The following is a 55,452-nucleotide window of genomic DNA, read 5'->3' on the forward strand; positions in this document are numbered from 1 at the left end:
GGCCTCTGAGCTGTGCACCGTGGTGGATGATGGTACCATTGCTAACCGTCGCGGCTCCGTTGCCATTGATGACGAAGGTACTCCTGGCCAGTATAACGTTTTGATTGAAAACGGCATTCTCAAAGGCTATATGCAGGACAAGCTCAATGCCCGGCTGATGGGTGTGGCGCCAACCGGCAACGGTCGTCGCGAATCCTACGCGCATCTGCCTATGCCGCGTATGACCAACACCTACATGCTGGCGGGAAAATCCACGCCGCAGGAGATTATCGAATCGGTCGATTACGGCATCTACGCGCCGAACTTTGGCGGCGGTCAGGTGGATATCACCTCCGGCAAATTTGTCTTCTCCACGTCTGAAGCCTACCTGATTGAAAAAGGCAAAGTGACCAAAGCGGTGAAGGGGGCGACGCTTATCGGTTCAGGTATCGAAGCGATGCAGCAGATTTCGATGGTGGGGAACGATCTGAAGCTGGACAGCGGCGTCGGCGTTTGCGGCAAAGAGGGCCAGAGCGTACCGGTTGGCGTCGGTCAGCCAACGCTCAAAGTGGATAAACTCACCGTCGGCGGTACTGCCTGATACCTCTCAATGCGCTTTCGCTCGCGGCGAAAGCGCACATCACCTCCGCGGGGTCGCGATGAAAGCCGCGCGTCAGCAGCAGATAGTCGAGTTACTCAGTCAGCACCACACCCTAACTACTGAAGCGTTATCCCAGCTTCTGCAGGTCAGCATCGAGACCGTTCGTCGCGATTTGAGCGAGCTGCAGAAACAGGGAAGTATCCAGCGTAGCCACGGACAGGCGCGCGTTCTCCTGCGCGATAATCACAACGGCGAGAAGCCGTTTCATCGCCGCGTGAAAAGCCATTATGCCCATAAATCTGATATTGCCCGTACCGCGCTGGCGTGGATTGATGAAGGCATGACGATCGCGCTGGATGCCAGCTCAACCTGCTGGTTTCTGGCGCGTCAGCTACCGAATAGTAACCTGACGGTGTTTACCAACAGCCATCCGGTCTGCGTAGAGCTGGGCCGCCGTGAGCGGATCCAACTGATCAGCGCCGGTGGTCAGCTTCAGCGTCAATATGGCTATTACGTTAACCCTGCGCTGTTATCGCAGGTCAAATCGCTGGAGATCGATCTATTCATTTTTTCCTGCGAGGGGATCGATAACGACGGCGTGCTCTGGGATTCCAGCGCCAATAATGCCGCTTACAAATCGCTGCTGCTGAAACGGGCGGCACAGTCGCTATTGTTAATCGACAAAAGCAAATTTCATCGCTCCGGCGAGGTGCGCATCGGCAATCTCCGCGACGTGACGCAGATCATTTCCGATGCCGGGCCTGATAATACGTTATTACCCTTTTTCGCAGGCTCTGGCCGCTAGCGGGCTATCCCCCGACCGCGCATACCCTGGTAAATATTTGCCACCCCGACGAAATACTCAGTCAGATAATTAATGCATACCTGTACCTTCAGGGGCAGCTTATCTTTCTCGGTATATAGCGCGTACACCGGGCGCGGATCGGACTGGTAGCTCGGCAGCAGAATCTCCAGTTCGCCGCGGTTGATCTCTTCGATCGCCCACATCAGCGGAACGTAAGCCACGCCGACGCCTGCCGTTAGCCAGCGCACCAGCGTCATCGGATCGTTAGTGACGAATCTGCCCTGAGGGATCAGCTTGGTTGAAATGCCTTCCGGGGCGATGATTTCAAATTCGTTATCCGGCCGGACGCTGTATTCCAGCCAGGAGTGGCTGGCGAGATCCGCCGGCTTTTCCGGACATCCGGCGTGCTGGAGATAGCTTTTCGCCGCGCAGAGCACCATTGGCATAGAGCCCAGACGGCGGGAAAAGAGGCTGGAGTCCTGCAGCGCTCCCACGCGAATCACCACGTCCAGACCGTCCGCGATCAGGTCCGGCGCCGGGATGCCGGTGACCAGGTTGATGGAGAGCTCCGGGTGCTCTTTGAGCATATCGGCCGTTATGCGAGCCAGGACATTCTGTGCCATAGTTGAAGAACAGCCGATGCGCAGCGTACCGATGGGCGTATTGTTAAACGCGTATAGCTGTTCATGGACATCCTGGACTTCGAACAGCATCCGCCGACAGCCTTGATAATATATTTTTCCCGCTTCGGTTAAGCCAAGACTGCGCGTACTGCGGTTGAGTAGCTTAACCTGCAGCTCATCTTCCAGTTTAGCTACCGTCTGGCTGATGGAAGAAACGCTCATCTGGAGCTGGCGGGCCGCGGCGGTAAAGGAACCTAATTCCACCACTCTGGCAAATACGGACATGCGTTTTAATCGTTCCATTATTCACTCTGGCTTAAAAGTGATTTAGATCACACATTATAGATAAGACCGCAATTGTTACGTTACTATATAGTTAGCTTAATAATAAACGCATCGCGCATATCACCTGTACGCTTCTTATCAAGGTCATCATGAGTCTGTTTCCTGTCATTGTGATTTTCGGCTTGTCGTTTCCGCCGATCTTCTTTGAGTTGCTATTGTCGCTAGCCATCTTTTGGCTGGTGCACCGCCTGCTGGTTCCGACCGGCATCTATGATTTTGTCTGGCATCCGGCACTGTTTAATACCGCGCTCTATTGCTGCCTGTTTTATCTGATATCGCGTTTGTTCGTTTGAGGTAGATGTGAAAACACTAACAAGAAATATCCTCCGTACCGCAATCACTGTGATACTGGTTATCCTGGCATTTGTGGCGATTTTTCGCGCATGGGTGTATTACACCGCCTCGCCCTGGACGCGCGATGCGCGCTTTAGTGCGGATATTGTGGCCATCGCTCCCGATGTTTCCGGCCTGATTTCGCAGGTGAATATCAAGGATAACCAACTGGTTAAGAAAGACCAGGTTTTGTTCGTCATTGACCAGCCGCGTTACCAGAAAGCCTTAGCTGAGGCTGAAGCCGATGTCTCCTATTACCAGACTCTGGCGCAGGAGAAGCGCGTTGAAGCCGGCCGTCGTAACCGCCTTGGCGTCCAGGCCATGTCCCGGGAGGAGATTGACCAGGCGAATAACGTTCTGCAAACCGTTGAGCATCAGTTGGCAAAAGCGACCGCGAGTCGCGATCTGGCGAAGCTTGATCTTGAACGCACGGTCATTCGCGCCCCGGCTGACGGCTGGGTGACGAACCTGAACGTCTACAGCGGCGAGTTTATCACCCGCGGTTCTACCGCGGTTGCGCTGGTCAAGCAGAATACCTTCTATGTGATGGCCTACCTGGAAGAGACCAAGCTTGAGGGCGTGCGCCCCGGCTTCCGCGCCGAAATTACCCCGCTGGGAAGCGTGCAAACTCTTAAAGGCACCGTCGACAGCATCGCTGCTGGGGTCACCAATGCCAGCAGCAGCAGCGATACGAAAGGGCTGGCCTCTATTGACTCTAATCTTGAATGGGTACGCCTGGCGCAGCGGGTGCCGGTACGTATTCACCTTGACCAGCAGCAGGGCAACCTCTGGCCGGCCGGGACGACCGCGACGGTGGTGATCACCGGTAAAGACGACCGCGATTCCAGCCGGACAAGTTTCTTCCAGAAACTGGCGATGCGCCTGCGTGAGTTCGGTTAATCGCCATGGGGATTTTCACCATCGAATCCCGGCATCTCCGCTTTGCCGTTAAATTAGCCTGTGCGGTAGTGCTGGCGTTATTCGTCGGTTTTCACTTTCAGCTGGAAACACCGCGCTGGGCGGTGCTTACCGCAGCCATCGTGGCCGCCGGCCCGGCGTTTGCCGCCGGCGGAGAGCCTTACTCCGGGGCTATCCGCTATCGCGGGATGCTGCGTATTGTCGGTACCTTTATCGGCTGTATCGCCGCGCTGGCGATTATCATCCTGATGATTCGCGCCCCGCTGCTGATGGTGCTGGTCTGCTGCCTGTGGGCAGGGTTCTGTACCTGGATCTCCTCGCTGGTGCGGGTTGAGAACTCCTATGCCTGGGGCCTGGCGGGCTATACCGCGCTTATCATTATTATCACTATCCACGAAGAGCCGATGCTGGCGCCGCAGTTCGCCGTCGAACGGTGCAGTGAAATTGTTGTTGGTATCGTCAGCGCCATCGTGGCCGACCTGCTATTTTCGCCGCGTTCGATTAAAAAAGAGATCGACCTTGAGCTGGATAACCTGCTGATCGATCAATACCGCCTGATGCAGCTTTGCGTGGCGTATGCCGATAAAGATGAAGTCGATAAGGCCTGGAGCGCGCTGGTTCGCCGCACCAACGGACTGGAAGGGATGCGCGGAAACTTAATTATGGAGTCTTCGCGCTGGGCAAAAGTGAACCAGCGGCTGAAGGCGATCAATACCCTCTCTCTGACCTTAATTACCCAAGCCTGTGAAACCTATTTGATTCAGAATACCCGGCCTGAGATGGTCACCGATGACTACCGCGAGCTGTTCGCTGAACCGGTTGAGACCGTGCAGGACGTGCACCGCCAGTTAAAGCGGATGCGCCGCTTTTTGACCTGGAAGGGAGAGCACAATACGCCGGTGACGATCTACAGCTGGGTCGGGGCCGCGACGCGCTATCTGCTTTTGAAGCGGGGCGTGGTCGGCAATACCAAAATCAGCCGTATTGAAGCGGAAGTGCTGCAAGGCGAAGTGGTGGTGAAGGCGGAATCCGCCGAGCGACACCATGCGATGGTCAACTTTTGGCGTACGTCTATCTCCTGTATCCTCGGTACGCTGTTCTGGCTGTGGACCGGCTGGACTTCAGGGAGCGGGGCGATGGTGATGATCGCGGTTGTTACGGCCTTAGCGATGCGTTTACCTAATCCGCGAATGGTGGCTATCGATTTCCTCTACGGCACGCTGGCGGCATTACCGCTGGGGGCGCTGTTTTTCCTCGTGATTATGCCCGCGACGCAGCAAAGTATGCTGCTGCTGTGCATCAGCCTGGCGGTGATGGCATTTTTTATCGGTATCGAGGTGCAAAAGCGGCGGCTGGGTTCGCTGGGGGCGCTGGCCAGCACCATTAATATTCTGGTGCTGGATAATCCGATGAAGTTTCAATTCAACCAATTTCTGGATAGCGCCTTAGGCCAGATCGTGGGGTGTTTCCTCGCGCTGATGGTGATCTTACTGGTTCGCGATAACTCTCAGGCTCGCACCGGTCGCGTGTTGCTCAACCAGTTTGTCTCGGCGGCGGTATCATCGCTGACCACCAATACGGCGCGACGCAAAGAAAACCATTTGCCGGCCCTGTATCGTCAGCTCTTTTTGTTGCTGAATAAATTCCCCGGCGATATCGCGCGCTTTCGTTTGGCGCTGACCCTGATTATTGCCCATCAGCGCCTGCGCGACGCGCCAGTACCGATAAATGACGACCTGTCGGTATTTCACCGGCAGCTGCGTCGTACGGCGGATCGCGTCATTTCCGCCAGCAGCGATGATAAGCGCCGCTACTATTTTGCCCGCCTGCTTGATGAGCTGGATATCTACCAGCAAAAATTACAGCTCTGGGAAGCCTCTCCGCAGGTGACCGAGCCGGTGCGAAGGCTGGTGGAGATGCTGCATAAGTACCAGCATGTATTAACCAATAGCTAGCCGCCAGAACCGACGCCTGAAGCGTCGGTTTTTTTATCGCTATACTTAATTGTCTGAGTATGAATTCCACCGTCAGAGTGGAACTACACGCCGGGATGACCGGGCTATGAAAAGTTGCAGGTGTGGACAGGATGCGGGCAATGGCTACCTATACCTTTGATTTTGATGAAATAGCTGAACAGCAGGATTTTTATCGTGAGTTTTCACGTACCTTTGGCTTAGCGCGTGAGAAGGTGAACAACCTTGATTCGCTGTGGGAAGCGGTGACCGCCGGGCTGCTGCCCCTGCCGCTGGAGATTGAGTTTATTCATTTAAGCGATAATCAGCGACGGCGCTTTGGCGCGATAATATTGCTATTTGATGAGGCGGAAGAAGAGCTGGAAGGGGAGCTTCGTTTTAATGTGCGGCAGCCATAAAAAAGCCCCCGACAGAGCGGGGGCAAGTCGTCGGATAAGACGACGAGGGTTTATTTGTACAGCTCAGCCGTAGCGTGCCAGTTATCGCCGGTACGGGCTTCAATAATACGGTAGCTGCTGGCGCCTTCTTTTTCAGCTTTAGCCGCCAGTTCCTGGCGCATATCCATCGGCGCGCTGCCTACCTGAGAAACGGAAACGGTGCCCATGGACTGCAGATTTTGCGCCTGTTCAGCGTTCACTTGATTAACGGCGGCGTTTGCGCCGAAAGAGAGAACGGAAGCCAGACCCAGGGATGCGATGATAATTGCGCTTTTCATAATTTTTTCTCCAACCTTAATATTTGCAGCGGCGGGAGGTTTTAATGAACCTGAGGCCGCTGGAGAGATTCTGTTTCAGTTAATGACCGACAATCGTTAAATCTTATTTATACAGTTCAGCCGTAGCGTGCCAGTGGTCACCGGTACGTGCTTCGATAATGCGATAAGAGGAAGCACCTTCTTCTTGCGCTTTCTTGTTCAGCATTTCGTGCATATCCATCGGGGAAGAACTTACCGCGCCGACGGAAACGGTGCCGATTGCCTGACGGCCTTGAGCCTGTTCGCTGTTAATGGAGTCAGCGGCGAAGGCGCCGAAAGACAGAACGGAAAGGATGCTTAATGCTGCTACAGTGGTTTTGATTTTCATGATGTTCACCTCGTCGAATCTTTTTGTTGGGGGTCTTTGTTTCGTGACCCTCATCACAAAATCAAGTATACACTAATCACTGAAAATATTAATACCTTGCTAATTGTTTTTCATGTAAATAATCACAAAGAAATGTCTTTTTTATAACGTATAAGAATTAGAAATGTCACAATTTCGCCAGGATAGGCAATAATGATTAATAAAATCATTAAGTTATATGGATTTGATCTTTTGTGCGCTTAAGCCGGTTTCATCACGTAAATGAATGTATAGAAGCGGAAAAACACACAAAATGTTAAAGAAATGATAATTTTTTGAAGGAATATCCTCTGGCGTTAACCAGAGGGAAGGGCATCAGAGTTCCTGCTCAAACAGGACGAGGATAGCGTCATGCAGCTCTTTAACGGTAAAACCCCTGGCCGGAGTGGTAAAGATAGTATCATCACCGGCAATGCTGCCGAGAATACCCTCGGCTTTGCCCAGGGAGTCCAGAAGCCGGGCGATCAGCTGTGCTGCGCCTGGGCTGGTATGAATAACCACGACCGAATCGTTATAGTCGATATCCAGCACCAGGTTTTTTAGCGGGCTGGAGGTCGTCGGGACGCCAAGCTCGGCGGGCAGGCAGTAAACCATTTCCATTTTGGCGTTACGCGTGCGTACGGCGCCAAACTTGGTGAGCATACGTGAGACTTTCGATTGGTTGATATTATCGAAGCCTTCCTCTTGCAGGGCCTGTACGATTTCACCTTGAGAGCTGAATTTTTCTTCTTTAAGCAGCGCTTTAAACGCCTTAACCAGTTCTTCTTGTTTTGCCGAACTACGCATAAGTCACCCAATTATGGTGGTAAAAACAACATCATTATGCATAAACATGCATTTTTATGCAAATAATCCGCGGGGAGAAGCGTAAATAATGTTATGAAGGGCGCATATTTTAGCAAAAAACCCTAATAAGGAACATGCTTTCGTCACGGGGCGCAAATTGCTACAAAAGTAAATGAAATGTTATTAAATGATGTTGTTCTGCTCAACGCGCTGGGTGTATTGTAACCAACAGTCGATCCGGTACTACGCTTTGCTGGATGGTCAGTCTCAGGGAGGAAAATGCGAAGCTGCTGCATCGCTGCGCACGACCACGCATTCTTCAGCCATAATTATTGTAATTGTTCATCTTGTGAATTAAGGTCCAGGCGACGGAGTAACGAAAGACTATTTTAACCATAATAAGGAGTTTAGGATGAAAGTTGCAGTCCTCGGCGCCGCTGGTGGAATTGGCCAGGCGCTTGCCCTACTACTTAAGACCCAACTGCCTTCAGGTTCAGAACTCTCGTTGTACGACATCGCTCCGGTAACGCCGGGCGTGGCGGTTGATCTTAGCCATATCCCTACCGATGTAAAAATCAAAGGTTTTTCCGGCGAAGACGCCACCCCTGCGCTGGAAGGTGCTGATGTGGTGCTGATATCCGCGGGCGTAGCGCGTAAGCCCGGTATGGATCGCTCCGATTTATTCAACGTTAATGCCGGTATTGTGAAAAATCTGGTACAGCAAATCGCCAAAACCTGCCCGCAGGCCTGCGTCGGGGTTATCACCAACCCGGTGAACACCACCGTGGCGATTGCCGCAGAAGTGCTGAAAAAAGCCGGTGTTTACGATAAGAACAAGCTGTTTGGCGTCACGACGCTGGATATTATCCGCTCGAATACCTTTGTCGCTGAACTGAAAGGCAAATCTTCGTCAGACGTTGAGGTTCCGGTGATTGGCGGCCACTCCGGTGTGACTATTCTTCCTTTACTGTCACAAATTCCGGGCGTCAGCTTCAGCGAGCAGGAAGTGGCGGATTTGACTAAACGCATTCAAAACGCCGGTACTGAAGTTGTTGAAGCAAAGGCCGGTGGCGGCTCAGCAACGCTATCAATGGGGCAGGCCGCCGCGCGGTTCGGTCTCTCTTTAGTTCGCGCCATGCAGGGAGAGAAAGGCGTGGTGGAATGCGCCTATGTTGAAGGTGATGGCCAATATGCCCGCTTCTTCTCGCAGCCGCTGCTGTTAGGTAAAAATGGCGTAGAGCAGCGTCAGTCTATCGGTAAACTGAGCGCGTTTGAGCAGCAGGCGCTGGAGGGGATGCTGGATACGTTGAAGAAAGATATCGCCCTTGGCGAAGATTTTGTGAATAAATAACGTTTCATAAAAAGAGAAGCCGGAGCCTGGGTTCCGGCTTTTTTATGCCTTTCTCCCGCCCCGGAATGACTCAACCTGCTGGTAAATCTGCTAAACTCCCCGCGTCTTGAGCGGCAACAAACGAGGACGTCGTGAAAAAAATTGAAAGAAAGCAGACCAGGGACCACATTACTCAAATGATCCGTTACGAGATCCTTTCCGGCAGTATGAAACCGGGGGATGAGCTCGCGCAGGAGAGTATTGCGGAACAGCTGGGGCTTTCTCGTATGCCGGTTCGTGAAGCGTTACAGGCCCTGGAGCAGGAAGGGTTTCTGGTGCGCTTGCCAAACCGCCATATGCAGGTCTCACGGCTGGAGCCTGACCACGTCAGCCACATTTTCCAGGCCATTGCGGCGATGGCAACAGCGCTTTTTTCACTGGTGCCCGCGGCAGCAGGCGAGTCGCTGGCTACCAGAGCGCGAGAGCTGGGGCATCCCGGTGAGAGGACACGGGAGCTGGCGTTTCATCAGGCGCTCATTTCTTATATTGATAACCGCTATCTGGAAAAGATTTATCAGCAGTTTTTAGATGGTTATATCGGCTATGTCATTCTGTATCTGAAAGAGGATAATCAGGAGTCGGCGCAAATACTCAGTTCTCTGATGGATGCTATCCAACAAGGCGATCGCGCCGAGATCGCGCAGGAAACGCAGCGTTATTTCCTCTCTCTGGCAGAAATAATGCGTCAACACATGAAGGATTGGGAAAGTGCAGAAGCCTCGATTAGGGAAAATTAAGCTTCTTTCAGCGAAAGAGCAGGTCGCGGCAGTATTACGTAAAGCGATACTGTCGCGAGATTTAGTTGAAGGGCAAGAAATTACCCTTGAAGGGATCGCCAGCATGGTTGGCGTATCCAGTATGCCCGTGCGTGAAGCATTTCAGATACTGGCTGCGGATGGGCTGATTAAAGTCCGCCCCAATAAAGGGGCGGTTGTGCTGGGGATTAACGAACAAACGATTCGCGAGCATTACGAGATTCGCGCGCTGCTGGAGAGTGAAGCGGTCGCTAAAGCTTCTCGCCCTGGGACGGACATTTCGCGCATTGCCGAAGTCCATTACGCTGCGGAAAAAGCGCTGGCGGAAAATAACTCAGCTGAATATTCTGACCTCAATCAGGCTTTTCATATGGAGATATGGAATGCGGCCGGAAACGGCAAAATGAAGCTGCTGCTCAGCAATATGTGGAACGGGCTCTCGATGGGGCATAAGGTCACCGAGGAGGAGTATGCGATCATTTCCATACGCGAGCATAAAGGGATTTTACAGGCCCTGGAGCAGCATAATGAAGCGCTGGCCCGTCAGCGAATGCGCGAGCATATCATCCGTTCGATGGAGAATATGCTGACGCGCTACGTCGGCGAGCCCTCGGCCTGACCTCACCGCCTGCACGATCGTTGCAGGCGTCTTACCTATTCACCCCATAAATTAATTCCTCTAAGTTACTGCTTTTGCGAGATTTTGATAAAGATCTCAATCCTGACGCTTTCGTGAAAAACGCATTGACTTACTCTTTGCATGGGAATAATTTCCCTCTCGTCAATATTGGATACAATATCATATATCATTGATGGGATAATTATAAATATGGAACCGATTACTATTACTCTATGTTTGCTGGCGTTTGCTATCGCCATGTTTGTGTGGGAAAAAATACCGCTCGCGGTCACGTCTATGGTGGTTTGCGTCGCGCTGGTTCTCACCGGCGTCCTCAATCTCAAGCAGGCTTTCGCCGGCTTTATCGACACCAACGTCATTCTCTTCGTCGCCATGTTTATCGTCGGCGGGGCGCTATTTGAAACCGGGATGGCGAATAAGGTGGGGGGCGTGATTACGCGCTTCGCTAAAACGGAAAAGCAGCTGATTTTTACCATTATGGTCGTGGTTGGCGTGATGTCCGGTTTCCTCTCCAATACCGGTACCGCAGCCGTCCTGATCCCGGTCGTTATCGGCGTGGCGGCGAAATCAGGCTTTGCCCGTTCCCGACTGCTGATGCCGCTGGTTTTCGCCGCCGCGCTCGGCGGTAACCTGTCGTTGATTGGCGCGCCGGGCAACCTGATTGCGCAATCAGCCTTGCAGAACATTGGCAGCGGTTTTGGCTTTTTTGAATATGCCAAAGTGGGTTTACCGATGCTGGTTTGTGGCATGATTTACTTTCTGACCATCGGCTATAAATTCCTGCCCAACCACCCGAATAGTGGGGAAGTTGGCAGCATCGGCCAACAGCGCGATTACAGCCACGTTCCGCGCTGGAAGCAGATCCTCTCTTTGCTTGTTCTGATCGCCACGATCCTCGGCATGATTTTCGAAAAGCAGACCGGTGTGAGTCTTGCGGTAGCGGGCTGTATCGGCGCGCTGGTGCTGGTGGTTACCGGCGTGCTTACAGAAAAGCAGGCTTATAAAGCCATTGATTCACAAACTATTTTTATCTTCGGTGGCACTCTGGCGCTGGCGAAAGCGCTGGAAATGACCGGGGCGGGAAAACTGGTGGCGGATCACGTGATTGGCCTGCTGGGGCAAAACTCTTCGCCTTTTATGCTGCTGGTGGTGGTCTTTGCGCTGTCCGTCGTTATGACTAACTTCATGTCCAACACCGCCACCGTCGCGCTGCTGGTACCGGTGAGCCTGTCGATTGCGGCGGGCATGGGCGCCGACCCTCGCGCGGTGCTGATGGCGACGGTGATCGGCAGCTCTTGCGCCTACGCCACGCCAATCGGTATGCCTGCCAACATGATGGTGCTGTCGGCAGGCGGCTATAAGTTTGTTGACTACGCCAAATCCGGCATCCCACTGATTATCGTTTCCACCATTGTCAGCCTGATTCTGCTGCCAATCCTTTTCCCTTTTCATCCGTAATGAACGGAAGCTGTCCTGACTAAGGAGCCTTTATGAGCAAAAGTGAACAGATATCCCATATGACCAATATTATGGCCAAATTTGTGGGGTACACCGGCAAAGTCTTGCCTGATGACGTCACCGCAAAACTGGAAGATTTGCATAAAAAAGAGACCAGTAAACTGGCCGACGTCATCTTTACGACCATGATTGAGAACCAGCGTCTGGCAAAAGAACTGGATCGCCCTTCCTGCCAGGATACCGGCGTGATTCAGTTTCTGGTGGAGTGCGGGGCCAACTTCCCGCTGATCGGCGAACTGGAAGCGCTGCTGCGTGAAGCGGTGATCAAAGCGACCGTGGATTCCCCGCTGCGCCACAACAGCGTTGAGACTTTTGATGAATACAATACCGGTAAAAACGTGGGTAAAGGTACGCCGACGGTATTCTGGGAGATCGTTCCCAATTCTGACCAGTGCAGCATTTACACCTATATGGCGGGCGGCGGCTGTTCTCTGCCGGGGAAAGCGATGGTGCTGATGCCGGGCGCAGGTTATGAAGGCGTAACCCGCTTTGTGCTGGATGTGATGACCAGCTACGGCCTTAACGCCTGTCCGCCGCTACTGGTTGGCGTGGGCGTGGCGACCTCTGTTGAAACGGCGGCGCTGCTATCGAAAAAAGCGCTGATGCGTCCGATCGGTTCGCACAATGAGAATGAGCGTGCGGCTTCGCTGGAGAAAATGCTGGAAGACGGCATTAACAAAATTGGCCTTGGGCCGCAGGGGATGTCCGGTAATACCTCCGTCATGGGCGTGAATATTGAAAACACCGCGCGCCATCCCTCCACCATCGGTGTGGCGGTGAACGTCGGCTGCTGGTCGCACCGGAAAGGACATATCGTTTTTGATAAAGACCTGAACTACACCATTACGTCTCACAGCGGAGTGAATTTCTGATGACGAAAAAAATCCTGACTACGCCAATTAAAGATGAAGATTTAGCCGATATTAAAGCGGGCGATATTATTTATCTCAACGGTCATATTGTTACCTGTCGTGATGTGGCGCATCGTCGATTAATTGAAGGTGGGCGCGAATTACCTGTAGATGTTCGCGGCGGCGCTATTTTACACGCTGGCCCAATTGTCCGCCCAATTAAAGGCGAAGACGATAAATTTGAAATGGTCTCCGTTGGGCCAACCACCAGCATGCGCATGGAAAAATTCGAAAAAGAATTTATTGCGCATACCGGCGTGAAATTAATCGTTGGGAAAGGCGGCATGGGGAAAGGCACCGAAGAGGGCTGCGCGGAGCATAAAGCGCTGCACTGCGTATTCCCGGCCGGCTGCGCGGTAGTGGCCGCGGTGTGCGTGGAAGAGATCGAAGATGCGCAGTGGCGCGATCTGGGAATGCCGGAAACGCTATGGGTATGTCGGGTAAAAGAGTTTGGCCCGTTAATCGTTTCCATTGATACCCATGGAAATAACCTGTTCGAACAGAACAAAATTATTTTTAACCAGCGTAAAGAGATCGTCGCTGATGAAATATGCCAGAACGTAAGCTTTATCAAATAATCTGGGTTATATGAATTGCACGATAATGATGGCGATACGTTTATTGCGATAATAAACAGGGACTCTGACCGGGGCGGTTCAGGGAAATCCACCCTTATTATTTTCGTTATAAATAACATCATTATCGTGCCTCCTGCTCGAAGGCTATTTTATGACTGATGCAGCACTGCTATTAGGTGAAGGCTTCACCCTGATGTTCCTCGGCATGGGGTTCGTGCTGGCGTTTCTGTTTGTGCTGATTTTCGCCATCCAGGGCATGTCCGCCGCCGTCAACCGCGTCTTCCCCGCACCGGCTCCGGCGCCGAAGGCCGCACCTGCCGCCGCGCCCGCTGACGACTTCGCCCGCTTAAAGCCGGTGATTGCCGCCGCTATCCACCACCATCGCCGACTTAACCCTTAATTCACGGAGGAATCCATGACCGTTGCCATTACCGATGTCGTCCTGCGCGACGCCCACCAGTCCCTGTTCGCCACCCGCCTGCGCCTTGACGATATGCTCCCCGTCGCCGCGCAGCTCGACGACGTGGGCTACGGCTCCCTCGAGTGCTGGGGCGGCGCCACCTTTGACGCCTGCATCCGCTTTCTCGGCGAAGACCCGTGGGTTCGCCTGCGCGAGCTGAAAAAGGCCATGCCGAAGACCCCGCTGCAGATGCTGCTGCGCGGCCAGAATCTCCTCGGCTACCGCCACTACGCCGATGACGTGGTCGAACGCTTCGTTGAGCGCGCCGTCAAAAACGGCATGGACGTCTTCCGCGTCTTCGACGCCATGAACGACCCGCGCAATATGCAGGCCGCCCTGCGGGCGGTGCGCAGCCACGGGGCGCACGCCCAGGGCACGCTCTCCTACACCACCAGCCCGGCGCACACCCTGCAGACCTGGCTGGACCTGACCGAACAGCTGCTGGAAACCGGCGTCGACTCCATCGCCATCAAGGACATGTCCGGTCTCCTCACCCCGATGGCGGCGTATGAGCTGGTCAGTGAAATCAAAAAGCGCCACAACGTGCGCCTGCACCTGCACTGCCACGCCACCACCGGGATGGCGGAGATGGCCCTGCTGAAGGCCATCGAGGCGGGCGTCGACGGCGTGGACACGGCGATTTCTTCCATGAGCGCCACCTACGGCCACCCGGCCACCGAGGCGCTGGTGGCGACGCTGGCCGGAACGGAACACGACACCGGGCTGGATATCCTGAAGCTGGAGAGCATCGCGGCGTACTTCCGCGAGGTGCGCAGGAAATATCACGCCTTTGAAGGCCAGCTGAAGGGCACCGACAGCCGTATCCTCGTGGCCCAGGTGCCGGGCGGGATGCTCACCAACCTCGAGGGCCAGCTGAAGCAGCAGAACGCCGCCGACAAACTCGACCAGGTGCTGGCGGAAATCCCCCGCGTGCGCGAGGACCTCGGCTTTATTCCTTTAGTCACCCCGACCTCGCAGATTGTCGGCACCCAGGCGGTGCTTAACGTCCTGACCGGGGAGCGCTACAAAACCATCGCTAAAGAAACGGCGGGCATTCTGAAGGGTGAATACGGCCACACCCCGGTGCCGGTCAATGCCGCCCTGCAGGCGCGCGTGCTGGAGGGGGCCGCCCCGGTGACCTGCCGCCCGGCGGACCTGCTGAAGCCGGAGCTGGCAATGCTGGAAGCGGACGTGAAGCGCCAGGCGCAGGAGAAGGGCATCATGCTTGCCGATAACGCCATCGACGACGTGCTGACCGTGGCCCTGTTTCCGCAAATCGGCCTGAAGTTCCTTGAGAACCGCAATAACCCGGCGGCCTTTGAGCCGGTCCCGCAGGCGGAAGAGGCGAAACCTGCCGCTGCCCCGGTAAAACCTGCCGCTTCGGGCATCTACACCGTGGAAGTGGAAGGTAAAGCCTTTGTGGTGAAGGTCAGCGACGGCGGCGATATCAGCCAGCTGACCGCGGCTGTTCCTGCCACCGCGCCAGCCGCTGCCGCCCCGGCAGGCGCAGGCACTCCGGTGACCGCCCCGCTGGCGGGCAATATCTGGAAGGTGACTGCCACCGAGGGCCAGACGGTCGCCGAAGGCGACGTGCTGCTGATTCTCGAAGCCATGAAGATGGAAACCGAAATCCGCGCCGCGCAGGCCGGCACCGTGCGCGGTATCGCGGTGAAATCCGGCGACGCGGTCTCCGTGGGCGACACCCTGATGACGCTGGCGTAAGGAACAGGAACCATGGAAAGTCTGAACGCCCTGATTCAGGGCATGGGCCTGATGCACCTCGGCATCGGCCAGGCCATCATGCTGCTGGTGAGCCTGCTGCTGCTGTGGCTGGCGATTGCGAAGAAGTTCGAGCCGTTACTGCTGCTGCCGATTGGCTTCGGCGGCCTGCTGTCGAATATCCCGGAGGCCGGGCTGGCGCTGACCGCCCTGGAGAGCCTGCTGGCCCACCACGACGCCGGGCAGCTGGCGGTGATTGCCGCGAAGCTCAACTGCCTGCCGGACGTTCATGCCATCAAGGAGGCATTAGCCCTGGCCCTGCCGTCGGTGCAGGGGCAGATGGAGCAGCAGGCGGTGGATATGGGCTACTCCGCCGGGGTGCTGGCGGTGTTCTATAAGGTCGCCATCGGGTCGGGTATCGCCCCGCTGGTGATATTTATGGGCGTCGGGGCGATGACCGACTTCGGCCCGCTGCTGGCCAACCCGCGCACCCTGCTGCTGGGGGCGGCGGCGCAGTTCGGTATCTTCGCCACGGTGCTCGGGGCGCTGACGCTGAACTACTTCGGGATTATCAGCTTCACCCTGCCGCAGGCGGCGGCGATAGGCATTATCGGCGGCGCGGACGGTCCGACGGCGATTTACCTGTCGGGCAAGCTGGCGCCGGAGCTGCTGGGAGCCATCGCGGTGGCGGCGTACTCATATATGGCGCTGGTGCCGTTAATCCAGCCGCCGATTATGAAGGCGCTGACCACGGATAAGGAGCGGAAAATCCGCATGGTGCAGCTGCGCACGGTGAGCAGGCGGGAGAAAATCCTGTTCCCGGCGGTGCTGTTGCTGCTGGTGGCGCTGCTGCTGCCGGACGCGGCGCCGCTGCTGGGGATGTTCTGCTTCGGCAACCTGATGCGCGAAAGCGGCGTGGTGGAGCGCCTGAGCGACACGGTGCAGAACGCGCTGATAAATATCGTGACCATTTTCCTCGGGTTATCGGTGGGCGCCAAGCTGGTGGCGGACAAGTTCCTCCAGCCGCAGACGCTGGGGATTCTGGTGCTGGGGGTGATTGCGTTCTGTATCGGCACCGCGGCAGGCGTGCTGATGGCGAAGCTGCTGAACCTGTTCAGTCACAACAAAATCAACCCGCTGATTGGCTCGGCCGGGGTGTCGGCGGTGCCGATGGCGGCGCGGGTATCGAACAAGGTGGGGCTGGAGTCGGACGCGCAGAACTTCCTGCTGATGCACGCGATGGGCCCGAACGTGGCGGGAGTGATTGGCTCGGCGATAGCCGCCGGGGTGATGCTCAAGTACGTGCTGGCGATGTAGCTCTGTGCTCTTCCCGGAGGCGGCGCGTTGCGCCTGTCCGGGCTACGGGATCGCAGATGACTGTAAACCCGTAGCCCGGGTAAGGCGTCAGCCGCGACCCGGGAGATTTCCTGTAAGGAGACTTTGATGAATGAAACCATAGCATTACGTCCTGACAGCAGGGCGTTGGCAAAGGACAGCGTTGTTGATTACACCCTTGCGTCGCTGGAGGAACTTGAACAACTGCATCCGGCTCTGAATCTGCTGGCGCACCCATCAATCGCTCAGGATAGCCATGATTTCTTTGTCCGTTGCTATGACGCTGGCGTACGGCATGCGCAGGCCGGGGCCGCTGAAACGGTGGCGGCTTTACCTGATTCGCTGACACATGAGCAGCAAGGGAGCGGGCTACTGTGTGCGGCTGCCGGGCGTCTGGAAATTCTTGGTCAGCCACTGACGCACAATCGTCTGTGCGACCTCGCCGGTCAGTTCTGTGCTGGCATGGCGGATGTTGATAGCGAAATCCGCAGCGGTTTCTATACCGTGCGCAGCATATCGCTGCCGGTTTACCGGCGGCTGCTGCGGGATAAGCATTCATATGGCATCTGCCTGCAGCAGGCGCTGCTGCATCTGCTGGCCTGGAAAAGTGATTCCCCCTGGGCGCGGCAGCAGGCCCAGCGGTTGCTCTGGCAGGGGGGAGTTCTGGGTGATAACGGCGAGTTTGCGCTGATGACGCTCGATGATGAACTGCGGGAGCGCCAGTTTGCGTGGCCCGGATTGTGGTCGCTGCTGGCCGTGACCGGGTTTCTGGCGAAATTCCCGGCCGGGCCATTGTTTGCTGATTGAAAAGCGCTCCCCTGGCGGGGAGCCTGTTAATTGGTCGCAGGATATTCCTGGACGGCGATATGCAGCGTAAGTTTTTTATCATCGCGCATAATCACCACCGGAATTTCCGAGCCCGGGCGAATCTCTGCGACCTGGTCCATGGTTTCCAGGGCGGAAACGGCGGGCTTGTCGTTAACCGAAATAATGACGTCGTTGGCGCGGATCCCTGCCTGGGCGGCCGGGCCTTCCGGCGCAACATCATTCACCACGATCCCCTGCAGCTGATCGATCCCGCCGCCCTGCGCATGCAGCGGCGCAATTTCGCGGCCGCTGATCCCTATATAGCCGCGAATAACGCGGCCATCGCGGATCAGCTTATCCATAATCTTGGTTGCCAGCTGGAAAGGGATCGCAAAGCCGATCCCTTCCGGCGTTTCGCCATCGTTGCTTTTATCAAATGACAGGGTATTGATACCCATCAGCTCGCCCAGCGAGTTCACCAGCGCGCCGCCGGAGTTACCGTGATTGATTGACGCGTCGGTCTGCAGGAAATTCTGGCGCCCGGTGGGGTTCAGGCCGATACGGCCGGTGGCGCTGATAATGCCCTGGGTAATGGTTTGCCCAAGGTTGTACGGGTTGCCGATCGCCAGCACGACGTCACCGATATGCGGCACGCGTTTCGGGTTAATCGGAATGACCGGCAGGCCGCCGCTGGCGTTGATTTTTAACACCGCCAGATCGGTGAGAGTATCCGAGCCGACCAGCAGCGCTTCAAAAACCCGACCATCCTGTAGGGCCACGATAATCTGATCGGCATCGTTGATAACGTGCTTATTGGTCAGGATATAGCCGCGCTGATCCATGATCACGCCGGAACCGAGCGTTAGCTGGTTATGGCTGGTGCTGTTGAGTGCCCGGTTATAGACGTTCACGACCGCCGGGGCGGCGCGGCGAACGGCGGAATTATAGCTGGCGGGGGATTCATCCGCGCTATCGTATTGCGTGGTCGGCGAAAGCTGCCACTGGCGCAGCGAAGGCATAACGGCCAGCAGCAGACCGCCGACAATCAAACCAATAAGTATCGAACGTAAAAGCTTTCCAGGCATGATGCAGATATCGTTGATGGATGGACAGGCGCAGCATAACACGTCTTGTCCGGACATCGCACTGCACGCGATGCCCGGAAGGCGAGTTAACGCAGCAGCAGATAGATGCTTTCGCTGCCGCGAACGACGTTCAGCGCAATCACCGTCGGCTTGCTTTCAAGCACTTTTCGCAGTTCGGCAATGGACCTTACGCGCTCGCGGTTGAGGCCAATAATGATGTCGTCTTTATGCAGCCCCGCCTGGGCGGCAGGGCTGGCTTTATCGACATTATCAATGACGACGCCTTTGGTCCCGTCTTTCATCTGACCGTCGCTTAACGATGCGCCCTGCAGGGCTGGCGCGATAAGTTCGGCGCTGGCGGAAGAAGAGGTGCTCTTGTCGAGGGTGACTTCAACTTCTACGGGCTTTCCTTCGCGCAGGAGCCCCAGCTTCACCTTGGTCCCCGGCTCGGTCGTGGCGATGCGGGAGCGCAGTTCGGCGAAGCTGTTGAGCGGCTTGCCGTTCAGGCTGACGATAACGTCGCCAGATTTGATGCCCGCTTTGGCCGACCCTGAATTTGGCAGCACTTCGCTGACGAAGGCGCCGCGCTGGACGTCGAGATTCATCGCTTTGGCGATATCCGCGCTCATTTCCATGCCTTTGATGCCCAGCAGGCCGCGTTTGATTTCACCAAACTGAATAAGCTGCTGGGAGAGAATTTTCGCCATATTGCTGGGGATCGCGAAGCCAATGCCGACGCTGCCGCCGCCCGGGGCCAGAATGGCGGTGTTGATGCCAATCAGCTCGCCGTTGAGGTTCAGCAGCGCGCCGCCGGAGTTGCCGCGGTTGATCGAGGCATCGGTCTGGATAAAGTTCTCCAGCCCTTCAAGATTCAGGCCGCTGCGGCCAAGGGCTGAAATAATCCCGGATGTGGCGGTCTGACCCAGACCAAACGGGTTACCGACGGCGACGGCGAAATCGCCTACCCGCAGCTTATCGGAGTCGGCGATCGCGATTTGCGTCAGATTGCTGGGTTTTAACAGCTGCAGCAGGGCGATATCGCTCTGCTCGTCGCTGCCGACCAGTTTGGCATCGAACTCGCGACCATCGTTAAGCTGGACGCTGATTTTCTGCGCCTGATTAATCACGTGATTATTGGTCAGCACGTAGCCTTTTGCCGCGTCAATGATGACCCCAGAACCCAGGCCTTCAAACGGCTGCGCCTGCTCTTGCGGCGCATTGTCGCCAAAGTACTTCTTCAGCTCTTCCGGCATATTCTGCGCGGGTGACGCGGAGCCCTCAACCTGTACGCTCACCACCGCCGGCAACACTTTTTCCAGCATCGGCGCGAGGCTTGGCAACGCGCCCTGGCCGGGAACCTGTGTCGGTAAAGACGCTGCTGCCGGAGGTAAGGCGGACAACGACAACCCAACGCTTAACGCTAACGCACTTAACAGCAAAGTCTGTTTATTCATTAGATGCTGGCTCTCGTAACCTGAGGTGTATGGGAAACGTCCCGAATGGTCCGATGTTATTGAATTTTCGGCCCGGTAACAATGTGGGCGATAGTTAAATTGTAGCTGGGATGAGAGGTTGAAACGGGCGCTGAGGGTGCGCCCGGAAAATATTTTTACTGTCGTTGGCGGATTAGTCGCGCTTTACGCCGCCGCGCAGCAGGCCGGAGGCGCCTTCAGAGTAGTCGCGCGGCATCTGGACCGGAGCCTGATCGTTGCCCGCTTCAGACTCTTCCAGACGATTGCGGAACGGATTGGCGTCCGCCATGCTGTCCGGCAGCAGGTTGCTGGAACTTTTCGCCATATGCTGATACAGCTGGCGGTAATCATGCGCCATGTTATCCAGTAGCTCTGCGCTCCGGGCAAAATGGCTTACCAGCTCTTCGCGGTACTCTTCCAGCTCTGCTTTATTCTTTTCCAGTTCAAACTGCAGCGCCTGCTGTTGGCGTAATTTGCGATTGCCAAAACGCATCGCGACGGCGCCGATAATGATGCCGACAACTAGCCCAATTAGCGCGTATTCCCAGGTCATGAACATCTCCCGTTGTTTTGTGGTTCCGTAGGATGGCTGTGAGGCTCTCCGCCTGCGCCCGATAGTGCCACTATAACCGCTAATTCCACAGAAGTGGAATCCTGGCGTATCATCACGTAGTGTAGAGCGGCCTTTTTTTCGTCAATCGTGAGCTACGGCATTACGGTTTTCAAGGAATAAGAATTAGATCATGCAAAGCCTGTCCCCAACATCGCGTTACCTTTCCTCTCTCAACGAGGGGAGCCACCAACCTGACGACGTACAGCGAGAAGCGGTCAGCCGCCTCGATACGATTTTTCATGAATTGCAGAATAAACCTTCGGCAGCGCCGCAAACCGGCGGCGGTTTACGGGCGAAATTCGGCAAGCTGCTGGGCAAGCGCGAACCCGTTGCCGAAACGGTCGCGGTTCGCGGTCTCTATATGTGGGGCGGGGTCGGCAGGGGGAAAACCTGGCTGATGGACCTGTTCTATCAAAGCCTGCCGGGAGAACGTAAACAACGTCTGCATTTTCATCGGTTTATGCTGCGGGTACATGAAGAGTTAACGACGCTGCAGGGGCACAGCGATCCGCTGGAAATCGTTGCGGACCGTTTTAAAGCTGAAACCGACGTGCTCTGCTTCGATGAGTTTTTCGTCTCTGATATTACCGATGCGATGCTGTTGGGCGGTCTAATGAAAGCGCTGTTCGCTCGCGGCATAACCCTGGTGGCGACATCGAATATTCCTCCTGACGAGCTGTACCGGAACGGCCTTCAGCGCGCCCGTTTCCTGCCCGCCATCGACGCCATTAAGCAACATTGCGATATCATGAATGTCGACGCCGGTATTGATTACCGCCTGCGCACGCTGACCCAGGCGCATCTGTGGCTGTCGCCGCTGAATGCTGAGACCCAGCAGCAGATGGATAAATTGTGGCTGGCGCTGGCAGGTGCGAAGCGCGAACAGGCGCCGACGCTGGAGATCAACCATCGTCCGCTGCCGACGCTGGGCGTAGAGAACCAGACGCTGGCGGCGTCGTTCGCCACGCTGTGCGTGGATGCGCGCAGCCAGCATGACTATATTGCGCTCTCGCGTCTGTTTCATACCGTGATGCTTTTTGAGGTGCCGGTGATGACTGGGCTGATGGAGAGCGAGGCGCGGCGCTTTATCGCCCTGGTTGATGAGTTCTATGAGCGCCACGTTAAACTGGTGGTCAGCGCGGCGGTACCGCTTTATGAGATCTATCAGGGTGAGAGGTTAAAATTCGAGTTCCAGCGCTGTTTGTCGCGCCTGCAGGAGATGCAGAGCGAGGAGTATCTGAAGCGGGAACACTTACCGGGGTAAAACCGGGTACAAATCACATAAAGGGGTCGATCTTTGACCCCGACTTCTCTATAATCTTGCGACCCCACGTTACGAGAAGGTTTTTTTCCCAAAACTTTCTATGTGCCGGCATAGGCTATTCGAAGGGGTAGGTTTGCTGGACAATGTCGTGTGAACCTCAACTGACTAAACGTTTGGGTGTTCACCAACGTGTAACTTATTTATTTGGGTAAGCTTTTAATGAAAACTTTTACAGCTAAACCAGAAACCGTAAAACGCGACTGGTATGTTGTTGACGCGACCGGTAAAACTCTGGGCCGTCTGGCTTCCGAACTGGCTCTGCGCCTGCGCGGCAAGCATAAAGCGGAATACACTCCGCACGTTGATACCGGTGATTACATCATCGTTCTGAACGCAGAAAAAGTTGCTGTAACCGGCAACAAGCGCGAAGACAAAATGTACTACCACCACACCGGCCACATCGGTGGTATCAAAGAAGCGACCTTTGAAGAGATGATTGCCCGCCGTCCTGAGCGTGTGATTGAAATCGCGGTTAAAGGCATGCTGCCAAAAGGCCCGCTGGGTCGTGCTATGTACCGTAAGCTGAAAGTTTACGCGGGTAACGAGCACAACCACGCGGCACAGCAACCGCAAGTTCTTGACATCTAATCGGGATTATAGGCAATGGCTGAAAATCAATACTACGGCACCGGTCGCCGCAAAAGTTCCGCAGCTCGCGTTTTCATCAAACCGGGCAACGGTAAAATCGTTATCAACCAGCGTTCTCTGGAACAGTACTTCGGTCGTGAAACTGCCCGCATGGTAGTTCGTCAGCCGCTGGAACTGGTCGACATGGTTGAGAAATTAGATCTGTACATCACCGTTAAAGGTGGTGGTATCTCTGGTCAGGCTGGTGCGATCCGTCACGGTATCACCCGCGCTCTGATGGAGTACGACGAGTCCCTGCGTGGCGAACTGCGTAAAGCTGGTTTCGTTACTCGTGATGCTCGTCAGGTTGAACGTAAGAAAGTCGGCCTGCGTAAAGCACGTCGTCGTCCTCAGTTCTCCAAACGTTAATTGTTTTCTGCTCACGCAGAACAATTTGCGAAAAAACCCGCTTCGGCGGGTTTTTTTATGGATAAATTTGCCATTTTCCCTCTACAAACGCCCCATTGTTACCACTTTTTCAGCATTTCCAGAATCCCCTCACCACAACGTCTTCAAAATCTGGTAAACTATCATCCAATTTTCTGCCCAAATGCAGGTGATTGTTCATTTTTTGTTTGGATGACGAACGAAATGAAGTCACGCAAATGGGGTTTTTACATCTGGCTGGCCATGCGTGGTCGGCAGCAGTACAAAAATTCTGAATATACCTGGAGGTTTTCATGGCTGTCGCTGCCAACAAACGTTCGGTAATGACGCTGTTTTCTGGTCCTACTGACATCTATAGCCATCAGGTCCGCATCGTGCTGGCCGAAAAAGGTGTTAGTTTTGAGATAGAGCACGTGGAGAAGGACAACCCGCCTCAGGATCTGATTGACCTCAACCCGAATCAAAGCGTACCGACGCTTGTGGATCGTGAGCTCACTCTGTGGGAATCTCGCATCATTATGGAATATCTGGATGAGCGTTTCCCGCATCCGCCGCTCATGCCGGTTTACCCGGTGGCGCGTGGGGAAAGCCGTCTGTATATGCAGCGTATCGAAAAGGACTGGTATTCGTTGATGAATACCATTCAGACCGGTACCGCTGCGCAGGCTGATACTGCGCGTAAGCAGCTGCGTGAAGAACTACAGGCGATTGCGCCAGTTTTCACCCAGAAGCCCTACTTCCTGAGCGATGAGTTCAGCCTGGTGGACTGCTACCTGGCACCACTGCTGTGGCGTCTGCCGGTTCTCGGCGTAGAGCTGGTCGGCGCTGGCGCGAAAGAGCTTAAAGGCTATATGACTCGCGTATTTGAGCGCGACTCTTTCCTCGCTTCTTTAACTGAAGCCGAACGTGAAATGCGTCTCGGTCGGGGCTAAATGATGGATGTATCACAGCTGACGCCGCGTCGCCCGTATCTATTACGAGCGTTCTATGAGTGGCTGCTGGATAACCAGCTGACTCCGCATCTGGTCGTTGACGTCACTCTGCCGGGCGTAATGGTCCCGATGGAGTACGCTCGCGATGGGCAAATTGTTCTCAATATTGCCCCACGCGCTGTCGGTAACCTCGAGCTGGCCAACGACGAAGTGCGTTTTAACGCGCGCTTCGGCGGCGTGCCGCGCAATGTCTCCGTGCCGATGGCTGCCGTACTGGCGGTTTACGCGCGTGAGAATGGCGCAGGGACCATGTTCGAACCGGAAGCGGCCTATGATGAAGATGTCACTAGCCTGAACGATGACGAAGAGCTGCCTGACAGCGAAACGGTCATGTCGGTGATCGATGGCGATAAGCCGGATAATCACGACGACGATCCCGACGATACGCCGCCTCCTCGCGGTGGGCGTCCGGCGCTGCGCGTCGTAAAATAATCTTTGCCAGGCCCTTCGGGGCCTGTTTTATATCTTAATTCACATCTGAATTTGATAACATCATTGAAAATGAGCGAAGCGTGTTTCTGAACATGCTTCGCTTTTTTTATCCTATAGTCGGCGGCCTTGGTGTAAATAGATCCGTTTTAGTTCCCGGATTTTTTTGCGATCCTGGCCAAATTGACCCTGGCCCAATACTTTATGCCGCCAACAATCTGAACATGGATTTTACCGTGACCGCGGAGGCGGCGGGGTATACACCGACTTTAGTAATAACGACATCGTTGATTTTGGCTCGCGGCATGTCGGCTTGCTATCAACCACCGCCTTTACCCAACTGGGCGCGCGGGACATCACTTTAACGATTCACTGTGAGACGTCCACCGGGATCGCCATTACGGCATGAGATGCCCGCGCCAGTTCCGCTATCACAGGCAAAGACGCCTTTACAGATAAGCGCAGCGGTTGGGGATAATATCAGAAGCGGGCAGAAGGTGTAGCTGGACGGCGAGGCGGTAATCAGCATTGTTTATCTTTGAATAAAGAGCTTGCGGGCACGGAGCCCGCAAGCTTCTCATTTTACACTTCCAGATAGTTCAGGATCCCGTCAGCCGCCTTACGGCCTTCGGCAATCGCCGTCACCACCAGATCGGAACCGCGAACGATATCACCCCCGGCGAAGATTTTCGGGTTGCTGGTCTGGAAGGCGTTGTCGCTGCCTTCCGGCGCAATCACGCGGCCCTGAGAATCGAGCTCGACGCTGTGCTTCGCCAGCCATTCCATGCTGTGTGGACGGAAACCAAACGCCATTACAACGGCATCGGCGGGCACCACATGCTCAGAACCGGCCACGATTTCCGCGCGGCGGCGGCCTTTCGCATCCGGCTGGCCCATCTCCGTACGCGCCATCTTCACGCCGCATACCTTACCGTTGGCATTCACTTCAATGCCCAGCGGTTGGACGTTGAACTGGAACTCCACGCCTTCTTCACGCGCGTTTTTCACTTCGCGCTTCGAGCCCGGCATGTTCTCCTCATCACGGCGATAGGCGCAGATGACGTGAGTGGCGTTCTGGCGAATCGAGGTCCGCACGCAGTCCATAGCGGTGTCGCCACCGCCAAGAACCACGACGCGCTTGCCTTCCATGCTGACGTACGGCTCGTCCGCCGTTTCGCCAAAGCCCATGATCTGTTTGGTATTGGCGATCAGGAACGGCAGCGCATCAAAGACCCCGCTAGCGTCTTCGTTTTCCAGCCCGCCGCGCATGGACTGATAGGTCCCGACGCCGAGGAACACCGCATCGTAATCTTTCAGCAGATCGTCGAGCTGTACATCGCGGCCCACTTCGATATTAAGTTTGAACTCGATGCCCATGCCGGTGAAGATCTCGCGACGGCGGGTCATCACCTCTTTTTCCAGCTTAAACGCCGGAATACCAAAGGTCAGCAGACCGCCGATTTCCGGATGGCGATCGAAAACCACCGCCTTCACGCCGTTGCGGGTCAACACGTCGGCGCACGCCAGGCCCGCTGGACCCGCGCCGATAATGGCGACGGTTTTACCGGTTTGCTTTACGCCGGTAAGGTCGGGGCGCCAGCCCATTTCGAACGCTTTATCGTTGATATAGCGTTCGATGTTGCCGATGGTGACCGCGCCGAACTCATCGTTCAGCGTGCAGGAACCCTCGCACAGACGATCCTGTGGGCAAACGCGCCCGCAGACTTCCGGTAAGGTATTGGTTTGATGCGACAGCTCCGCCGCTTCAAAAATACGTCCTTCATTAGCCAGCTTCAGCCAGTTCGGGATGTAGTTATGCACCGGGCACTTCCATTCGCAGTACGGGTTGCCGCAGGACAGGCAGCGGTCCGCCTGTGCTTTGGCCTGGCCTTCTGAAAACGGCTCGTAAATTTCCACAAATTCAATTTTACGGATCTTCAGCGCTTTCTTTGGCGGATCAACTCGCTGTAAGTCGATAAATTGATAGACATTCTGACTCATCTTAACCCCTTACTGCGCCTGCACCCGCAGCTCAGCTGCGGAACGACTACGGTGACCCAACAGTGCTTTAACATCGCTGGACTTCGGTTTAACCAGCGCAAACTTCGCTGAGAAGGCCGGCCAGTTAGCCAGGATCTCTTCGCCGCGCTGCGAGCCGGTAAGCTGCACGTGCTCGGTAATCAAACCGCGCAGGTGCTCTTCATGGATGGCCAGAGAGTCAACGTCCAGCACTTCTACCAGTTCAGGGTTCACGCGTTTGCGGAAGTCGCCATCTTCATCCAGAACGTAACCAAAGCCGCCGGTCATGCCTGCGCCAAAGTTGACGCCGGTTTTACCCAGCACGCAGACGATGCCGCCGGTCATGTATTCACAGCCGTTGTCGCCAATACCTTCGACGACGGTGATCGCGCCGGAGTTACGCACCGCGAAACGCTCGCCCGCACGGCCCGCAGCATACAGGCGACCGCCGGTCGCGCCGTACAGGCAGGTGTTGCCGATGATGCTGGCTTCGTGGCTACGGAAGGCCGAGCCTACCGGAGGACGAATGGCGAGCAGGCCGCCGGCCATCCCTTTACCCACATAGTCGTTCGCATCGCCAGTCAGATGCAGTTCGACGCCGCCGGCATTCCACACGCCGAAGCTCTGGCCCGCAGTACCGCTAAAGTGGGCGACAATCGGGTCGGCAGCGAGACCCTGGTCGCCGTGAGTCTGGGCGATATAACCGGACAGCGATGCGCCAACGGAGCGGTCGGTGTTGCGGATATCGAACCAGAACGTTTTGCTCTGCTTGCTGTCAACAAACGGTTTCGCCTGCTGCAGAAGCTGGGCATTGAGTACGCCATTGTCGAACGGCGGGTTGTTCTCCGTGCAGTACAGCGCTTTGCCAGGATGCGGCTCAGCGGTTTCCAGCATCTTGCTCAGATCCAGCTTCTGCTGCTTGGCGGTAAATCCGTCCAGCTCTTTCAGCAGGTCGGTGCGACCAATCAGATCCACCAGACGCTTCACGCCCAGCTGCGCCATCAGCTCGCGAGTTTCGCGGGCGATGAATTCAAAGTAGTTGGTCACTTTAAACGGCAGACCGTGATAGTGGTTCTTACGCAGTTTGTCGTCCTGGGTTGCTACGCCGGTTGCGCAGTTGTTCAGGTGGCAAATACGCAGATATTTACAGCCCAGCGCGACCATTGGGCCGGTACCGAAGCCGAAGCTCTCAGCCCCGAGGATAGCCGCTTTGATGATATCAAGGCCGGTTTTCAGGCCGCCGTCCACCTGCAGACGAATTTTGTGGCGCAGCCCGTTGGCAACCAGCGCCTGCTGGGTTTCCACCAGTCCCAGTTCCCACGGACAGCCTGCGTACTTCACTGAAGAGAGCGGGCTGGCGCCGGTGCCGCCGTCATAGCCAGCGATGGTGATTAAATCCGCGTAAGCTTTTGCCACGCCGGTGGCGATAGTCCCGACGCCCGGTTCGGAAACCAGCTTCACGGAGATCATCGCCTTCGGGTTGACCTGCTTCAGGTCGAAAATCAGCTGCGCCAGATCCTCGATAGAGTAAATATCGTGGTGCGGCGGCGGGGAGATCAGCGTCACGCCCGGCACGGAATAGCGCAGTTTGGCGATGTAGGGCGTCACTTTATCGCCCGGCAGCTGGCCGCCTTCGCCAGGCTTCGCGCCCTGAGCGACTTTAATCTGGATAACGTCGGCGTTGACCAGATAAGCGGGGGTTACGCCGAAGCGGCCGGAAGCAACCTGCTTAATGCGCGAGACTTTATTCGTGCCATAGCGCGCCGGGTCTTCGCCGCCTTCGCCGGAGTTGGAATTACCGCCGATGCTGTTCATCGCTTCCGCCAGCGCTTCGTGCGCTTCGGGGCTCAGCGCGCCGATAGACATCGCCGCGGTATCGAAGCGTTTGAACAGCTCGCTGGCCGGCTCAACGTCTTCCAGGCTCACCGTGGTGCCGTCCGGCGTCACGGCCAGCAGATCGCGCAGCGTTGCCGCCGGACGCTCGTTAACCAGCTTCGCGTACTGCTGGTAATCGCCGTATTCGCCGATTTGTACCGCTTGCTGCAGGGTACGCACCACGTCCGGGTTGTAGGCGTGATATTCGCCGCCGTGGACGTACTTCAGCAGGCCGCCCTGGTCCAGCGGTTTACGCGCCAGCCAGGCACGTTTCGACAGGTTCAGCAGATCCTGCTGGAAGTCATCGAAGCCCGCGCCGCCGATGCGGCTGACGACGCCCTGGAAGCACAGGTCGGAGACGTCGCGATGCAGGCCGACAGCTTCAAACAGCTTCGAGCAGCGATAGGACGCAATGGTCGAAATCCCCATCTTCGACATGATTTTATACAGACCTTTGTTGATGCCGTTACGATAGTTCAGCATCACCGCGCGGTACTCTTTGTCGATGGCTTTGTTATCCACCAGCTTCGCCAGGGTTTCATAGGCGAGGTACGGGTAGATAGCCGTCGCGCCGAAGCCGAGCAGTACGGCAAAATGGTGCGGATCGCGGGCGCTGGCGGTTTCGACAATAATGTTGGCATCGCAGCGCAGGCTCTTATCGACCAGTCGGGTCTGAATTGCGCCGACCGCCATCGGAGCCGGTACCGGCAGACGGTTTTTCGCGATGTTGCGGTCAGAGAGCACCAGCAGAACGGTACCGTTACGTACCATCTGTTCGGCTTTATCGCACAGCGCCTTCACGGTTTCAGCCAGCGTGGTTGCGGTGGCATCAAAAGTGATATCCAGGACGTCGGCGCGATAGTGCTCCTCTTCCATGGTGGTCAGCTGTTTAAAATCGGAGTACAGCAGAATCGGCGATTTGAAGCTCAGGCGGTGCGCCTGGCCTTCCGCTTCGCAGAAGACGTTCATTTCACGGCCGATGCTGGTGGCCAGCGACATGACGTGCGCTTCGCGCAGCGGATCGATCGGCGGGTTGGTCACCTGCGCGAACTGTTGGCGGAAGTAATCGTAAATGATACGCGGCTGGCTGGAGAGCACGGCAAATGGGGTATCGTCGCCCATTGAGCCGACCGCCTCCTGGCCGTTTTCACCCAGAACGCGCAGGACGGAGTCCAGCTCTTCAGCGCTGTAGTTAAACTGTTTCTGGTAGCTGGCGAGGGTATCATCGTCCAGCTGGCGGCTACCGACCTCTTCATCCGGCAGATCTTCGAATGGCACCAGGCGACGGACGTTTTTCGCCATCCACTCTTTATATGGGTGGCGGCTTTTCAGATCGTTGTCGGTTTCCGCGGAGTGCAGAATACGCCCCTCGCGGGTATCGATAACCATCAGCTCGCCCGGGCCAACGCGGCCTTTTTCGACCACTTCATCCGGCTGGTAATCCCAGATCCCGACTTCGGAAGCGCAGGTGATGAGCTTGTCTTTGGTGATGACGTAGCGCGCCGGGCGCAGACCGTTACGGTCGAGGTTACAGGCGGCATAGCGACCGTCGGACATGACGATGCCCGCCGGGCCGTCCCACGGCTCCATATGCATGGAGTTAAAGTCGAAGAACGACCGCAGGTCTGGATCCATATCCGGGTTGTTTTGCCAGGCTGGCGGCACCAGCAGGCGCATGGCGCGGATGATATCCATCCCGCCCGCCAGCAGCAGCTCCAGCATGTTATCCATGGAGCTGGAGTCAGAGCCGGTTTCATTGACGAACGGCGCGGCGTCGTGGAGGTCCGGGATCAGCGGCGTCTGGAACTTATAGGTACGGGCGCGGGCCCACTGGCGGTTGCCGGTGATGGTGTTGATCTCGCCGTTGTGCGCCAGATAGCGGAACGGCTGCGCCAGCGGCCAGCGCGGCACGGTGTTGGTGGAAAAGCGCTGGTGGAACAGGCAGATCGCCGACTCCAGGCGCAGGTCCGCAAGATCCAGGTAGAAGCGCGGCAGATCCGCCGGCATACACAGACCTTTATAAATGTTGACCAGGTTCGACAGGCTGCAAACGTAGAAATCTTTATCTTCCTGCAGGCGTTTTTCGATACGGCGACGCGCGATGAATAAACGGCGCTCCATGTCGCGCGGACGCCAGCCAGCCGGGGCGTTCACAAAGATTTGTTCAATACGGGGCAGCGAGGAGAGGGCGATTTCACCAAGAACGCCTTCATTAGTCGGCACATCGCGCCAGCCAACGATAGACAGCGTTTCGCGTTGAAGTTCTTCTTCGACGATGCGGCGTGCCGCTTTGGCCAGTTCAGGATCCTTATTAAGGAACAGCATCCCAACGGCGTAATTTTTGGCTAAACGCCAGCCGCGCTCTTCCGCAACAATTCGGAAGAAACGATCGGGTTTTTGTAGCAGCAAGCCACAACCGTCGCCGGTTTTTCCATCGGCAAGAATCGCGCCGCGGTGCTGCATTCGGGCCAGTGCGTGTATAGCGGTTCGCACTACCTTGTGGCTAGGTTCGCCTTCTATGTGGGCGATCAGGCCGAAACCACAGTTATCCCTCTCAAGGGATTTATCGTACAACATATCAGTGAACCTCCCCAGGCTCTACGGGACACCCTCCGATACCGATTGCGCACGGGCACAGAAAGAGCATGGCGACGGGGTTTACACCTCGCATTCGCCCTCTTTAAATCCTTTTCGCGTCGGTACACAAGTTTGAGGACTTGCTGTTAAGAGGGAATCTCAATTACTGCATAAATATGATGAGCAGAGCGCTCATCCAGAAAGCTTCCAGCGGATTCCCAACTTATCGGGAATCCACACATACGTCAAATGGCAATCTTATTTATACAAAAATGTGCTATACAACATATAATATACTGATTTTTAATAAAATAATGGTCTTTTGAATGCCAGGGAAGCGCAGGGAACGGCGTGATCGAGTGTGATCTGTCTCACTATATCGACGGCACGCTATTATCGTTCTGTGCTGAAGTGTTCATTTATTGCAGTTTTTTAAACTGGTTTTTGTTTGATTAAAAGTTATTGGTACTGTTTTATGCCCTGGTAAAGATAATGGCAAATCAGAGGCTATATATAAGGAAAACTCATTACCATGATGGTGAATTAAATTGCAGTTATCTTGATTGTTTATGCAATGAGATAAGCGGCCGCGTTGACGATTGATCCAGGTCATCGCCGTCGGTAGCTAAAAATGGCAGGCTTGGCCCCTTTCTTAAGGCCGGTCTATCAGATTATGCAGTTACAAAAATTAGTCAATATGTTTGGTGGGGATCTTATGCGCCGCTACGGTGAAAAGGTTCATAAACTGACGCTGCACGGTGGATTTAGTTGCCCAAATCGCGATGGCACCCTTGGTCGCGGCGGCTGTACGTTCTGTAATGTCGCCTCTTTTGCCGATGAAGAACAGCAGCACAGCTCGATCGCTGAACAGCTGGCCCATCAGGCGCAGCGGGTTAACCGCGCAAAATGCTATCTGGCCTATTTCCAGGCTTATACCAGCACCTTTGCCGAGGTACAGGTACTGCGCTCCATGTATCAGCAGGCGGTCAGCCAGGCGAATATCGTCGGGCTCTGCGTGGGCACTCGCCCGGACTGCGTCCCCGGAGCGGTATTGGATCTGCTGTCTGAATATCGGCAGCGGGGTTATGAAGTCTGGCTCGAGTTGGGTTTACAAACCGCGCACGATAAAACGCTGCGCCGAATTAATCGCGGCCACGATTTTGCCTGCTACCAGCGTACAGCTCGTCTGGCGCGCGAGCGGGGCCTCAAAGTGTGCAGCCACCTTATCGTTGGCCTGCCGGGTGAAGGGCAGAGCGAATGCCTTGAAACGCTAAAACAGGTGGTAGAGACCGGCGTAGACGGCATTAAGCTGCATCCACTTCATATTGTGAAGGGCAGCATTATGGCCAGGGCGTGGCAGGCCGGAAGGTTGCAGGGTATTGATCTGGCGGACTATACGGTCACCGCAGGCGAGATGATCCGCCATACCCCGCCAGATGTGATTTATCACCGTATTTCCGCCAATGCCCGACGTCCGATGCTGCTGGCGCCGCTGTGGTGTGAGAACCGTTGGACCGGGATGGTTGAGCTGGATAAATATCTCAATGAATACGGCGTTCAGGGGTCAGCTATTGGTCGTTGCTGGAGATCTCCGGCCGCTACCGAATAACGTCATCGCCAGCCGCATTCCGGCTGACCGCTACCCCCAGGCAGGCGCGTAACTACAATCCTTCCCGCATTTTTCGCACAACTTACAGCGTCTTGCTCAGAATTGAGTATTATTGTGCGAAGTTGTCGCGAAGGAATCCCTTATGAAGCAAATCCGTATGCTGGCGCAGTATTATGTTGACCTGATGATGAAGCTGGGTCTGGTGCGCTTTTCCATGCTGCTGGCCTTTGCGCTGGTGGTGCTGGCGATCGTCGTGCAGATGGCCGTTACTATGGTGCTGCACGGCCAGGTGGAAAGTATTGATGTGATCCGCTCTATCTTCTTTGGTTTGCTGATTACGCCGTGGGCGGTCTATTTCCTGTCGGTGGTCGTTGAGCAGCTGGAAGAGTCCCGGCAGCGTCTTTCGCGGCTGGTGGAGAAACTGGAGGAGATGCGCGAGCGCGATCTCAAGCTGAATGTGCAGCTTAAGGACAATATCGCCCAACTTAATCAGGAAATCGGCGAACGTGAAAAAGCTGAAGCGGAACGTGAAACGACGCTTGAACAGCTGAAAATTGAGATGAAGGAGCGTGAAGAAACGCAAATTCAGCTTGAACAGCAATCGTCCTTTCTGCGCTCCTTCCTTGACGCTTCACCGGACCTGGTTTTCTATCGTAATGAAGATAAAGAGTTTTCAGGCTGTAACCGCGCCATGGAACTGCTGACCGGTAAAAGCGAAAAACAGCTTATTCATCTGAAGCCGCAGGATGTCTACAGCGAAGAGGTGGCGGAGAAGGTGCTGGAGACGGATGAGAAAGTCTTCCGCCATAACGTTTCGCTCACCTACGAGCAGTGGCTGGATTATCCGGACGGGCGCAAGGCCTGCTTTGAAATCCGCAAAGTGCCCTATTATGACCGCGTCGGTAAGCGGCGCGGCCTGATGGGGTTCGGTCGTGATATTACGGAGCGTAAGCGCTATCAGGACGCGCTGGAGCGGGCCAGCCGCGATAAGACCACCTTTATCTCAACGATCAGCCACGAGCTGCGTACGCCGCTTAACGGCATCGTCGGGCTGAGCCGAATCCTTCTCGATACCGACCTGACCGACGAACAGGAAAGATACCTGAAAACCATCCACGTCTCAGCGGTAACGCTGGGTAATATCTTCAATGATATTATTGAGATGGATAAGATGGAGCGGCGTAAAATTCAGTTGGATAACCAGCCGGTTGATTTCACCGGCTTCCTTGCCGACCTTGAAAACCTCTCCGGCCTGCAGGCGCAGCAGAAAGGGCTGCGCTTTGTGCTGGATCCTTCGCTTCCGTTGCCGCATAAAGTGATCACCGACGGAACGCGTTTACGCCAAATCTTGTGGAATCTAATCAGCAACGCCGTGAAGTTTACCCCGCAGGGTGGGAGCGTGAACGTGCGCGTGCGCTATGACGAAGGGGACATCCTGCACTTTGAAGTGGAAGATTCAGGCATTGGCATCCCTGAAGCGGAACAGGATAAAATTTTCGCCATGTATTACCAGGTGAAAGATAGCCAGGGCGGCAAGCCAGCGACAGGTACCGGCATCGGACTCGCTGTGTCGCGGCGTCTGGCGCGTAATATGGGCGGCGACATTAGCGTTGCCAGCCTGCCGGGTAAAGGGGCCACGTTCACGCTCACCGTACACGCGCCGGCCGTGGCTGAAGAGGTTGAAGACACGCTGGCGGAAGATGAAATGCCATTACCTGCGCTGAACGTGCTGCTGGTGGAAGATATTGAGCTCAACGTGATCGTGGCGCGTTCGGTACTGGAGAAGCTGGGCAACAGCGTGGATGTGGCGATGACCGGTAAGGCTGCGCTGGAGATGTTTGTACCCGGCGAGTACGATCTGGTTCTGCTCGATATTCAACTACCGGATATGACTGGGCTCGATATTTCTCGTCAGCTGAAACAGCGCTTTGCCGCCGATGAGCTTCCCCCGCTGGTTGCGCTTACCGCTAACGTCCTGAAGAACAAGACTGAGTATCTGGAAGCGGGAATGGATGATGTTCTGAGCAAGCCGTTATCGGTTCCGGCATTAACCGCTATTATCAAAAAATTCTGGGATGCGCCGGAAGAGGAGGAGAATGAGATGCCATCTGTAGATATCAGTAAATCAGCTTCCGTACTGGATATTCCGATGCTTGAGCAGTATATCGAACTGGTAGGGCCGAAGCTGATTAATGACGGTCTGGCCGTTTTCGAAAGAATGATGCCTGGCTACATGGCGGTTCTGGAATCAAATTTAACCGCTCGCGACCAGAAAGGTATCGTCGATGAGGGGCATAAGATAAAAGGCGCTGCGGGCTCTATCGGTTTGCGCCATATCCAGCAGCTAGGCCAGCAGATCCAAACCCCGGATTTACCGGCCTGGTCGGATAACGTTGGCGAATGGGTTGAAGAGATGAAATCCGAATGGCAAAACGATGTCGCGGTACTGAAGGCGTGGGTAGCGGCGGCAGATAAAAAATGACCCCGGATAAACCGGGGTGCGCGAATACTGCGCCAACACCAGGGAACGGGTCATTGCGCCAGAATCATTTGAGTGATTTTTTTACACGGCGCAACCTGAGGATTTGGCTTACTCGCTCATTAAGATAGCAAACCTTAAATATTTTGTTACGTGAAACAGTAAAATATGTGAAGCATAGCGAGTAAATCAAAATTTTTGACTGCTTTCATAAACTTGTACTAAGGGGCTGATGTGATGAAGAAAATTGGTGTAGTGCTGAGCGGTTGCGGCGTTTATGACGGAAGCGAAATTCATGAAGCCGTTATTACCCTGCTGGCTATTGCCCGCAGCGGCGCTCAGGCTATCTGCTATGCGCCTGATAAAGCGCAAACCGATGTTATCAATCACCTGACCGGCGAAGCGCAGGCGGAAAGCCGTAATGTGCTTGTGGAAGCGGCGCGTATCGCGCGCGGAGAGATTCAGCCTTTAGCAAACGCCCGGGTGGATGCGCTGGACGCGCTGATTGTGCCCGGCGGTTTTGGCGCGGCAAAGAACCTCAGCAATTTTGCTTCGCAGGGAAGTGAATGTGAAGTGGATAGCGATCTCAAGGCCCTGGCGCTGGCGATGCATCAGGCGGGTAAACCGTTGGGCTTTATCTGTATCGCTCCGGCGCTGTTGCCTAAAATATTCTCTATTCCGCTACGCGTCACTATTGGTACCGATCTTGATACCGCCGATGCGGTAGAGGAGATGGGGGCCGAACACGTGCCTTGCCCGGTCGATGACATTGTGGTTGATGAAGACAATAAAGTGGTGACGACTCCCGCGTATATGCTGGCGCAGAACATCGCCGAAGCGGCGAGCGGAATTGAAAAGCTGGTTGCTCGCGTATTGGTTCTGACGGCATGACATTTCGCTTTTCGCCGTTGCGCTTGATTAAACGTTTTTTGCTGAGGCTGCTGCTGGCTTGCGCGGTGCTATGGGGCGGCGGGGTTGTTCTGTTTAGCATCGTCCCCGTCCCGTTTTCAGCGGTGATGCTGGAGCGGCAGCTCGGCGCCTGGCTCTCAGGGAATTTTCATTACATCGCCCATTCCGATTGGGTGGGCATGGATGAAATTTCTCCGTGGATGGGGCTGGCGGTTATTGCCGCGGAAGACCAGAAATTCCCGGAGCACTGGGGGTTTGACGTCCCGGCGATTGAGAAGGCGCTGGCACACAATGAACGCAATGAGAACCGCATCCGCGGTGCGTCAACCCTGTCGCAGCAGACGGCAAAAAACCTGTTCCTGTGGGATGGTCGCAGCTGGCTAAGAAAAGGGCTGGAGGCGGGGCTGACCGTTGGCATTGAGACGGTCTGGAGCAAAAAGCGGATCCTCACCGTTTATCTGAATATTGCGGAGTTTGGTGAAGGGACGTTTGGCGTTGAAGCCGCATCGCAGCGCTATTTTCACAAACCGGCCAGCAGATTGACGGCTGCTGAAGCCGCGCTTTTAGCGGCGGTTTTGCCTAATCCCATTCGCTTTCGCGCTGATGCGCCGTCGGGTTATATTCGCAGCCGCCAGGCGTGGATCCTGCGCCAGATGAGGCAGTTAGGCGGGGAAGGGTTTATGCGGGCGAATCAGCTACATTGATGATTTCACGGCTCAGTACCCCGGAAGGCGCGCCGCGACCGGGGGAGTGAAATCTAATCCTCATCAAACCCGGCGTTGAACAGCGCGATAACCGCTGCCAGCGCCTCCACTTCTTGCGGGCCGTTGGCTTCAATCTCAATCTGCCGCCCTTTAGCTGAGTCAAGCATCAGCAGGGCAATCACGCTATTCGCTTCAGCTACAGTTCCTTCATCATTGCGCAGCAGCACTTCAGCATCGTAGTTCTGCATTAATTCAAACAGCTTCATCGCCGGGCGAGCGTGCATCCCCAGCTTATTGGTGATTTCAACGGTTTGCTTAACGGTCATGATTTGCGTTTTTCCAGCGTCCGATGACGGGACTGCACGTTCTTACCGCGCGAGCGGAAGTAGTCAGCCAGCTGTTCGGCGATGTAAACCGAACGGTGTTTACCACCGGTACAACCAATAGCTACCGTCAGATAGCTGCGGTTATTGGTCTCCAGCATAGGTAACCATAGCTCAAGATAGCTGCGGGTCTGGTAAATGAAATTGTGAACTTCCGTGTGCCGGTCGAGGAAGGCGGCCACGGGTTTATCCAGACCGGTCATCGGGCGCAGCTTCGGATCCCAGTGCGGGTTCGGCAGGAAGCGTACGTCGAAAACGTAATCAGCATCAATGGGAATACCGTGCTTAAAGCCAAAGGATTCAAACACCATCGTTAGCTCGCGTTCGCGCTTGCCTAACAAACGCGTGCGCAGCATTTCTGCCAGCTCATGTACCGACATTTCTGAGGTATCGACGATCAGGTCAGCGCGGGAACGCAGAGGTTCCAGCAGGTCGCTCTCTTCATCAATGGCGCTCTCCAGCGACAGGTTTTTGCTGGAGAGGGGATGCAAACGACGCGTGTCGCTGTAGCGGCGAATCAAGGTGTTACGATCGGCATCCAGGAACAGCAGCTGAGGTGAAAACTCTGCGGGCAGATTTTTCATCGCCTGCTCGAAGATTTCCGGCGACTCAGGCATGTTTCGCACGTCAATACTGACCGCGGCCGAGATGTTTCTGTCGGCGAGCGAGCGCGCCAGCTCGGGCAAGAGCACAACCGGCAGGTTATCCACGCAGTAAAAACCCATATCTTCCAGCGCTCGCAGGGCGACGGATTTCCCCGACCCTGAACGGCCGCTGACGATCATCAGTACCATGTACCGTTTCTCCTCAGTACGATAAAGAGTAAGGTGCGACCCCTGTTATGCCTCATCGCTGCTTCCTGCTTCAGTGATGATTTCATATAGCTCTTCATCACTTTGCGCAGCGCGCAGACGGCGGCAAATCGTTTTATCCGCCAGACGTTTCGCCACCAGCGAGAGCGTATGCAGATGCGTTTTTGTCTGATCTGCTGGAACGAGAAGGGCAAACAGAAGATCGACGGGTTGATTGTCGATAGCATCGAAGGCAATCGGGGTTTCCAACTGGACAAAAACGCCCACGGCCCGCAGCGTATCCTCTTCGAGTTTGCCATGGGGGATTGCAATGCCGTTGCCAATCCCGGTACTGCCCATTTTCTCACGGGTAAGGATCGCCTCGAACACTATCTGGGACGATAAGCCTAACTGCTTTGCCGCCAGCTCGCTGATGATTTCCAGCGCGCGTTTCTTGCTCTGGCAGTGAACCTGGCTACGGGTACATTCCTGGTTAAGGACATTGCTCAGTTGTAGAGCCGAATCGTTATTTATCATAATTTCACCTGAGCTCTCCTTGCCAACCGCCGGCAGGCGGTTGGCGTAGGCGATTGCCCGGACAATTAGTGTTGTTTCAGTTTATCTTTATGTTTTGTTAACTGTCTTGCCAGCTTATCGATAAGACCATCGATAGCAGCATACATATCCTGGCCTTCCGCACTGGCATGGATTTCGCCACCGTTGACATGCAGATTGGCGTCCGCAATTTGCGTCACCTTCTCCACTTTTAACACAATGTAGACCTGGTTGATCCTGTCGAAAAACTGCTCCAGTTTGCTGAACTTCGCGGTAACGAAATCGCGCATCGCGGGGGTTATCTCGACGTTGTGTCCTGTAATGTTGAGCTGCATAGTGTCTTCCTTATCGGTTGGGTCAAACCAGCTGCTTGCGCTGATTTGACGGCGGAATGGATAAAGACTCTCGGTACTTAGCAACGGTTCGCCGTGCCACCATAATACCCTGATCGGATAGCATGGTGGTGAGCTTACTATCACTCAATGGTTTCGCGGGGTTTTCCGCGGCGATTAATTTCTTCACCAGCGCGCGAATGGCCGTCGACGATGCTTCGCCGCCGCCTTCGGTGTTCACATGGCTGGAGAAGAAATACTTCAGCTCAAAAATACCGCGTGGACTGTGCAGGTATTTTTGCGTAGTAACGCGTGAAATAGTGGATTCATGCATTTCGACGGCCTGAGCGATATCCGCCAGCACCATCGGTTTCATAAACTCTTCACCTTGTTCAAAAAAAGCCTGCTGCTGTTCGACGATACAGCGGCTGACGCGCAGCAGGGTGTCGTTGCGGCTCTCCAGGCTCTTGATCAGCCAGCGCGCTTCCTGCAGGTTGCTACGGATAAACTGGCCGTCAGCGTCATTGCGCGTGCTGTTACCCATAGCGGCATACTGCTGATTGATCTTCAGGCGCGGAAGGCTATCTGAATTGAGCTCAACCACCCAACGATCGTTGACTTTACGCACCAGAACGTCAGGAATGACATATTCTGGCTCGCCAGTTTGGATCGACTGTCCCGGGCGCGGATCCAGCGATTGGATCAGATTTACCGCTTCCTTTAACACTTCTTCTTTGAGGCGGGTTACGCGCATCAGGCTGCGGAAGTCGTGGTTGGCCAGCAGATCGAGATGATCGCTGATGATCAGGCGGGCTTCTTCAATCCACGGCGTCTCTTTGGCAAACTGTGAAAGCTGAACCAGCAGGCAATCACGCAAATCTTTTGCCGCCACGCCGACGGGGTCGAAACGCTGAATGCGCTTGAGAACCGCTTCAACTTCTTCAAGTCCGATTTCATCGTCGCTAATACTTTCCACGATGTCTTCGACAGAAATCGTCAGGTAGCCGGTATCATCAACGGCATCGACGATAGAGGTCGCGATGGCGCGATCGGTATCGGTGAATGGCGTAAGTTCAACCTGCCACATCAGGTAATCCTGCAGGCTTTGCGTGGTCTCTCCCTGGTAGACGGGCAGTTCGTCATCCTGGTAATCGACGCCGTTGCCTGATGGCGTTCCGGCGGTGTAAATCTCATCCCAGCTGGCATCAAGCGGCAGCTCTTCGGGCATCTCTTTTTGCTCAAGGGCGTCGACGGTATCCAGAGATTCGCGATCCTCGGCCTCTTTGGTTTCTACCTCATCGTGAAGATCGGTTTGCTCCAGCAACGGGTTGCTGTCCAGCGCCTGCTGGAGTTCTTGCTGGAGTTCTAACGTGGACAGCTGCAGTAGACGAATCGCCTGCTGCAGTTGTGGCGTCATGGCAAGCTGTTGGCTTAGCCTTAATTGCAAACCTTGCTTCATATTCAGGGCCAATATCTCCGGCTAAAACGTCTGTAACCTCTACCCTATCAGAGTCTGAAGTCTTCCCCAAGATACACGCGCTTAACCTGCTCGTCTTCAAGGATTTGCTGCGGCGTACCGTGGGCTATCAGGTGGCCCTGGCTGACGATATAAGCACGCTCGCAAACGGCCAGCGTTTCCCTGACGTTATGGTCGGTTATCAGGACGCCAAGACCGCTGTCGCGCAGGTGTTCAATAATGCGTTTGATATCGATAACGGAGATGGGGTCAACGCCGGCAAAGGGTTCATCCAGCAGGATGAATTTCGGGTTAGCGGCCAACGCGCGGGCGATCTCGACGCGGCGCCGTTCACCACCGGAGAGCGCCTGGCCGAGACTATCGCGCAGGTGCTCAATGTGAAACTCCTCCATCAGCTCTTTCGCGCGATCTTCGCGCTGCTCGTTGCTGAGATCGTCGCGAATCTGCAATACCGCCATCAGGTTATCGTAAACGCTCAGCCGGCGGAAAATGGAGGCCTCCTGCGGCAAATAGCCGATTCCGCGACGCGCGCGCGCGTGCAGCGGCAGCAGGCTGATGTCTTCATCATCGATGATAATGTTGCCCGCGTCGCGCGGTACGATACCAACAACCATATAGAAGGTAGTGGTTTTACCGGCGCCGTTCGGACCGAGCAGGCCAACAATCTCGCCCGAATTCACGGTCAGACTGACATCTTCCACGACGCGGCGGCCTTTATAGGCTTTAGCAAGATTCTTTGCAGTTAATGTTGCCATAACGAATTACTTACCCTTCTTTGACTGATCGCTACCTTTATCCTGCAGCTGCGAAGGAACCAGAACCGTGGTCACGCGCCCGCCTTTATTGCTGAAAGCCTGCATTTTTTGTTCTTTCACCAGGTAAGTGATTTTGTCACCCTGGATATTGCTATCGATCTGTTCCAGATGCGCATTGCCGGTCAGGACGACAAAGTCGTTTTGCAGTTCATAATGCATTTTCGACGCGCGGCCTTTTACCGGTTTGCCGTTGTCCTGCATCTGGTAGAAGGTGGCCGGGTTACCGTAGCCATCGATAACCTCTTTGCCTTTTTCGCCGCCCGGACGGGTCACGACGACTTTGTCGGCGTTGATTTTGATCGTACCCTGAGTGACGACGACATTACCCGTAAAGGTAACGACGTTGCCCTGCATATCCAGCGACTGCTGATCGGATTCAATATGAATCGGCTGATCGGTATCACCCGTTTTGGCCTGTGCCGACAGGCTGGCGGCCAGTAAGGCGCTGGCGAGCGCAATCTTAAGGCTGAGTTTGTTTGTTCTGAATTTCATATGAGGTTCTAACCTTTTCAATCAGCTCGGCATTTTTGCTGCGCAGGTTCCCGCGCATTTTCAGGCCGCTGGAATTAAATGTTGTTCCGTACAACGTCACCATGTCATCGGAGGTAACATCCTGCGTCACCAGGTTTATCTGGGCGTTATCCGTCGTAATTTTGCGCAGTTGAGAATCCGCCGTCAGCGCATTAACCTCAACGTGCCCGTAAAGATACAGCATGCGGTCATTCGTCAACTTAGCTTTATCCGCTTTGATAGACCAGGTTGGTACTTTATTCGTATCGAAGGTGGTCATCACCGGTTTTGCGAACCACGAGAGCTGCTGTTCGGAAAAATACTCTACGTGTTCCGCGATTAGCCGGTAGTTAAGCGCCCCTTCGGGACTATAAACGACGGTATCGGTATGCTCGCTGGTATACGTCGGATCGTCAGGATTGATCGCTTGCTGGGTGGCATCGTCCGTACTCGCCAGGTTCAGGCCGATCAGGATCAGCGCGACCAGCGATAGTAAAATGATAACCCAACGTCTGGTTTTACTCATATAGATTGCCCTTTGGCCTCATCCAGCTTGCCCTGCGCCAATAGTAGCAAATCGCACACTTCGCGTACCGCTCCGCGACCGCCGTTGATACGAGTGACGTAATCCGCGCGCGGGAGCAGCAACGGATGCGCATCGGCTACCGCTATGCTTAAACCCACTTCAGCCATCACCGGCCAGTCGATCAGATCGTCGCCAATATAGGCCACTTCATCCGCGCTAACGGCCAGTTTATTGAGTAGCTCATGAAACGCCAGCAGCTTATCAGACTGCCCCTGGTAGAGATGGGTGATGCCGAGCGTCTGGCAGCGATCTTCCACCAGTTTAGCGTTTCGCCCGGTAATTATCGCTACTTCAATCTCTGAAGTCAGGGCGCAGCGGATACCGTAGCCGTCGCGCACGTTAAACGCTTTCAGCTCTTCGCCGTTGTTGCCCATATAGATAAGACCGTCGGACAGAACGCCGTCCACATCAAGTATCAGTAAACGGATCTTCGCCGCCCGGTCAATAAAGCCCTGACTTACCGGACCATAGCAGGTCGTTATCAGGGCATCAGCATTATTCATTATTTTTTCCTTACTTACACTACGCCCGCGCGCAGGAGATCGTGCATATGTATCACACCTACCAGACGGTCGCCATCGGCAACCAGTACGCAGGTGATATGACGGGACTGCATCAGGTTCAGCGCATCAACGGCCAGCGTACCGGGACGGATGCGGATGCCGCCTCGCGTCATGACTTCGGCGATGCTGGCGTTACGCATATCAATGCCGGTATCAAAGACGCGGCGCAGATCGCCATCGGTGAAAATGCCGATGATATTCATTTCATCGTCGCAAATAGCGGTCATGCCTAAATTTTTGCGCGTGATTTCCAGCAGCGCATCGCGCAGCGTGGCCTCCAGGCCAACATGCGGAATTTCATCGCCGGTGTGCATGATATCATTGACCCGCAGCAGTAGCTTACGGCCCAGCGCGCCGCCGGGATGCGATAGCGCAAAATCTTCAGCGGTAAAACCGCGGGCTTCCAGCAGCGCGACGGCAAGGGCATCGCCCATCACCAGCGCGGCGGTGGTGCTTGATGTGGGGGCCAGCCCTAACGGGCAAGCCTCTTTGGGCACCTTCACGCACAGATGAATATCCGCCGCGCGCGCCATGCTGCTTTCCGGTCGGCTGGTGATACAGATAAGCGACACCTGCTGGCGCTTAAGCACCGGGATCAGGGCGAGAATTTCATTTGATTCCCCGGAGTTAGATAGCGCGATCACTACGTCGCAGGGGGTGACCATGCCCAAATCGCCGTGCGCGGCCTCGCCGGGATGGACGAAGAATGCTGATGTCCCGGTGCTGGCGAACGTTGCGGCCATCTTTCGCCCGATATGGCCGGATTTACCCATTCCCATCACCACAACTTTACCGGTACAGCGAAAAATGGTCTCACAGGCACGGGTAAAATCTTCATTAATATATTGATCGAGCTGGGCCAGACCTTCACGTTCAATGTCCAGCACCTCACGGCCTGCCCGTTGAAAGTCAAAATCCGCTGGCAAATCTATTTGCGACATAATGTTATCCCGAATCATTCAACGAAGAGCGGCGCTGTCCAGTACAGCATCGCTAACCAAAGCACAAAACCACCCAGCAGCAGGGCGCCGGCAAGGCGACCGGGCTGTTGTTTACGACGCCAGCACAGCACCGCGAAGATCAGGCTGACCAGCAGCATGACGCCATAGTCGCGGGTAAAGGCCTCGGCGGCAAAGGCGCCAGGCGCAATCAGCGCGGGGAGCCCGAGAACCAGTACGATATTCAGAATATTAGCGCCAATGATATTGCCGATGGCGATGTCATTTTCGCCTTTTCGCGCTCCGGCGATGGCGGTGGCCAGCTCGGGCAGGCTGGTGCCGATGGCAACGACCGTTAAGCCGACGGTCAGTTCGCTGATGGCAAAAAAGTTTGCCAGCACCGTGGCGTTATCCACCACCATCCGCGTGGCCATCGGCATCACTATCATCGCGACGCCCAACCAGAGCAGCGCGACGGGAAGCGAGCCCTCCCGCGGCAGCTCCGCCAGCTGTTCACGGGTCAGGCTGTCGTTCCCCTGGCGTTCCGCAAGGCGGGCAATCTTAAGGGTAAACAACAGCCACAGTACCGCCAGCGCCAGCAAAAAAAGGCCATCTATCCGCGTAATCTGCCCGTCGTACAGCACAAATCCTGCCAGTAAACTGACCAGCAACATTAGCGGCAATTCGCGGCGCAGGATATCAGAATGCACGGTAAAAGGTTGAAACAGAGCGGTGAGGCCGAGGATCAGCAGGATATTGGTGATATTCGATCCCAGAGCTGTGCCGATCGCCAGATCGGTTTGCCCATGCAGGGAAGCGGCGGCGGAAACAATGACTTCCGGTAAACTGGTACCGATGCTGACCACCGTCATCCCTATAATAAGGGGGGGGATTCCCAGCATACGGCAGAGTATTGAAGCGGCGTAGACCAGACGATCGGCGCTGTAGACAACCAGCAATAAACCAATAATTAACAGAGCCGTCGCTAAGAGCATCTAAAGTCCTTTCTTCAGGTATAATCGTCGCCTCGCTGGCCGTCCGTAGGCAGCGTAACGAATTCTTAATTTTGACTTTATGTGTGCCAAAAGTAAAACAAATGCCAGCTTTCGCTAACCCGGGCGGGTAAGATTCTGTAAAAATGTTGGGTTTGTGGTGAAAGAAAGCGCCATGCTTAGCCCGACGGGTGTCTAGTAAGGATGATTTTATGAGCCAGAGTTCGGCGAATCTAGTCGAAGTGCGCGGTATTCGCTTCTCGAGGGGCGATCGCGTGATCTTCGATGATATCTCGCTATCGGTACCCCGCGGCAAGATCACCGCGATAATGGGGCCATCAGGGATCGGCAAAACCACCCTGTTACGTCTGATCGGCGGTCAGATCCCGCCCGATAAAGGCGAGATCCTGTTTGATGGTGAAAACGTACCGCAGATGTCGCGCTCGCGCCTGTATACCGTCCGCAAGCGCATGAGCATGCTGTTTCAGTCCGGCGCGCTGTTCACCGACCTGAACGTGTTTGATAACGTCGCTTATCCGCTGCGCGAGCATACGCGTTTGCCGGAAGCGCTGCTGCACACCACGGTGATGATGAAGCTGGAGGCCGTCGGGCTACGCGGAGCCGCGAAGCTGATGCCTTCTGAGCTCTCCGGCGGCATGGCGCGCCGTGCCGCGCTGGCGAGGGCGATTGCGCTGGAACCTGATTTAATCATGTTCGATGAGCCCTTTGTCGGGCAGGACCCCATTACGATGGGGGTGCTGGTGAAGCTGATTTCTGAACTCAATAGCACCCTGGGTGTCACCTGTATCGTGGTTTCGCATGATGTGCCGGAGGTGCTCAGCATCGCGGACTTCGCATATATCGTGGCGGACAAAAAGGTGGTGGCGCACGGGAGTGCGCAGTCGCTGCGCGAAAATGCCGATCCTCGGGTTCGTCAGTTCATTGATGGTATCGCCGACGGCCCGGTGCCGTTCCGCTATCCGGCGGGTGATTATCATCATGATTTATTGGGCAAAGGGAGTTAAGCGACTCATGTTGTTAAATGCGCTAGCCGCGCTTGGGCATCGCGGTATTAAAACTATCGCGACGTTCGGGCGTGCTGGATTAATGCTCTTCAACGCGGTTGTCGGCAAGCCTGAGTTTCGCAAGCATGCGCCGCTGCTGGTGCGTCAGCTGTATAACGTTGGCGTGCTGTCGATGCTGATCATCATTGTCTCGGGGCTGTTTATCGGTATGGTGCTGGGTCTGCAGGGCTATCTGGTGTTAACCACCTATAGCGCCGAAACCAGTCTGGGCATGCTGGTGGCGCTGTCGCTGCTGCGTGAACTGGGGCCGGTGGTCGCCGCGCTGTTGTTTGCCGGGCGTGCCGGTTCGGCGCTGACTGCCGAAATTGGCCTGATGCGCGCAACCGAGCAGCTCTCCAGCATGGAGATGATGGCGGTCGACCCGCTTCGCCGCGTGATCTCTCCGCGCTTCTGGGCGGGGGTGATTTCACTGCCGTTGTTAACGATTATTTTTGTGGCGGTCGGCGTTTGGGGCGGCTCGCTGGTCGGTGTCAGTTGGAAGGGCATCGATGGCGGATTCTTCTGGAGCGCGATGCAAAACGCCGTTGACTGGCGGATGGATCTGGTTAACTGCCTGATTAAGAGTCTGGTTTTCGCCATTACGGTAACATGGATCGCGTTATTTAACGGTTATGACGCTATCCCCACTTCCGCCGGGATTAGCCGGGCGACGACGCGTACCGTGGTACATGCGTCGCTGGCGGTTCTGGGGCTGGATTTTGTGCTGACTGCGCTGATGTTTGGGAATTGAGTTCATGCAAACGAGAAAAAATGAAATCTGGGTAGGGGTATTTTTACTGGTTGCGCTGCTGGCTGCGCTGTTTGTCTGCCTGAAGGCGGCAAACGTAACCTCTTTACGTACCGAACCGACTTATCGGCTCTATGCCACTTTTGACAATATCGGCGGTCTGAAAGCGCGCTCTCCGGTACGGATTGGCGGCGTTGTCGTCGGACGCGTGGCGGATATCACGCTCGACCCTAAAACCTACCTGCCTCGCGTTGCTCTCGATATTGATGAGCGCTACAACCATATCCCGGATACCAGCTCGCTGGCGATTAGAACTTCCGGTCTGCTGGGCGAACAGTACCTGGCGATGAACATCGGGTTTGAAGACCCGGAGTTGGGAACGGCTATCCTTAAAGATGGCGGCACCATTCAGGACACCAAATCCGCCATGGTGCTGGAAGATTTGATAGGCCAGTTCCTTTATAACAGTAAAGGTAGCGACAATAAGAATTCTGGCGATGAACAGTCTGCCGGGGAGAGTCATACTGACGCTACGCCGCCAGCCGGCACGACGCACTAATTTCAGGAGAGATAAGACATGTTTAAACGCTTACTAATGGTCGCCATGCTGGTGATTGCCCCTTTGACTGCGGCCACCGCCGCGGACCAATCCAATCCCTATAAGCTGATGGACGAAGCGGCGCAGAAAACCTTCGATCGCCTGAAGAACGAGCAGCCTAAGATTCAGGCTAACCCGAACTACCTGCGCGACATCGTCGATCAGGAACTGCTGCCCTATGTTCAGGTGAAATACGCCGGCGCGCTGGTATTAGGTCGTTATTACAAAGAAGCGACCCCGGCGCAGCGTGAAGCCTATTTCGCCGCCTTCCGCGAATATCTGAAACAGGCCTACGGCCAGGCGCTGGCGATGTATCACGGTCAGACCTATCAGATTGCGCCTGAGCAGCCTCTGGGCAGCGCGACCATTGTTCCTATTCGCGTCACCATCCTCGATCCGAATGGCCGTCCGCCGGTTCGCCTGGATTTCCAGTGGCGTAAAAATACCCAGACCGGTAACTGGCAGGCGTACGACATGATTGCGGAAGGGGTGAGCATGATCACCACTAAACAAAACGAGTGGAGCGACCTGCTGCGTACTAAAGGCGTTGATGGTCTGACGGCGCAGCTGAAGGCAAGCTCCGCGCAGCCGATTACTCTGGAACAGAAAAAATAATGACCGGGCAGCTGAGCTGGACTCGCGATGGTGAGACGCTGGCGCTGCGCGGAGAGCTGGACCAGGATCTTCTGGTCCCGCTGTGGGAAGCACGCGCTCAGGCGACGGATGGCGTGTCCGCAATCGACCTGAGCGCCGTGACCCGCGTGGACACCGCCGGGCTGGCGCTATTAGTGCATTTTATCGCACTGGTTCGTCGGCAGGGCGGGGAAGCGAAGTTGACCGGGAAGAGTGAAAATCTGCAAACCCTGGTCAGGTTGTATAACCTTCCTGCCGATATGATCCCATAACTTTTTCAGTGCTTTACTGCTGAAGCTATTCTGAAAGCCCCATCAAACTTTTCGATGGGGCTTTTTGCTTGTTTAAGACAGCGCCACTTTCCTCTAAGATGTTGGGCTGTTTTCACTATCAGATAAATGTAGCCCATGGAAAATCATGAAATTCAGACCGTGCTGATGAACGCACTCTCCCTTCAGGAAGTCCACGTCTCTGGCGATGGCAGCCACTTTCAGGTTATTGCTGTGGGTGAGATGTTCGACGGCATGAGTCGGGTCAAGAAGCAACAGGCTATCTATGCCCCGCTGATGGAATATATTGCCGATAACCGCATCCATGCTCTGTCGATAAAAGCGTTTACCCCGCAGGAGTGGGCGCGAGACCGCAAACTAAATGGCTTATAAGCTGTGGGGATGTTCCCCGCAGCGTATGTGAATTCTTAACAGAGAACAGAATCAATGGATAAATTCCGTGTTCAGGGGCCTACTCGTCTGCAGGGCGAGGTCACTATTTCCGGCGCGAAAAACGCCGCCCTGCCAATCCTCTTTTCCGCGCTATTAGCCGAAGAGCCGATTGAGATCCAGAACGTACCGAAGCTGAAAGACATCGATACCACCATGAAACTGCTGAGCCAGCTGGGCGCGAACGTTAAGCGCAACGGCTCCGTATGGATCGATGCCGGCCCGGTTGACGTTTTCTGTGCGCCGTATGACCTCGTCAAAACCATGCGTGCTTCGATTTGGGCGCTGGGTCCGCTGGTGGCCCGTTTTGGTCAGGGACAGGTATCACTTCCCGGCGGCTGCGCCATCGGCGCGCGCCCGGTTGATTTACACATTACCGGTCTTGAGCAACTGGGTGCGGAAATCAAACTGGAAGAAGGTTATGTCAAGGCGTCGGTTAATGGACGCCTGAAAGGCGCGCATATTGTGATGGATAAGGTCAGCGTTGGCGCTACCGTAACCATCATGAGCGCTGCGACGCTGGCGGAAGGCACCACCGTTATCGAAAACGCCGCGCGCGAGCCGGAAATTGTCGATACCGCCAACTTTCTCAACGCGCTCGGCGCGAAGATCAAAGGTCAGGGTACCGATCGTATCACCATCGAAGGCGTAGCGCGCCTCGGCGGCGGCGTCTACCGCGTTCTGCCGGATCGTATTGAAACCGGGACCTTCCTGGTGGCGGCGGCGATTTCTGGCGGTAAGATCCTGTGCCGCAATGCTCAACCTGATACGCTTGATGCGGTTCTGGCGAAGCTACGCGATGCCGGCGCGGACATCGAAACGGGCGAGGACTGGATTAGCCTCGATATGCACGGCAACCGTCCGAAAGCTGTCAACGTTCGTACTGCTCCGCATCCGGGTTTCCCGACCGATATGCAGGCCCAGTTCACCTTGCTGAATCTGGTTGCCGAGGGAACCGGCGTGATCACCGAAACGATCTTCGAAAACCGTTTCATGCATATCCCGGAGCTGATCCGTATGGGCGCGCATGCGGAAATCGAGAGCAATACGGCGATTTGCCACGGCGTGAAGCAACTTTCTGGCGCCCAGGTCATGGCGACGGATCTGCGTGCGTCAGCTAGCCTGGTGCTGGCAGGCTGCATTGCGGAAGGGACGACGATTGTCGATCGTATTTACCACATTGACCGCGGCTACGAACGTATCGAAGACAAACTTCAGGCGCTTGGCGCGAATATCGAACGCGTCAAAGCCGAATAAGCCCATTACAGCAGCCCTCTGACGTAGGTCCGGGGGCTGTTGTCTGCAACCTCGCTTTACTTGTTATTCTTCCTCTGACGCATCATCTGCGTTCTGTCGATAAACTGGTGGGTATGGGGATCGTGATAGCGCGATGGCCATATTACCCAGGGATCGGTTTCCAGCGCGTGAGCGATAATCAGCTCGCCCTTGGGCCAGGGCCGAGTCAGCGCATTGGCGAGCGTTGAAGAACTTAAACCATTACGCCGCGATTCAGCTGCCAGCGACGTCCCTTTTTTGCGTAATCCGGCAATAATATCCGCTGGATGCCAGTCGATGAACTTATCCATAAATTCTCCTGGTAATAAACATTCCGTTCGTCCTTAATGGGCGACAAAATGACTATACCTTGAGTTCCAGTAATGTTCTAACAAGTTCTTTTAATGGCTTTGATATTAGGAATATATCAAGAAATAAGGCTGAAATTGGCTTTATTGGTGCTTACTGGAACTTTCCCGCGATTTTACGCGGGAAAGTGAGAGGAGGGGTTAATGGTCGCGCTGCACGGCGATGTGGGCAAGACCAATTAGCGCTTCACGCCACGGGGAATCGGGGAGGACCTGAAGCGCGGCAATCGCTTTATCAGCCTCTTCCTCCGCGCGTTTTTGGGTCCATTCCAGCGAGCCGCAGGCTGCCATGGTTTCCAGTACGGCTTCGAGTAGATGGCGGCCGTTACCCTGCTCGATCGCTCCGCGGATCATGGCGGACTGTTCTGCGCTGCCGTGTTGCATAGCGTGCAGCAGCGGAAGGGTGGGTTTGCCTTCATTCAGATCGTCACCGACGTTTTTACCCAACCGCTCACCGTCTGAACTGTAGTCAAGCAGATCGTCAATCAGCTGGAAAGCGGTGCCCAGATAGCGCCCGTAGTCCTGTAACGCTTTCTCTTGTTCCGCGGTGCAGTCGGCCAGGATCCCGGAGCACTGGGCTGCGGCTTCAAACAAACGAGCGGTCTTGCTATAAATGACCCGCATATAGTTTTCTTCGGTGATATCCGGGTCGTTCACGTTCATCAACTGCAGAACTTCGCCTTCAGCAATGACGTTCACGGCTTCCGACATCACTTCCAGAACTCTCAATGAGCCGAGGCTGGTCATCATCTGAAAGGCGCGGGTGTAGATGAAATCGCCAACCAGCACGCTAGCGGCATTGCCAAAAGCGGCGTTTGCGGTGGCTTTGCCCCGGCGCATATCAGACTCATCGACGACGTCATCATGCAGCAGGGTGGCGGTATGGATAAATTCGATCAGCGCAGCAATGGCGACGTGAGCGTTTCCCTGATATCCCACGGCACGCGCGGCCAGCACGGCGATCATCGGGCGAATGCGTTTACCGCCTCCGCTAACGATGTAGTAGCCTAACTGATTGATAAGCTGAACATCCGAGTCGAGTTGCTCAAGAATTGTCGCATTGACGCCCGCCATATCCTGCGCGGTTAACTCATTGATTTTTTCTAAATTCATCGCAAAAGCCGGGCCAAATGTCCTGTTCCCGCGTATCCAATAGGATCACAGAAGGATTAAGATAGAATTAAAAGAAGATGTGATTGTACTGAAAAATTGCCGCAGATAAACGCTGGAGTGAAAGTTGTGTTTTTTTTCTGCGTTGATCGCTGATCGCTCTTGTCAAAGGCTCGCGTTTTGCGTAATATTCGCGCCCTATTGTGAATATTTATAGCGCACTCTGAATCATACGAAGAGGTGCGCGGAAGCGGAGTTCTATATGTACGCGGTTTTCCAAAGTGGTGGTAAACAACACCGAGTAAGCGAAGGTCAAACCATTCGCCTGGAAAAGCTGGACATCGCAACTGGCGAAGCTGTTGAGTTCGCAGAAGTGCTGATGATCGCAAACGGTGAAGAAATTAAAATCGGCGTTCCTTTCGTTGAGGGCGGCGTAATCAAAGCTGAAGTTGTTGCACACGGTCGTGGCGAGAAAGTTAAAATCGTTAAGTTTCGTCGTCGTAAACACTACCGTAAGCAGCAGGGCCATCGTCAGTGGTTCACTGATGTGAAAATTACTGGCATCAGCGCCTAAGACCTGAGGAGAGATTTAAATGGCACATAAAAAGGCTGGCGGCTCAACTCGTAACGGTCGCGATTCAGAAGCTAAACGCCTGGGCGTTAAGCGTTTCGGTGGCGAATCCGTTCTGGCGGGTAGCATCATCGTTCGTCAACGTGGTACCAAATTCCACGCTGGCACTAACGTAGGTTGCGGTCGTGACCACACTCTGTTTGCTAAAGCAGACGGTAAAGTGAAATTCGAAGTTAAAGGCCCGAACAACCGTAAATACATCAGCATCGTTGCTGAGTAAGTTTTTCGTGGTCCGGTAACGGATTAAAGCCCCGCAACGTGTTGCGGGGCTTTTTACATTGAAAACCCGGAAAATTTTCTGCAGGGAAAACGGGCATGAAGCAGCAGGCCGGCATCGGCATTATTTTAGCGCTCACCACGGCGATGTGTTGGGGGGCCCTGCCGATCGCAATGAAGCAGGTTCTTGAAGTGATGGAGCCGCCGACGGTGGTTTTTTATCGCTTTTTGATGGCAAGTTTTGGTCTTGGCGCCATTCTGGCCATGAAAAGAAAACTGCCTCCGCTGCGTATTTTTCGTAAGCCGCGGTGGTTGATACTGCTGGTGATTGCGACGGGTGGTTTGTTCGGTAACTTCATTCTGTTTAGTTCTTCCTTGCAATATCTCAGCCCCACCGCTTCCCAGGTGATTGGCCAGCTGTCCCCGGTCGGCATGATGGTGGCCAGCGTTTTTGTCCTTAAAGAAAAAATGCGCGGCACTCAGGTTGTGGGAGCGCTGATGCTGGTGAGCGGTCTGGTCATGTTTTTTAACACCAGCCTGATTGAGATTTTTACTCGCCTGACGGACTACACGTGGGGGGTAATTTTCGGCGTCGGGGCGGCGACGGTGTGGGTGTGCTACGGTGTCGCGCAAAAGGTGTTATTGCGGCGTCTGGCGTCACAGCAAATCCTTTTTTTGCTGTACACTTTATGTACGATATCGCTATTGCCATTAGCGAAGCCTTCGCAGGTACTGGCATTAAGCGACTGGCAGCTGGCCTGCCTGGTTTTTTGCGGCCTGAACACCCTGGTCGGCTACGGCGCGCTGGCGGAAGCGATGGCGCGCTGGCAGGCGGCGCAGGTGAGCGCGTTGATTACCTTAACGCCGCTGTTTACGCTGCTGTTTTCAGATTTATTATCACTGGCCTGGCCCGACGTTTTCGCCAGACCGCTGTTGAACCTGATGGGTTATCTCGGTGCGTTTGTCGTGGTTGCGGGCGCGATGTATTCCGCCGTCGGTCATCGTCTTTGGGGACGATGGCGTAAGCGAGAAGCGGTTGTGCCGCTCCCCCGCTCAGGCGAATGATTTACGGAGAGTAAAATGAAGTTTGTTGATGAAGCAACGATCCTGGTCGTAGCAGGCGATGGCGGCAATGGTTGCGTTAGCTTCCGCCGCGAAAAATATATCCCGAGAGGCGGCCCGGACGGCGGTGACGGTGGTGATGGCGGCGACGTCTGGCTTGAAGCGGACGAAAACCTGAACACCCTGATCGACTATCGTTTTGAGAAGTCTTTCCGCGCCGAGCGCGGGCAAAACGGCCAGAGCCGCGACTGTACCGGTAAACGCGGTAAAGACGTGACGGTGAAAGTGCCGGTAGGAACCCGTGTAATCGACCAGGGGACCGGCGAGACGATGGGCGATATGACCAAGCACGGTCAGCGTCTGATGGTCGCCAAAGGCGGCTGGCACGGTCTGGGTAACACCCGTTTCAAATCGTCCGTAAACCGTACTCCGCGTCAAAAGACGATGGGGACGCCGGGCGATAAGCGCGATCTCCAACTGGAGCTGATGCTGCTGGCGGACGTCGGGATGCTGGGGATGCCGAATGCGGGTAAATCGACCTTTATTCGTGCCGTTTCCGCTGCCAAGCCTAAAGTCGCTGACTATCCGTTTACGACGCTGGTGCCAAGCCTCGGCGTGGTGCGTATGGATAACGAGAAGAGCTTTGTGGTGGCGGATATCCCTGGGCTGATTGAAGGCGCAGCGGAAGGCGCAGGCCTCGGTATTCGCTTCCTGAAGCACCTGGAGCGCTGCCGCGTGCTGCTGCATCTCATCGATATCGAGCCGATTGACGGCTCCGATCCGGTTGAGAACGCGCGGATTATTATCGGTGAGCTGGAAAAATACAGTGAGAAGCTGGCTTCTAAGCCGCGCTGGCTAGTCTTTAACAAGATTGACCTGATGGATAAAGCTGAGGCGGAAGCGAAAGCGAAAGCTATCGCGCAGGCGCTGGGCTGGGAAGATAAATTCTATCTGATTTCGGCGGCCAGTCAGCAGGGCGTAAAAGACCTGTGCTGGGACGTGATGACCTTTATCATCGAAAACCCGATTGTCCATGCGGAAGAAGCGAAGCCGGCCGAAAAAGTCGAGTTTATGTGGGACGACTATCATCGTCAGCAGCTTGAAGAAGCTGAAGTGGAAGATGATGAAGACTGGGATGACGATTGGGACGAAGACGACGAAGAAGGCGTCGAATTCATCTACAAGCGTTAATTCCGGGTACACAAAAAGGGCCGCATATGATGCGGCCCTTTTGCTTTTAGTTGTTCTGGTACAGGTCCTTGTACAATCGGCTTTCGAAGCGCACCAGCGGAATGCGGCGATTACGCTGGTCGGCCGGAGGCACGGCGTAGCCAGACAAATATTGCACGAACGCAATCTTCTGGCCGCTGGCGGTAGTGATGAAACCGGCCAGGTTATACACCCCTTGCAGTGAACCCGTTTTCGCCGAAACTTTGCCATCAACGCCAGCCTGATGCAGACCCGCACGGTATTGCAGAGAACCGTCGTGGCCGGCCAGAGGCAGCATCGAGATAAAGTTGAGCTCGTTATCGTGCTGGGCGATGTACTGCAGCACCTGCATCATCGTGGCTGGCGCGATGAGGTTATGGCGCGATAGACCTGAGCCATCGGCAATAATGGTATTGCCGAGATCGACACCGGCCTGCTGGCGCAGGATCTGCCGTACGGCATCGGATCCGGCTCGCCAGGTACCCGGTACGCTGAAGCGGGCATGCCCAATGGTGCGGAATACCGTATCGGCGATCATGTTGTCCGATTTTTTCAACATAATACGCAGCAGATCGTGCAGCGGTGCAGATTGGGTGCTCGCCAGTACGGTACCCGGATCGTTCGCCAGCGTCTGACGCAGCAGCGTGCCGCTCCAGGTGATGTCGGCATCGGTCAGCTCCGCTTTCAGAATCGCACCGGCGTAGCTGGCGCCATCCTGGATGGCGAAAGCCAGCGGCAGCGGTTCGCTGCGCTGCGGCAGACAGCCGGTCAGGGTGTATCGGTTCAGATCGCCGGGAACCACGTCAAGCTCACAGTACTGTGCTTCAGAAGAGCCGCGCGCCAGCGTTCGTACCTGGCTGAACATGGTCACCGGGTAGTAAGACGCCACGCGGATAAACGCCAGATCGCCCGGTTTTTGCGCGCTATAGAGCGAGATGGAGAAACAGTTTCGATCGACAATAGCTGCCGCCGGCGGGGCGCTAAAGCACTGCGTCATATCATTCCAGGGCCAGCCCGGCGCTTTGTCATGGCTGGCGAAGATGGAGGTATCGATCAGGACATTACCTTCAATTCGCTGGACGCCGGCTTTCTTCAGCGTGGCCACCATATTACGAATATCCTGACGCCGAAGGGTAGGATCGCCGCCAAAGCGCGCAATGAGGTCGCCTTTCAGGACAC

60 protein-coding genes (2 of these 60 cut by a window edge) are annotated in these 55,452 nt (G+C 55.2%); 37 read left to right on the forward strand and 23 right to left on the reverse strand.

Annotated elements, in window-relative coordinates; all coding sequences use genetic code 11:
* Window positions 1-580, forward strand: partial view of a metalloprotease TldD gene (gene tldD / locus ACE3MN_RS02420; RefSeq protein WP_024360655.1) — the end only. 866 nt of this gene lie to the left of the window's left edge; 580 of the gene's 1,446 nt are visible here — the last part of the coding sequence; its start codon lies beyond the left edge, outside the window; it ends in the stop codon at window positions 578-580.
* 58 nt (window positions 581-638) lie between these two features.
* Window positions 639-1,385 (forward strand): L-fucose operon activator, encoded by a 747-nt coding sequence (fucR, locus tag ACE3MN_RS02425; RefSeq protein ID WP_024360656.1) that lies wholly within the window; start codon window positions 639-641, stop codon window positions 1,383-1,385.
* Here the strand turns inward: fucR and aaeR are convergent.
* A complete protein-coding gene (gene aaeR, locus ACE3MN_RS02430; protein ID WP_102650410.1) occupies window positions 1,382-2,311 on the reverse strand; it encodes an HTH-type transcriptional activator AaeR in 930 nt (309 codons plus the stop codon). The two genes, fucR and aaeR, sit on opposite strands and share 4 nt — an antisense overlap.
* A gap of 131 nt (window positions 2,312-2,442) precedes the next feature.
* Between aaeR and aaeX the strand changes: the two genes are divergently transcribed.
* The 4 genes from aaeX to ACE3MN_RS02450 all read left to right on the forward strand — a co-directional run bounded on the left by aaeX (window position 2,443) and on the right by ACE3MN_RS02450 (window position 5,975).
* A complete protein-coding gene (gene aaeX / locus ACE3MN_RS02435) occupies window positions 2,443-2,646 on the forward strand; it encodes a p-hydroxybenzoic acid efflux pump operon protein AaeX (protein ID WP_002918640.1) in 204 nt (67 codons plus the stop codon).
* Window positions 2,647-2,653: 7 nt separating this feature from the next.
* The gene (aaeA, locus tag ACE3MN_RS02440) at window positions 2,654-3,586 is read left to right on the forward strand and encodes a p-hydroxybenzoic acid efflux pump subunit AaeA (RefSeq protein WP_004139725.1); all 933 of its coding nucleotides are present in this window, start codon (window positions 2,654-2,656) and stop codon (window positions 3,584-3,586) included.
* A 5-nt stretch (window positions 3,587-3,591) separates the two neighbouring features.
* Window positions 3,592-5,559: a p-hydroxybenzoic acid efflux pump subunit AaeB gene (gene aaeB / locus ACE3MN_RS02445; protein ID WP_102650409.1), complete on the forward strand. Its 1,968-nt coding sequence runs from the start codon at window positions 3,592-3,594 to the stop codon at window positions 5,557-5,559.
* A 140-nt stretch (window positions 5,560-5,699) separates the two neighbouring features.
* Window positions 5,700-5,975: a barstar family protein gene (locus tag ACE3MN_RS02450; RefSeq protein ID WP_004139730.1), complete on the forward strand. Its 276-nt coding sequence runs from the start codon at window positions 5,700-5,702 to the stop codon at window positions 5,973-5,975.
* 50 nt (window positions 5,976-6,025) lie between these two features.
* Here the strand turns inward: ACE3MN_RS02450 and yhcN-B are convergent, their stop codons facing one another.
* The 3 genes from yhcN-B to argR all read right to left on the reverse strand — a co-directional run bounded on the left by yhcN-B (window position 6,026) and on the right by argR (window position 7,484).
* Window positions 6,026-6,292: a DUF1471 family stress response protein YhcN-B gene (gene yhcN-B / locus ACE3MN_RS02455; RefSeq protein WP_004106229.1), complete on the reverse strand. Its 267-nt coding sequence runs from the start codon at window positions 6,290-6,292 to the stop codon at window positions 6,026-6,028.
* Between the two features lie 103 nt (window positions 6,293-6,395).
* Window positions 6,396-6,659, reverse strand: coding sequence for a peroxide/acid stress response protein YhcN (gene yhcN / locus ACE3MN_RS02460; RefSeq protein WP_004106226.1), 264 nt, complete (start codon window positions 6,657-6,659; stop codon window positions 6,396-6,398).
* Window positions 6,660-7,013: 354 nt separating this feature from the next.
* A complete protein-coding gene (argR, locus tag ACE3MN_RS02465) occupies window positions 7,014-7,484 on the reverse strand; it encodes a transcriptional regulator ArgR (RefSeq protein WP_004106225.1) in 471 nt (156 codons plus the stop codon).
* Window positions 7,485-7,896: 412 nt separating this feature from the next.
* Between argR and mdh the strand changes: the two genes are divergently transcribed.
* From mdh to ACE3MN_RS02515, 10 genes are all read left to right on the forward strand, one after another.
* Window positions 7,897-8,835, forward strand: a complete 939-nt coding sequence (gene mdh, locus ACE3MN_RS02470; protein WP_004139734.1) for a malate dehydrogenase — start codon at window positions 7,897-7,899, stop codon at window positions 8,833-8,835.
* Between the two features lie 131 nt (window positions 8,836-8,966).
* Window positions 8,967-9,611 carry a GntR family transcriptional regulator gene (locus ACE3MN_RS02475; protein ID WP_064343271.1) on the forward strand — a complete coding sequence of 215 codons (645 nt, stop codon included), beginning with the start codon at window positions 8,967-8,969 and terminating at the stop codon, window positions 9,609-9,611.
* On the forward strand, window positions 9,583-10,248 hold the full coding sequence (locus tag ACE3MN_RS02480) for a GntR family transcriptional regulator (RefSeq protein ID WP_004139740.1): 666 nt from the start codon (window positions 9,583-9,585) through the stop codon (window positions 10,246-10,248). Before ACE3MN_RS02475 ends, ACE3MN_RS02480 begins: the two co-directional genes overlap by 29 nt.
* A 210-nt stretch (window positions 10,249-10,458) precedes the next feature.
* Entirely contained in the window at window positions 10,459-11,727 is a 1,269-nt protein-coding gene (locus ACE3MN_RS02485) for an SLC13 family permease (RefSeq protein WP_024360661.1), read from the forward strand.
* Between the two features lie 32 nt (window positions 11,728-11,759).
* Window positions 11,760-12,659: a L(+)-tartrate dehydratase subunit alpha gene (gene ttdA / locus ACE3MN_RS02490; protein WP_004139744.1), complete on the forward strand. Its 900-nt coding sequence runs from the start codon at window positions 11,760-11,762 to the stop codon at window positions 12,657-12,659.
* Complete coding sequence (ttdB, locus tag ACE3MN_RS02495) at window positions 12,659-13,276, forward strand: L(+)-tartrate dehydratase subunit beta (protein WP_024360662.1); 618 nt, start codon at window positions 12,659-12,661, stop codon at window positions 13,274-13,276. Before ttdA ends, ttdB begins: the two co-directional genes overlap by 1 nt.
* Window positions 13,277-13,427: 151 nt before the next feature.
* Window positions 13,428-13,676, forward strand: a complete 249-nt coding sequence (locus tag ACE3MN_RS02500) for an oxaloacetate decarboxylase subunit gamma (protein WP_049087089.1) — start codon at window positions 13,428-13,430, stop codon at window positions 13,674-13,676.
* 15 nt (window positions 13,677-13,691) lie between these two features.
* The gene (gene oadA / locus ACE3MN_RS02505) at window positions 13,692-15,458 is read left to right on the forward strand and encodes a sodium-extruding oxaloacetate decarboxylase subunit alpha (RefSeq protein WP_375364248.1); all 1,767 of its coding nucleotides are present in this window, start codon (window positions 13,692-13,694) and stop codon (window positions 15,456-15,458) included.
* 12 nt (window positions 15,459-15,470) lie between these two features.
* Window positions 15,471-16,772 (forward strand): oxaloacetate decarboxylase subunit beta, encoded by a 1,302-nt coding sequence (locus tag ACE3MN_RS02510; protein ID WP_064342152.1) that lies wholly within the window; start codon window positions 15,471-15,473, stop codon window positions 16,770-16,772.
* A 126-nt stretch (window positions 16,773-16,898) separates the two neighbouring features.
* Window positions 16,899-17,597, forward strand: a complete 699-nt coding sequence (locus tag ACE3MN_RS02515; protein ID WP_102650348.1) for a triphosphoribosyl-dephospho-CoA synthase — start codon at window positions 16,899-16,901, stop codon at window positions 17,595-17,597.
* Window positions 17,598-17,623: 26 nt separating this feature from the next.
* Here the strand turns inward: ACE3MN_RS02515 and degS are convergent, their stop codons facing one another.
* The 3 genes from degS to zapG all read right to left on the reverse strand — a co-directional run bounded on the left by degS (window position 17,624) and on the right by zapG (window position 20,707).
* Window positions 17,624-18,682 (reverse strand): outer membrane-stress sensor serine endopeptidase DegS, encoded by a 1,059-nt coding sequence (degS, locus tag ACE3MN_RS02520; RefSeq protein WP_004134703.1) that lies wholly within the window; start codon window positions 18,680-18,682, stop codon window positions 17,624-17,626.
* Window positions 18,683-18,768: 86 nt separating this feature from the next.
* The gene (gene degQ, locus ACE3MN_RS02525; RefSeq protein ID WP_102650349.1) at window positions 18,769-20,136 is read right to left on the reverse strand and encodes a serine endoprotease DegQ; all 1,368 of its coding nucleotides are present in this window, start codon (window positions 20,134-20,136) and stop codon (window positions 18,769-18,771) included.
* Window positions 20,137-20,308: 172 nt separating this feature from the next.
* Window positions 20,309-20,707 (reverse strand): Z-ring associated protein ZapG, encoded by a 399-nt coding sequence (gene zapG, locus ACE3MN_RS02530; protein ID WP_004125749.1) that lies wholly within the window; start codon window positions 20,705-20,707, stop codon window positions 20,309-20,311.
* A 190-nt stretch (window positions 20,708-20,897) separates the two neighbouring features.
* On the opposite strand from zapG, the gene zapE reads away from it, so the two are divergent.
* The 6 genes from zapE to ACE3MN_RS02560 all read left to right on the forward strand — a co-directional run bounded on the left by zapE (window position 20,898) and on the right by ACE3MN_RS02560 (window position 24,935).
* Window positions 20,898-22,031 (forward strand): cell division protein ZapE, encoded by a 1,134-nt coding sequence (zapE, locus tag ACE3MN_RS02535; RefSeq protein ID WP_049100555.1) that lies wholly within the window; start codon window positions 20,898-20,900, stop codon window positions 22,029-22,031.
* Window positions 22,032-22,250: 219 nt separating this feature from the next.
* Window positions 22,251-22,679, forward strand: a complete 429-nt coding sequence (gene rplM / locus ACE3MN_RS02540) for a 50S ribosomal protein L13 (RefSeq protein ID WP_004106200.1) — start codon at window positions 22,251-22,253, stop codon at window positions 22,677-22,679.
* Window positions 22,680-22,694: 15 nt separating this feature from the next.
* Window positions 22,695-23,087 carry a 30S ribosomal protein S9 gene (rpsI, locus tag ACE3MN_RS02545; protein WP_000829815.1) on the forward strand — a complete coding sequence of 131 codons (393 nt, stop codon included), beginning with the start codon at window positions 22,695-22,697 and terminating at the stop codon, window positions 23,085-23,087.
* Between the two features lie 311 nt (window positions 23,088-23,398).
* Window positions 23,399-24,037 carry a stringent starvation protein SspA gene (sspA, locus tag ACE3MN_RS02550; protein ID WP_004134697.1) on the forward strand — a complete coding sequence of 213 codons (639 nt, stop codon included), beginning with the start codon at window positions 23,399-23,401 and terminating at the stop codon, window positions 24,035-24,037.
* Between the two features lie 3 nt (window positions 24,038-24,040).
* Complete coding sequence (gene sspB / locus ACE3MN_RS02555; RefSeq protein WP_014226996.1) at window positions 24,041-24,529, forward strand: ClpXP protease specificity-enhancing factor; 489 nt, start codon at window positions 24,041-24,043, stop codon at window positions 24,527-24,529.
* A 310-nt stretch (window positions 24,530-24,839) separates the two neighbouring features.
* Window positions 24,840-24,935 (forward strand): DUF1120 domain-containing protein, encoded by a 96-nt coding sequence (locus ACE3MN_RS02560; RefSeq protein ID WP_223226930.1) that lies wholly within the window; start codon window positions 24,840-24,842, stop codon window positions 24,933-24,935.
* Between the two features lie 173 nt (window positions 24,936-25,108).
* Here ACE3MN_RS02560 and gltD read toward each other — a convergent pair whose 3' ends face one another.
* Both gltD and gltB read right to left on the reverse strand, forming a co-directional pair.
* Window positions 25,109-26,527, reverse strand: coding sequence for a glutamate synthase subunit GltD (gltD, locus tag ACE3MN_RS02565; RefSeq protein WP_024358762.1), 1,419 nt, complete (start codon window positions 26,525-26,527; stop codon window positions 25,109-25,111).
* A 9-nt stretch (window positions 26,528-26,536) separates the two neighbouring features.
* The gene (gene gltB / locus ACE3MN_RS02570) at window positions 26,537-30,997 is read right to left on the reverse strand and encodes a glutamate synthase large subunit (RefSeq protein ID WP_375364249.1); all 4,461 of its coding nucleotides are present in this window, start codon (window positions 30,995-30,997) and stop codon (window positions 26,537-26,539) included.
* A gap of 673 nt (window positions 30,998-31,670) precedes the next feature.
* Between gltB and ACE3MN_RS02575 the strand changes: the two genes are divergently transcribed.
* The 4 genes from ACE3MN_RS02575 (at window position 31,671) to mtgA (ending at window position 36,698) form a co-directional block, all read left to right on the forward strand.
* Complete coding sequence (locus ACE3MN_RS02575) at window positions 31,671-32,606, forward strand: TIGR01212 family radical SAM protein (RefSeq protein ID WP_102650350.1); 936 nt, start codon at window positions 31,671-31,673, stop codon at window positions 32,604-32,606.
* 142 nt (window positions 32,607-32,748) lie between these two features.
* Entirely contained in the window at window positions 32,749-35,088 is a 2,340-nt protein-coding gene (gene arcB, locus ACE3MN_RS02580; RefSeq protein WP_024358760.1) for an aerobic respiration two-component sensor histidine kinase ArcB, read from the forward strand.
* A 234-nt stretch (window positions 35,089-35,322) separates the two neighbouring features.
* Window positions 35,323-35,976, forward strand: coding sequence for an isoprenoid biosynthesis glyoxalase ElbB (gene elbB, locus ACE3MN_RS02585; RefSeq protein WP_024358759.1), 654 nt, complete (start codon window positions 35,323-35,325; stop codon window positions 35,974-35,976).
* Window positions 35,973-36,698, forward strand: a complete 726-nt coding sequence (mtgA, locus tag ACE3MN_RS02590) for a monofunctional biosynthetic peptidoglycan transglycosylase (RefSeq protein WP_024358758.1) — start codon at window positions 35,973-35,975, stop codon at window positions 36,696-36,698. Before elbB ends, mtgA begins: the two co-directional genes overlap by 4 nt.
* Before the next feature lie 53 nt (window positions 36,699-36,751).
* On the opposite strand, the gene npr is transcribed toward mtgA, so the two are convergent.
* The 11 genes from npr to ACE3MN_RS02645 form a co-directional block, all read right to left on the reverse strand.
* Complete coding sequence (npr, locus tag ACE3MN_RS02595) at window positions 36,752-37,024, reverse strand: PTS phosphocarrier protein NPr (RefSeq protein ID WP_004139771.1); 273 nt, start codon at window positions 37,022-37,024, stop codon at window positions 36,752-36,754.
* The gene (gene rapZ, locus ACE3MN_RS02600) at window positions 37,021-37,875 is read right to left on the reverse strand and encodes an RNase adapter RapZ (protein ID WP_004106169.1); all 855 of its coding nucleotides are present in this window, start codon (window positions 37,873-37,875) and stop codon (window positions 37,021-37,023) included. Before rapZ ends, npr begins: the two co-directional genes overlap by 4 nt.
* Before the next feature lie 45 nt (window positions 37,876-37,920).
* Window positions 37,921-38,409: a PTS IIA-like nitrogen regulatory protein PtsN gene (ptsN, locus tag ACE3MN_RS02605; protein WP_241449724.1), complete on the reverse strand. Its 489-nt coding sequence runs from the start codon at window positions 38,407-38,409 to the stop codon at window positions 37,921-37,923.
* Between the two features lie 65 nt (window positions 38,410-38,474).
* Window positions 38,475-38,762 (reverse strand): ribosome hibernation promoting factor, encoded by a 288-nt coding sequence (hpf, locus tag ACE3MN_RS02610; protein WP_004106167.1) that lies wholly within the window; start codon window positions 38,760-38,762, stop codon window positions 38,475-38,477.
* Between the two features lie 22 nt (window positions 38,763-38,784).
* Window positions 38,785-40,218 (reverse strand): RNA polymerase factor sigma-54, encoded by a 1,434-nt coding sequence (gene rpoN, locus ACE3MN_RS02615; protein ID WP_024358757.1) that lies wholly within the window; start codon window positions 40,216-40,218, stop codon window positions 38,785-38,787.
* Window positions 40,219-40,265: 47 nt separating this feature from the next.
* Complete coding sequence (lptB, locus tag ACE3MN_RS02620) at window positions 40,266-40,991, reverse strand: LPS export ABC transporter ATP-binding protein (RefSeq protein WP_004125705.1); 726 nt, start codon at window positions 40,989-40,991, stop codon at window positions 40,266-40,268.
* Between the two features lie 6 nt (window positions 40,992-40,997).
* Window positions 40,998-41,543: a lipopolysaccharide ABC transporter substrate-binding protein LptA gene (gene lptA / locus ACE3MN_RS02625; protein WP_004125703.1), complete on the reverse strand. Its 546-nt coding sequence runs from the start codon at window positions 41,541-41,543 to the stop codon at window positions 40,998-41,000.
* A complete protein-coding gene (gene lptC / locus ACE3MN_RS02630; protein WP_004125700.1) occupies window positions 41,512-42,087 on the reverse strand; it encodes an LPS export ABC transporter periplasmic protein LptC in 576 nt (191 codons plus the stop codon). Before lptC ends, lptA begins: the two co-directional genes overlap by 32 nt.
* Complete coding sequence (gene kdsC, locus ACE3MN_RS02635) at window positions 42,084-42,650, reverse strand: 3-deoxy-manno-octulosonate-8-phosphatase KdsC (protein WP_024358756.1); 567 nt, start codon at window positions 42,648-42,650, stop codon at window positions 42,084-42,086. Before kdsC ends, lptC begins: the two co-directional genes overlap by 4 nt.
* A gap of 14 nt (window positions 42,651-42,664) precedes the next feature.
* Window positions 42,665-43,669, reverse strand: a complete 1,005-nt coding sequence (gene kdsD, locus ACE3MN_RS02640; protein WP_171820852.1) for an arabinose-5-phosphate isomerase KdsD — start codon at window positions 43,667-43,669, stop codon at window positions 42,665-42,667.
* On the reverse strand, window positions 43,666-44,643 hold the full coding sequence (locus ACE3MN_RS02645) for a calcium/sodium antiporter (RefSeq protein WP_004139780.1): 978 nt from the start codon (window positions 44,641-44,643) through the stop codon (window positions 43,666-43,668). Before ACE3MN_RS02645 ends, kdsD begins: the two co-directional genes overlap by 4 nt.
* A 209-nt stretch (window positions 44,644-44,852) precedes the next feature.
* On the opposite strand from ACE3MN_RS02645, the gene mlaF reads away from it, so the two are divergent.
* The 7 genes from mlaF to murA all read left to right on the forward strand — a co-directional run bounded on the left by mlaF (window position 44,853) and on the right by murA (window position 49,659).
* Complete coding sequence (mlaF, locus tag ACE3MN_RS02650) at window positions 44,853-45,665, forward strand: phospholipid ABC transporter ATP-binding protein MlaF (RefSeq protein WP_004125691.1); 813 nt, start codon at window positions 44,853-44,855, stop codon at window positions 45,663-45,665.
* Window positions 45,666-45,672: 7 nt separating this feature from the next.
* Entirely contained in the window at window positions 45,673-46,455 is a 783-nt protein-coding gene (mlaE, locus tag ACE3MN_RS02655) for a lipid asymmetry maintenance ABC transporter permease subunit MlaE (RefSeq protein ID WP_004125690.1), read from the forward strand.
* A gap of 4 nt (window positions 46,456-46,459) precedes the next feature.
* The gene (mlaD, locus tag ACE3MN_RS02660; RefSeq protein WP_004139782.1) at window positions 46,460-47,011 is read left to right on the forward strand and encodes an outer membrane lipid asymmetry maintenance protein MlaD; all 552 of its coding nucleotides are present in this window, start codon (window positions 46,460-46,462) and stop codon (window positions 47,009-47,011) included.
* An 18-nt stretch (window positions 47,012-47,029) separates the two neighbouring features.
* Entirely contained in the window at window positions 47,030-47,665 is a 636-nt protein-coding gene (gene mlaC / locus ACE3MN_RS02665; RefSeq protein WP_004125682.1) for a phospholipid-binding protein MlaC, read from the forward strand.
* A complete protein-coding gene (gene mlaB / locus ACE3MN_RS02670) occupies window positions 47,665-47,955 on the forward strand; it encodes a lipid asymmetry maintenance protein MlaB (protein ID WP_004125681.1) in 291 nt (96 codons plus the stop codon). Before mlaC ends, mlaB begins: the two co-directional genes overlap by 1 nt.
* A gap of 135 nt (window positions 47,956-48,090) precedes the next feature.
* Entirely contained in the window at window positions 48,091-48,345 is a 255-nt protein-coding gene (gene ibaG / locus ACE3MN_RS02675; RefSeq protein ID WP_004106141.1) for a BolA family iron metabolism protein IbaG, read from the forward strand.
* Between the two features lie 54 nt (window positions 48,346-48,399).
* Window positions 48,400-49,659, forward strand: a complete 1,260-nt coding sequence (gene murA / locus ACE3MN_RS02680) for a UDP-N-acetylglucosamine 1-carboxyvinyltransferase (RefSeq protein WP_024358754.1) — start codon at window positions 48,400-48,402, stop codon at window positions 49,657-49,659.
* A 56-nt stretch (window positions 49,660-49,715) separates the two neighbouring features.
* Here murA and sfsB read toward each other — a convergent pair whose 3' ends face one another.
* Together sfsB and ispB are read right to left on the reverse strand one after the other, a co-directional pair.
* Entirely contained in the window at window positions 49,716-49,988 is a 273-nt protein-coding gene (sfsB, locus tag ACE3MN_RS02685; protein ID WP_004139786.1) for a DNA-binding transcriptional regulator SfsB, read from the reverse strand.
* Between the two features lie 198 nt (window positions 49,989-50,186).
* A complete protein-coding gene (ispB, locus tag ACE3MN_RS02690) occupies window positions 50,187-51,158 on the reverse strand; it encodes an octaprenyl diphosphate synthase (RefSeq protein ID WP_004139788.1) in 972 nt (323 codons plus the stop codon).
* A 259-nt stretch (window positions 51,159-51,417) separates the two neighbouring features.
* Between ispB and rplU the strand changes: the two genes are divergently transcribed.
* The 4 genes from rplU (at window position 51,418) to cgtA (ending at window position 54,255) form a co-directional block, all read left to right on the forward strand.
* Complete coding sequence (gene rplU, locus ACE3MN_RS02695) at window positions 51,418-51,729, forward strand: 50S ribosomal protein L21 (protein ID WP_004106123.1); 312 nt, start codon at window positions 51,418-51,420, stop codon at window positions 51,727-51,729.
* Between the two features lie 19 nt (window positions 51,730-51,748).
* Entirely contained in the window at window positions 51,749-52,006 is a 258-nt protein-coding gene (rpmA, locus tag ACE3MN_RS02700; protein ID WP_003861831.1) for a 50S ribosomal protein L27, read from the forward strand.
* A 95-nt stretch (window positions 52,007-52,101) separates the two neighbouring features.
* On the forward strand, window positions 52,102-53,067 hold the full coding sequence (locus tag ACE3MN_RS02705; protein WP_004139791.1) for a DMT family transporter: 966 nt from the start codon (window positions 52,102-52,104) through the stop codon (window positions 53,065-53,067).
* Between the two features lie 15 nt (window positions 53,068-53,082).
* Entirely contained in the window at window positions 53,083-54,255 is a 1,173-nt protein-coding gene (cgtA, locus tag ACE3MN_RS02710; protein WP_004125676.1) for an Obg family GTPase CgtA, read from the forward strand.
* 46 nt (window positions 54,256-54,301) lie between these two features.
* Here cgtA and dacB read toward each other — a convergent pair whose 3' ends face one another.
* A protein-coding gene (dacB, locus tag ACE3MN_RS02715; protein ID WP_024358753.1) for a serine-type D-Ala-D-Ala carboxypeptidase crosses the window boundary here: on the reverse strand, window positions 54,302-55,452 show its 3' portion. Its footprint extends 283 nt past the window's final position; the window shows 1,151 of its 1,434 coding nt (coding positions 284-1,434); its start codon lies beyond the right edge, outside the window; it ends in the stop codon at window positions 54,302-54,304.

Source organism: Klebsiella grimontii (genome assembly GCF_042137965.1).
GTDB lineage: Bacteria > Pseudomonadota > Gammaproteobacteria > Enterobacterales > Enterobacteriaceae > Klebsiella > Klebsiella grimontii.

Bases quoted from the DNA above. Each gene is read 5' to 3' on its own strand.
- fucR (WP_024360656.1), top strand. From the start codon at position 639: ATGAAAGCCGCGCGTCAGCAGCAGATAGTCGAGTTACTCAGTCAGCAC.
- aaeR (WP_102650410.1), bottom strand. From the start codon at position 2,311: ATGGAACGATTAAAACGCATGTCCGTATTTGCCAGAGTGGTGGAATTA.
- aaeX (WP_002918640.1), top strand. From the start codon at position 2,443: ATGAGTCTGTTTCCTGTCATTGTGATTTTCGGCTTGTCGTTTCCGCCG.
- aaeB (WP_102650409.1), top strand. From the start codon at position 3,592: ATGGGGATTTTCACCATCGAATCCCGGCATCTCCGCTTTGCCGTTAAA.
- ACE3MN_RS02450 (WP_004139730.1), top strand. From the start codon at position 5,700: ATGGCTACCTATACCTTTGATTTTGATGAAATAGCTGAACAGCAGGAT.
- yhcN-B (WP_004106229.1), bottom strand. From the start codon at position 6,292: ATGAAAAGCGCAATTATCATCGCATCCCTGGGTCTGGCTTCCGTTCTC.
- yhcN (WP_004106226.1), bottom strand. From the start codon at position 6,659: ATGAAAATCAAAACCACTGTAGCAGCATTAAGCATCCTTTCCGTTCTG.
- argR (WP_004106225.1), bottom strand. From the start codon at position 7,484: ATGCGTAGTTCGGCAAAACAAGAAGAACTGGTTAAGGCGTTTAAAGCG.
- mdh (WP_004139734.1), top strand. From the start codon at position 7,897: ATGAAAGTTGCAGTCCTCGGCGCCGCTGGTGGAATTGGCCAGGCGCTT.
- ACE3MN_RS02485 (WP_024360661.1), top strand. From the start codon at position 10,459: ATGGAACCGATTACTATTACTCTATGTTTGCTGGCGTTTGCTATCGCC.
- ttdA (WP_004139744.1), top strand. From the start codon at position 11,760: ATGAGCAAAAGTGAACAGATATCCCATATGACCAATATTATGGCCAAA.
- ttdB (WP_024360662.1), top strand. From the start codon at position 12,659: ATGACGAAAAAAATCCTGACTACGCCAATTAAAGATGAAGATTTAGCC.
- ACE3MN_RS02500 (WP_049087089.1), top strand. From the start codon at position 13,428: ATGACTGATGCAGCACTGCTATTAGGTGAAGGCTTCACCCTGATGTTC.
- oadA (WP_375364248.1), top strand. From the start codon at position 13,692: ATGACCGTTGCCATTACCGATGTCGTCCTGCGCGACGCCCACCAGTCC.
- ACE3MN_RS02510 (WP_064342152.1), top strand. From the start codon at position 15,471: ATGGAAAGTCTGAACGCCCTGATTCAGGGCATGGGCCTGATGCACCTC.
- ACE3MN_RS02515 (WP_102650348.1), top strand. From the start codon at position 16,899: ATGAATGAAACCATAGCATTACGTCCTGACAGCAGGGCGTTGGCAAAG.
- degS (WP_004134703.1), bottom strand. From the start codon at position 18,682: ATGCCTGGAAAGCTTTTACGTTCGATACTTATTGGTTTGATTGTCGGC.
- degQ (WP_102650349.1), bottom strand. From the start codon at position 20,136: ATGAATAAACAGACTTTGCTGTTAAGTGCGTTAGCGTTAAGCGTTGGG.
- zapG (WP_004125749.1), bottom strand. From the start codon at position 20,707: ATGACCTGGGAATACGCGCTAATTGGGCTAGTTGTCGGCATCATTATC.
- zapE (WP_049100555.1), top strand. From the start codon at position 20,898: ATGCAAAGCCTGTCCCCAACATCGCGTTACCTTTCCTCTCTCAACGAG.
- rplM (WP_004106200.1), top strand. From the start codon at position 22,251: ATGAAAACTTTTACAGCTAAACCAGAAACCGTAAAACGCGACTGGTAT.
- rpsI (WP_000829815.1), top strand. From the start codon at position 22,695: ATGGCTGAAAATCAATACTACGGCACCGGTCGCCGCAAAAGTTCCGCA.
- sspA (WP_004134697.1), top strand. From the start codon at position 23,399: ATGGCTGTCGCTGCCAACAAACGTTCGGTAATGACGCTGTTTTCTGGT.
- sspB (WP_014226996.1), top strand. From the start codon at position 24,041: ATGGATGTATCACAGCTGACGCCGCGTCGCCCGTATCTATTACGAGCG.
- gltD (WP_024358762.1), bottom strand. From the start codon at position 26,527: ATGAGTCAGAATGTCTATCAATTTATCGACTTACAGCGAGTTGATCCG.
- gltB (WP_375364249.1), bottom strand. From the start codon at position 30,997: ATGTTGTACGATAAATCCCTTGAGAGGGATAACTGTGGTTTCGGCCTG.
- ACE3MN_RS02575 (WP_102650350.1), top strand. From the start codon at position 31,671: ATGCAGTTACAAAAATTAGTCAATATGTTTGGTGGGGATCTTATGCGC.
- arcB (WP_024358760.1), top strand. From the start codon at position 32,749: ATGAAGCAAATCCGTATGCTGGCGCAGTATTATGTTGACCTGATGATG.
- elbB (WP_024358759.1), top strand. From the start codon at position 35,323: ATGAAGAAAATTGGTGTAGTGCTGAGCGGTTGCGGCGTTTATGACGGA.
- mtgA (WP_024358758.1), top strand. From the start codon at position 35,973: ATGACATTTCGCTTTTCGCCGTTGCGCTTGATTAAACGTTTTTTGCTG.
- npr (WP_004139771.1), bottom strand. From the start codon at position 37,024: ATGACCGTTAAGCAAACCGTTGAAATCACCAATAAGCTGGGGATGCAC.
- rapZ (WP_004106169.1), bottom strand. From the start codon at position 37,875: ATGGTACTGATGATCGTCAGCGGCCGTTCAGGGTCGGGGAAATCCGTC.
- ptsN (WP_241449724.1), bottom strand. From the start codon at position 38,409: ATGATAAATAACGATTCGGCTCTACAACTGAGCAATGTCCTTAACCAG.
- hpf (WP_004106167.1), bottom strand. From the start codon at position 38,762: ATGCAGCTCAACATTACAGGACACAACGTCGAGATAACCCCCGCGATG.
- rpoN (WP_024358757.1), bottom strand. From the start codon at position 40,218: ATGAAGCAAGGTTTGCAATTAAGGCTAAGCCAACAGCTTGCCATGACG.
- lptB (WP_004125705.1), bottom strand. From the start codon at position 40,991: ATGGCAACATTAACTGCAAAGAATCTTGCTAAAGCCTATAAAGGCCGC.
- lptA (WP_004125703.1), bottom strand. From the start codon at position 41,543: ATGAAATTCAGAACAAACAAACTCAGCCTTAAGATTGCGCTCGCCAGC.
- lptC (WP_004125700.1), bottom strand. From the start codon at position 42,087: ATGAGTAAAACCAGACGTTGGGTTATCATTTTACTATCGCTGGTCGCG.
- kdsC (WP_024358756.1), bottom strand. From the start codon at position 42,650: ATGAATAATGCTGATGCCCTGATAACGACCTGCTATGGTCCGGTAAGT.
- kdsD (WP_171820852.1), bottom strand. From the start codon at position 43,669: ATGATTCGGGATAACATTATGTCGCAAATAGATTTGCCAGCGGATTTT.
- ACE3MN_RS02645 (WP_004139780.1), bottom strand. From the start codon at position 44,643: ATGCTCTTAGCGACGGCTCTGTTAATTATTGGTTTATTGCTGGTTGTC.
- mlaF (WP_004125691.1), top strand. From the start codon at position 44,853: ATGAGCCAGAGTTCGGCGAATCTAGTCGAAGTGCGCGGTATTCGCTTC.
- mlaE (WP_004125690.1), top strand. From the start codon at position 45,673: ATGTTGTTAAATGCGCTAGCCGCGCTTGGGCATCGCGGTATTAAAACT.
- mlaD (WP_004139782.1), top strand. From the start codon at position 46,460: ATGCAAACGAGAAAAAATGAAATCTGGGTAGGGGTATTTTTACTGGTT.
- mlaC (WP_004125682.1), top strand. From the start codon at position 47,030: ATGTTTAAACGCTTACTAATGGTCGCCATGCTGGTGATTGCCCCTTTG.
- mlaB (WP_004125681.1), top strand. From the start codon at position 47,665: ATGACCGGGCAGCTGAGCTGGACTCGCGATGGTGAGACGCTGGCGCTG.
- ibaG (WP_004106141.1), top strand. From the start codon at position 48,091: ATGGAAAATCATGAAATTCAGACCGTGCTGATGAACGCACTCTCCCTT.
- murA (WP_024358754.1), top strand. From the start codon at position 48,400: ATGGATAAATTCCGTGTTCAGGGGCCTACTCGTCTGCAGGGCGAGGTC.
- sfsB (WP_004139786.1), bottom strand. From the start codon at position 49,988: ATGGATAAGTTCATCGACTGGCATCCAGCGGATATTATTGCCGGATTA.
- ispB (WP_004139788.1), bottom strand. From the start codon at position 51,158: ATGAATTTAGAAAAAATCAATGAGTTAACCGCGCAGGATATGGCGGGC.
- rplU (WP_004106123.1), top strand. From the start codon at position 51,418: ATGTACGCGGTTTTCCAAAGTGGTGGTAAACAACACCGAGTAAGCGAA.
- rpmA (WP_003861831.1), top strand. From the start codon at position 51,749: ATGGCACATAAAAAGGCTGGCGGCTCAACTCGTAACGGTCGCGATTCA.
- ACE3MN_RS02705 (WP_004139791.1), top strand. From the start codon at position 52,102: ATGAAGCAGCAGGCCGGCATCGGCATTATTTTAGCGCTCACCACGGCG.
- cgtA (WP_004125676.1), top strand. From the start codon at position 53,083: ATGAAGTTTGTTGATGAAGCAACGATCCTGGTCGTAGCAGGCGATGGC.